48 protein-coding genes (1 of these 48 running past the window's edge) are annotated in these 57,671 nt (G+C 62.6%); 24 read left to right on the forward strand and 24 right to left on the reverse strand.

What is annotated here, in order from left to right:
* The 6 genes from JQC81_RS05365 to greA all read left to right on the forward strand — a co-directional run.
* A partial coding sequence (locus tag JQC81_RS05365) for an ABC transporter substrate-binding protein (RefSeq protein ID WP_203270790.1) occupies nt 1-560 on the forward strand: 560 nt, incomplete at its 5' end.
* A gap of 8 nt (nt 561-568) precedes the next feature.
* Entirely contained in the window at nt 569-1,348 is a 780-nt protein-coding gene (locus tag JQC81_RS05370) for an ABC transporter ATP-binding protein (RefSeq protein ID WP_203270791.1), read from the forward strand.
* The gene (locus JQC81_RS05375) at nt 1,341-2,066 is read left to right on the forward strand and encodes an ABC transporter ATP-binding protein (protein WP_203270792.1); all 726 of its coding nucleotides are present in this window, start codon (nt 1,341-1,343) and stop codon (nt 2,064-2,066) included. The genes JQC81_RS05370 and JQC81_RS05375 overlap by 8 nt, the downstream gene beginning before the upstream one ends.
* On the forward strand, nt 2,063-3,085 hold the full coding sequence (locus JQC81_RS05380; RefSeq protein ID WP_203270793.1) for a branched-chain amino acid ABC transporter permease: 1,023 nt from the start codon (nt 2,063-2,065) through the stop codon (nt 3,083-3,085). Before JQC81_RS05375 ends, JQC81_RS05380 begins: the two co-directional genes overlap by 4 nt.
* A complete protein-coding gene (locus JQC81_RS05385) occupies nt 3,082-4,200 on the forward strand; it encodes a branched-chain amino acid ABC transporter permease (RefSeq protein ID WP_246520258.1) in 1,119 nt (372 codons plus the stop codon). The genes JQC81_RS05380 and JQC81_RS05385 overlap by 4 nt, the downstream gene beginning before the upstream one ends.
* A gap of 60 nt (nt 4,201-4,260) precedes the next feature.
* Entirely contained in the window at nt 4,261-4,728 is a 468-nt protein-coding gene (greA, locus tag JQC81_RS05390) for a transcription elongation factor GreA (RefSeq protein WP_203270794.1), read from the forward strand.
* Between the two features lie 17 nt (nt 4,729-4,745).
* On the opposite strand, the gene JQC81_RS05395 is transcribed toward greA, so the two are convergent.
* The 8 genes from JQC81_RS05395 to JQC81_RS05430 all read right to left on the reverse strand — a co-directional run bounded on the left by JQC81_RS05395 (nt 4,746) and on the right by JQC81_RS05430 (nt 14,427).
* Nucleotides 4,746-6,482 (reverse strand): mechanosensitive ion channel family protein, encoded by a 1,737-nt coding sequence (locus tag JQC81_RS05395; RefSeq protein ID WP_203270795.1) that lies wholly within the window; start codon nt 6,480-6,482, stop codon nt 4,746-4,748.
* A gap of 89 nt (nt 6,483-6,571) precedes the next feature.
* Complete coding sequence (locus JQC81_RS05400; RefSeq protein WP_203270796.1) at nt 6,572-7,021, reverse strand: RidA family protein; 450 nt, start codon at nt 7,019-7,021, stop codon at nt 6,572-6,574.
* A 14-nt stretch (nt 7,022-7,035) separates the two neighbouring features.
* Complete coding sequence (locus tag JQC81_RS05405; protein ID WP_203270797.1) at nt 7,036-8,220, reverse strand: acyl-CoA dehydrogenase family protein; 1,185 nt, start codon at nt 8,218-8,220, stop codon at nt 7,036-7,038.
* Between the two features lies 1 nt (nt 8,221).
* The gene (locus tag JQC81_RS05410; RefSeq protein ID WP_210347077.1) at nt 8,222-9,055 is read right to left on the reverse strand and encodes an enoyl-CoA hydratase family protein; all 834 of its coding nucleotides are present in this window, start codon (nt 9,053-9,055) and stop codon (nt 8,222-8,224) included.
* Nucleotides 9,055-9,564, reverse strand: a complete 510-nt coding sequence (locus JQC81_RS05415) for a MarR family winged helix-turn-helix transcriptional regulator (RefSeq protein WP_203270799.1) — start codon at nt 9,562-9,564, stop codon at nt 9,055-9,057. The genes JQC81_RS05410 and JQC81_RS05415 overlap by 1 nt, the downstream gene beginning before the upstream one ends.
* A gap of 1 nt (nt 9,565) precedes the next feature.
* A complete protein-coding gene (locus JQC81_RS05420; RefSeq protein ID WP_203270800.1) occupies nt 9,566-10,333 on the reverse strand; it encodes an SDR family NAD(P)-dependent oxidoreductase in 768 nt (255 codons plus the stop codon).
* 1 nt (nt 10,334) lies between these two features.
* Nucleotides 10,335-12,689, reverse strand: coding sequence for a bifunctional salicylyl-CoA 5-hydroxylase/oxidoreductase (locus tag JQC81_RS05425; RefSeq protein WP_203270801.1), 2,355 nt, complete (start codon nt 12,687-12,689; stop codon nt 10,335-10,337).
* Nucleotides 12,690-12,777: 88 nt separating this feature from the next.
* Nucleotides 12,778-14,427 carry a benzoate-CoA ligase family protein gene (locus JQC81_RS05430; protein WP_203270802.1) on the reverse strand — a complete coding sequence of 550 codons (1,650 nt, stop codon included), beginning with the start codon at nt 14,425-14,427 and terminating at the stop codon, nt 12,778-12,780.
* Nucleotides 14,428-14,806: 379 nt separating this feature from the next.
* Here JQC81_RS05430 and JQC81_RS05435 point away from each other — a divergent pair, with 379 nt between their 5' ends.
* From JQC81_RS05435 to JQC81_RS05460, 6 genes are all read left to right on the forward strand, one after another.
* Nucleotides 14,807-15,982, forward strand: a complete 1,176-nt coding sequence (locus JQC81_RS05435) for an ABC transporter substrate-binding protein (protein WP_203270803.1) — start codon at nt 14,807-14,809, stop codon at nt 15,980-15,982.
* Nucleotides 15,983-16,123: 141 nt separating this feature from the next.
* The gene (locus JQC81_RS05440) at nt 16,124-17,044 is read left to right on the forward strand and encodes a branched-chain amino acid ABC transporter permease (RefSeq protein WP_203270804.1); all 921 of its coding nucleotides are present in this window, start codon (nt 16,124-16,126) and stop codon (nt 17,042-17,044) included.
* Between the two features lie 9 nt (nt 17,045-17,053).
* A complete protein-coding gene (locus tag JQC81_RS05445) occupies nt 17,054-18,085 on the forward strand; it encodes a branched-chain amino acid ABC transporter permease (RefSeq protein ID WP_203270805.1) in 1,032 nt (343 codons plus the stop codon).
* The gene (locus JQC81_RS05450) at nt 18,078-18,833 is read left to right on the forward strand and encodes an ABC transporter ATP-binding protein (protein WP_203270806.1); all 756 of its coding nucleotides are present in this window, start codon (nt 18,078-18,080) and stop codon (nt 18,831-18,833) included. The genes JQC81_RS05445 and JQC81_RS05450 overlap by 8 nt, the downstream gene beginning before the upstream one ends.
* The gene (locus JQC81_RS05455) at nt 18,833-19,531 is read left to right on the forward strand and encodes an ABC transporter ATP-binding protein (protein ID WP_203270807.1); all 699 of its coding nucleotides are present in this window, start codon (nt 18,833-18,835) and stop codon (nt 19,529-19,531) included. Before JQC81_RS05450 ends, JQC81_RS05455 begins: the two co-directional genes overlap by 1 nt.
* Nucleotides 19,532-19,542: 11 nt before the next feature.
* Nucleotides 19,543-20,364 carry an alpha/beta hydrolase gene (locus JQC81_RS05460; protein WP_203270808.1) on the forward strand — a complete coding sequence of 274 codons (822 nt, stop codon included), beginning with the start codon at nt 19,543-19,545 and terminating at the stop codon, nt 20,362-20,364.
* A 20-nt stretch (nt 20,365-20,384) separates the two neighbouring features.
* Here JQC81_RS05460 and JQC81_RS05465 read toward each other — a convergent pair whose 3' ends face one another.
* Nucleotides 20,385-20,921, reverse strand: a complete 537-nt coding sequence (locus JQC81_RS05465) for a transglutaminase-like cysteine peptidase (RefSeq protein ID WP_203270809.1) — start codon at nt 20,919-20,921, stop codon at nt 20,385-20,387.
* Nucleotides 20,922-21,059: 138 nt separating this feature from the next.
* Between JQC81_RS05465 and JQC81_RS05470 the strand changes: the two genes are divergently transcribed.
* Nucleotides 21,060-21,617: a histidine phosphatase family protein gene (locus JQC81_RS05470; RefSeq protein WP_203270810.1), complete on the forward strand. Its 558-nt coding sequence runs from the start codon at nt 21,060-21,062 to the stop codon at nt 21,615-21,617.
* Between the two features lie 3 nt (nt 21,618-21,620).
* Here the strand turns inward: JQC81_RS05470 and JQC81_RS05475 are convergent, their stop codons facing one another.
* On the reverse strand, nt 21,621-21,848 hold the full coding sequence (locus JQC81_RS05475) for a hypothetical protein (RefSeq protein ID WP_199049209.1): 228 nt from the start codon (nt 21,846-21,848) through the stop codon (nt 21,621-21,623).
* A gap of 82 nt (nt 21,849-21,930) precedes the next feature.
* A complete protein-coding gene (locus JQC81_RS05480) occupies nt 21,931-25,263 on the reverse strand; it encodes a DEAD/DEAH box helicase (protein ID WP_203270811.1) in 3,333 nt (1,110 codons plus the stop codon).
* A gap of 356 nt (nt 25,264-25,619) precedes the next feature.
* Here JQC81_RS05480 and JQC81_RS05485 point away from each other — a divergent pair, with 356 nt between their 5' ends.
* Nucleotides 25,620-26,777, forward strand: a complete 1,158-nt coding sequence (locus JQC81_RS05485) for a L,D-transpeptidase family protein (RefSeq protein WP_376772369.1) — start codon at nt 25,620-25,622, stop codon at nt 26,775-26,777.
* Nucleotides 26,778-26,804: 27 nt separating this feature from the next.
* Here the strand turns inward: JQC81_RS05485 and JQC81_RS05490 are convergent, their stop codons facing one another.
* Together JQC81_RS05490 and JQC81_RS05495 are read right to left on the reverse strand one after the other, a co-directional pair.
* Nucleotides 26,805-27,179 carry a hypothetical protein gene (locus JQC81_RS05490; protein WP_203270813.1) on the reverse strand — a complete coding sequence of 125 codons (375 nt, stop codon included), beginning with the start codon at nt 27,177-27,179 and terminating at the stop codon, nt 26,805-26,807.
* Between the two features lie 82 nt (nt 27,180-27,261).
* Complete coding sequence (locus JQC81_RS05495) at nt 27,262-27,462, reverse strand: hypothetical protein (RefSeq protein ID WP_203270814.1); 201 nt, start codon at nt 27,460-27,462, stop codon at nt 27,262-27,264.
* 366 nt (nt 27,463-27,828) lie between these two features.
* Here JQC81_RS05495 and JQC81_RS05500 point away from each other — a divergent pair, with 366 nt between their 5' ends.
* Entirely contained in the window at nt 27,829-29,250 is a 1,422-nt protein-coding gene (locus JQC81_RS05500; RefSeq protein WP_203270815.1) for a protein adenylyltransferase SelO, read from the forward strand.
* Between the two features lie 257 nt (nt 29,251-29,507).
* Nucleotides 29,508-30,440 carry a hypothetical protein gene (locus JQC81_RS05505; protein WP_203270816.1) on the forward strand — a complete coding sequence of 311 codons (933 nt, stop codon included), beginning with the start codon at nt 29,508-29,510 and terminating at the stop codon, nt 30,438-30,440.
* A 116-nt stretch (nt 30,441-30,556) separates the two neighbouring features.
* On the opposite strand, the gene glgA (JQC81_RS05510) is transcribed toward JQC81_RS05505, so the two are convergent.
* Nucleotides 30,557-32,083 carry a glycogen synthase GlgA gene (gene glgA / locus JQC81_RS05510; protein ID WP_203270817.1) on the reverse strand — a complete coding sequence of 509 codons (1,527 nt, stop codon included), beginning with the start codon at nt 32,081-32,083 and terminating at the stop codon, nt 30,557-30,559.
* Between the two features lie 252 nt (nt 32,084-32,335).
* Here glgA (JQC81_RS05510) and treZ point away from each other — a divergent pair, with 252 nt between their 5' ends.
* The 3 genes from treZ (at nt 32,336) to glgX (ending at nt 41,336) form a co-directional block, all read left to right on the forward strand.
* Nucleotides 32,336-34,156 carry a malto-oligosyltrehalose trehalohydrolase gene (treZ, locus tag JQC81_RS05515; protein WP_203270818.1) on the forward strand — a complete coding sequence of 607 codons (1,821 nt, stop codon included), beginning with the start codon at nt 32,336-32,338 and terminating at the stop codon, nt 34,154-34,156.
* A complete protein-coding gene (locus JQC81_RS05520) occupies nt 34,153-39,003 on the forward strand; it encodes a malto-oligosyltrehalose synthase (protein WP_203270819.1) in 4,851 nt (1,616 codons plus the stop codon). The genes treZ and JQC81_RS05520 overlap by 4 nt, the downstream gene beginning before the upstream one ends.
* Nucleotides 39,004-39,128: 125 nt before the next feature.
* On the forward strand, nt 39,129-41,336 hold the full coding sequence (gene glgX, locus JQC81_RS05525) for a glycogen debranching protein GlgX (RefSeq protein WP_210347074.1): 2,208 nt from the start codon (nt 39,129-39,131) through the stop codon (nt 41,334-41,336).
* Between the two features lie 22 nt (nt 41,337-41,358).
* On the opposite strand, the gene glgA (JQC81_RS05530) is transcribed toward glgX, so the two are convergent.
* From glgA (JQC81_RS05530) to JQC81_RS05545, 4 genes are all read right to left on the reverse strand, one after another.
* On the reverse strand, nt 41,359-42,807 hold the full coding sequence (glgA, locus tag JQC81_RS05530; RefSeq protein WP_203270820.1) for a glycogen synthase GlgA: 1,449 nt from the start codon (nt 42,805-42,807) through the stop codon (nt 41,359-41,361).
* Nucleotides 42,804-44,087, reverse strand: a complete 1,284-nt coding sequence (gene glgC / locus JQC81_RS05535; RefSeq protein WP_203270821.1) for a glucose-1-phosphate adenylyltransferase — start codon at nt 44,085-44,087, stop codon at nt 42,804-42,806. The genes glgA (JQC81_RS05530) and glgC overlap by 4 nt, the downstream gene beginning before the upstream one ends.
* Nucleotides 44,088-44,230: 143 nt before the next feature.
* Nucleotides 44,231-44,545, reverse strand: coding sequence for a DUF2934 domain-containing protein (locus JQC81_RS05540; protein WP_203270822.1), 315 nt, complete (start codon nt 44,543-44,545; stop codon nt 44,231-44,233).
* 206 nt (nt 44,546-44,751) lie between these two features.
* Complete coding sequence (locus tag JQC81_RS05545) at nt 44,752-45,357, reverse strand: DedA family protein (protein ID WP_203270823.1); 606 nt, start codon at nt 45,355-45,357, stop codon at nt 44,752-44,754.
* A 159-nt stretch (nt 45,358-45,516) separates the two neighbouring features.
* Between JQC81_RS05545 and JQC81_RS05550 the strand changes: the two genes are divergently transcribed.
* Nucleotides 45,517-47,016 carry a phospholipase D-like domain-containing protein gene (locus tag JQC81_RS05550; protein ID WP_312887479.1) on the forward strand — a complete coding sequence of 500 codons (1,500 nt, stop codon included), beginning with the start codon at nt 45,517-45,519 and terminating at the stop codon, nt 47,014-47,016.
* Nucleotides 47,017-47,019: 3 nt separating this feature from the next.
* Here JQC81_RS05550 and JQC81_RS05555 read toward each other — a convergent pair whose 3' ends face one another.
* Together JQC81_RS05555 and JQC81_RS05560 are read right to left on the reverse strand one after the other, a co-directional pair.
* Entirely contained in the window at nt 47,020-47,964 is a 945-nt protein-coding gene (locus JQC81_RS05555) for a putative bifunctional lysylphosphatidylglycerol flippase/synthetase (RefSeq protein WP_203270824.1), read from the reverse strand.
* 105 nt (nt 47,965-48,069) lie between these two features.
* Nucleotides 48,070-48,843 (reverse strand): endonuclease/exonuclease/phosphatase family protein, encoded by a 774-nt coding sequence (locus JQC81_RS05560; protein ID WP_203270825.1) that lies wholly within the window; start codon nt 48,841-48,843, stop codon nt 48,070-48,072.
* A gap of 415 nt (nt 48,844-49,258) precedes the next feature.
* Between JQC81_RS05560 and serA the strand changes: the two genes are divergently transcribed.
* The 3 genes from serA to JQC81_RS05575 all read left to right on the forward strand — a co-directional run bounded on the left by serA (nt 49,259) and on the right by JQC81_RS05575 (nt 52,004).
* A complete protein-coding gene (serA, locus tag JQC81_RS05565) occupies nt 49,259-50,506 on the forward strand; it encodes a phosphoglycerate dehydrogenase (RefSeq protein ID WP_203270826.1) in 1,248 nt (415 codons plus the stop codon).
* A gap of 403 nt (nt 50,507-50,909) precedes the next feature.
* Nucleotides 50,910-51,215, forward strand: a complete 306-nt coding sequence (locus JQC81_RS05570; RefSeq protein WP_203270827.1) for a hypothetical protein — start codon at nt 50,910-50,912, stop codon at nt 51,213-51,215.
* A gap of 195 nt (nt 51,216-51,410) precedes the next feature.
* Nucleotides 51,411-52,004, forward strand: a complete 594-nt coding sequence (locus tag JQC81_RS05575; protein WP_203270828.1) for a hypothetical protein — start codon at nt 51,411-51,413, stop codon at nt 52,002-52,004.
* Between the two features lie 12 nt (nt 52,005-52,016).
* Here JQC81_RS05575 and JQC81_RS05580 read toward each other — a convergent pair whose 3' ends face one another.
* The 4 genes from JQC81_RS05580 to JQC81_RS05595 are packed head-to-tail and all read right to left on the reverse strand — an operon-like array spanning nt 52,017 to nt 56,522.
* A complete protein-coding gene (locus JQC81_RS05580) occupies nt 52,017-52,976 on the reverse strand; it encodes a Rossmann-fold NAD(P)-binding domain-containing protein (protein WP_203270829.1) in 960 nt (319 codons plus the stop codon).
* On the reverse strand, nt 52,973-53,950 hold the full coding sequence (locus JQC81_RS05585; RefSeq protein WP_203270830.1) for a pyridoxal-phosphate dependent enzyme: 978 nt from the start codon (nt 53,948-53,950) through the stop codon (nt 52,973-52,975). The genes JQC81_RS05580 and JQC81_RS05585 overlap by 4 nt, the downstream gene beginning before the upstream one ends.
* Nucleotides 53,947-55,338: a M20/M25/M40 family metallo-hydrolase gene (locus tag JQC81_RS05590; RefSeq protein WP_203270831.1), complete on the reverse strand. Its 1,392-nt coding sequence runs from the start codon at nt 55,336-55,338 to the stop codon at nt 53,947-53,949. The genes JQC81_RS05585 and JQC81_RS05590 overlap by 4 nt, the downstream gene beginning before the upstream one ends.
* 14 nt (nt 55,339-55,352) lie before the next feature.
* Nucleotides 55,353-56,522, reverse strand: coding sequence for an aminotransferase class I/II-fold pyridoxal phosphate-dependent enzyme (locus JQC81_RS05595; RefSeq protein WP_203270832.1), 1,170 nt, complete (start codon nt 56,520-56,522; stop codon nt 55,353-55,355).
* 102 nt (nt 56,523-56,624) lie between these two features.
* Between JQC81_RS05595 and JQC81_RS05600 the strand changes: the two genes are divergently transcribed.
* Nucleotides 56,625-57,671, forward strand: the 5' portion of a protein-coding gene (locus JQC81_RS05600) for an aminotransferase class I/II-fold pyridoxal phosphate-dependent enzyme (RefSeq protein WP_203270833.1). Its footprint extends 69 nt past the window's final position; the window shows 1,047 of its 1,116 coding nt (coding positions 1-1,047); the start codon lies at nt 56,625-56,627; its stop codon lies off the right edge, out of view.

Raw genomic sequence — 57,671 nt, forward strand, 5'->3', positions numbered from 1 at the left:
CCGCCCAGCGCATCTTCGACGCGCTTAAGGACAAGCCGGGCAAGAAGATCATCAACATCATCTGGGCCGGCCAGCACCCGCTGCCGAAGATCGCCGACCTGAAGCCCGAGCGCTTCGGCATCGAGATCGCGCCCGGCGGCAACATCCTGCCGGCCATGCAGATCTACAAGAACTATCCCGGCATGGAAGGCGCGATCTACTACTACCATGCCTTCCCGAAGAACCCGATGAACGATTGGCTCGTGGCCGAGCACCAGAAGCGCTTCAACGCGCCGCCGGACTTCTTCACCGCAGGCGGTTTCGCGGCTGCTTCCGCTGCCGTCACGGCCATTCAGAAGGCCGGCGGCACCGACACCGAGAAGCTGATCACGGCCATGGAGGGCATGACCTTCGAGACGCCGAAGGGTCCCATGACCTTCCGCAAGGAAGATCACCAGGCCATGCAGGAGATGTATCACTTCAAGGTCAAGGCCAACGGCAAGGACGCGAACGACCTGCTCGACCTCGTTGCCACCATCCCGGCCGACAAGATGCCGATCCCGGTTCGCAACAAGCGCTAAAAAGACCCGTGACCGCATCAACGACAACGACGCCCGCGCTTGAAACGCGCGGGCTTACGATTCGCTTCGGCGGCCATGTGGCCGTCAACGACGTGTCGTGCCGCTTCACCCCCGGCACGCTCACATCCATCGTCGGTCCCAACGGTGCCGGAAAGACCACCTATTTCAACCTGATCTCCGGCCAGCTGCGCGCCACCTCGGGCACGGTCATCGTCGGCGGCGAGGACATCACAGGCCTTGCTCCATCGGCCCGCACCAAGCGCGGGCTCGGACGCGCCTTCCAGCTCACCAACCTCTTCCCGCAGCTCACCGCGCTCGAGAATGTGCGCTTGGCGGTGCAAAGCCGCGCCGATGCGGGCTGGTCGCTCCTTAAGGTGTGGAACACGCGCCGCGATCTGGTCGAGCAGGCGGAGGCCGTCCTGGAGCGGGTGCGCTTGGCCGACAAGCGCCACATCGCCCCGAAGGCTCTCTCTCATGGCGATCAGCGCAAGCTCGAGGTCGCGCTTCTCATCGCCATGGAGCCCAAGGTCTTCATGTTCGACGAGCCGACCGCCGGCATGAGTGTGGACGAGGTTCCGACGGTGCTCGAACTCATCAACGACATCAGGAAGCGCGGGGACGCCACAGTGCTCCTCGTGGAGCACAAGATGGACGTGGTGCGCTCGCTCTCCGACCGCATCATCGTGCTGCACAACGGTGCCCTCGTGGCCGACGGCGATCCCGCCGAGGTCATCGCCTCGCCGGTGGTGCAGGAAGCCTATCTCGGCGTGGAGGTCGCCCGTGACTGAGCCTCTGCTGCATCTCTCCGGCGTGCACACGCATATCGGCCCTTATCACATTCTTCACGGCGTGGACTTTGCCGTTCCTGCCGGCGAACTGACCATGCTGCTCGGCCGCAACGGCGCCGGCAAGACCACGACGCTTCGCACCATCATGGGCCTGTGGCAGGCTTCTTCCGGCCGCATCCGCTTCGACGGCAGCGACATCACTACCCGCTCGACGCCGGACATCGCCCGTTCCGGCATTGCCTATGTGCCGGAAGCCATGGGCATCTTCACCGATCTCACGGTTCGCGAGAACATCGTGCTCGCAGCCCGCAGCGGCCCCGTGGACAGGAACCGCCTCGACTGGATCCTCGGGCTGTTTCCCGCCCTCAAGCGCTTCTGGAACCTACCCGCCGGCAACCTCTCGGGCGGGCAGAAGCAGATGCTGGCTATCGCCCGCGCTATCGCAGAGCCCCGCCGCCTGCTGCTCATCGACGAGCCCACCAAGGGCCTTGCTCCCGTCATGGTGCGCAGCATGATCGAGGCCTTCAGAGCCCTGAAGGCCTCAGGCGAAACAATCCTGCTTGTTGAACAGAACTTTTATGCGGCTTCGGCGCTCGGCGACCATGTGGTGGTGATGGACGACGGACGCATCGTGCATTCCGGCGCCATGAGCGACCTCGTGGCGGACAAAACCATGCAGCAGCGCCTGCTCGGCCTCTCTCTGGATGCCCACCAATGAGCGACATGGCTGCCCCATCCACGGCTCCGGCCGAACTTCCCCGCGCCAAGACGGACTGGCTGCCGCTCCTGCTCGTGCCGGCTCTCGGCCTTCTGGCGCTGCCCTTCGTGGGCAGCCCATCGACCTGGGTGACGCTCACGGTCGCGGGCCTCGCCATGGGCATGATGATCTTCCTCATGGCTTCCGGGCTCACCCTCGTGTTCGGCCTCATGGACATCATCAATTTCGGCCACGGAGTCTTCATCTCGCTCGGCGCCTACGCCACCCTCCTCGTTCTTGGCCCCCTGGCCGGTTGGGCGCTGGAGGATTCCATCGGGTTGAACCTGGCGCTCTTAGGCTTGTGCATTCTGGTCGCCATGGGCGTCACGGCCCTGGCCGGAGCCGTCTTCGAGCGCGTGATCGTCCGCCCGGTCTATGGCAGCCATCTCAAGCAGATCCTCGTCACCATGGGCGGCCTCATCGTGACCGAGCAACTGATCCACGCCATCTGGGGCGCATCGCCGATCCCGATCCCGCTGCCGCAATCCCTGCGCGGCGCCTTCGTGTTCGGCGACATCGTCATGGAGCGCTACCGTGTGGTGGCGGTCGTCATCGGCCTTGCGGTGTTCATCGGCATGCAGTTGCTGCTCAACCGTACCCGGATCGGCCTGCTCATCCGCGCCGGCGTCGAGAACCCTGAGATGGTCGAGGCGCTGGGCTACCGCATCCGCCGGCTCTTCGTGAGCGTGTTCATCGCAGGCTCGGCGCTCGCCGGCCTCGGAGGCGTCATGTGGGCGTTCTACCGCCAGACGCTCACCGCCGGCATGGGCATGGAGGTGATGGTGCTGGTGTTCATCGTCATCATCATCGGCGGTCTCGGCTCCGTCGGCGGCTGCTTCGTGGGCTCCATTCTCGTGGCGCTCGTGGCCAACTACGTCGGCTTCATCGAGCCCAAGCTGGCGCTGATCTCCAACATCCTCGTCATGGCCCTCGTCCTGATCTGGCGTCCCCAGGGCCTGTTTCCGGTAGCACGCCGATGAGTTCATCTTCTGCTCTCCCCCTCGCCTTCGACGAGACCCGCAGGCGCGGCGGCATCCTGACCTCTCTGCTGTCGTCCGACCTGCCCCGCTCGCGGGCCCTGAGCGTGATTCTCTTCTCCATCTTCGCGCTGCTGGCCGCGACCCCATTCCTGTTCTCGGGCAGCCAGCCCGTGGGCACGGCGGCGAAGATCTGTGTGTTCATCGTGCTGGTCGCAAGCTACGACCTGCTGCTCGGCTATTCCGGCATCGTGTCCTTTGCCCACACCATGTTCTTCGGCATCGGCGGCTACGGCATCGCCATCGCGCTCGAGCGCGTGAGCCCCACCTGGGGTTCGGTCGCCATCGGGTCGGCGGCGGCTCTCGGCTTGTCGGCCGTCCTGGCGATCGCCATCGGCCTCCTGTCGCTCCGGGTACGCGCCATCTTCTTCTCGATGATCACCCTGGCGGTCGCGACCGCAGCGGCCGTTCTGGCCTCCCAATTGTCCGAAATCACCGGTGGCGAGGATGGACTGTCGTTCCAGCTGCCGCCAGCGCTTCGTCCGGCCTTTCGGGTCTTCTCGGAGCCGGTCTTCGGCACCATGATCAACGGACGCCTGCTCGCCTATTACCTTGTCTTCGCCGTGTCGCTCGTGGTCTTTCTTGCCCTGCTGCGCATCGTGAACTCCCCCTTCGGCCGCGTGCTGCAGGCGATCCGGGAGAACGAGTTTCGGGCCGAGGCCTTGGGCTACCGGGTTGTCGCATACCGCACAGCGGCCTCGGTCATCTCGGCTCTTGCCGCGACGATTGCGGGTGCCCTCATGGCCTTGTGGCTGCGCTACAACGGGCCGGACACCACTCTGTCCTTCTCGATCATGATCGACATCCTGCTTATGGTCGTGATCGGCGGCATGGGCACGATGTACGGCGCCGTCATCGGGGCGGCCCTGTTCGTGCTGGCCCAGAGCTACCTTCAGGTGCTGATGGGGGCCGGAAGCGCGGCACTCGCGGGCATCCCGCTCCTGCCCAACCTCATCCACCCGGACCGGTGGCTCCTGTGGCTCGGCGCCCTCTTCATCATCAGCGTCTACGCCTTCCCCGGCGGCATCGTCGGTCGCCTGAGGCAAGGCAAACCCTAAAGGTTAAAACGGGAAACTTAGCCGGGTTCGGACGTTTTCCTCCTAGGCGGAGGAAGCGCCATGAGCCGTGCCTTTGTTCGTGAATCTGAAGGTGGAGAAGCCTTCGAGGACCTACCTGACCGGTCGATCAGCCCCCACCATCTCGTCACGCCAGCGGGGCTAGCCCGCATGGACTCCGAGATCGAGTCGCTGGAGAAGCGCCTTTCAGAGGCGCAGCTCAGGGATGACAAGGCCGAAGTCGCCCGCCTGTCTCGTGACCTACGCTACTGGTCGGCCCGCAGGGTCTCGGCGGAGGTGGTGCCCCCACCGACGGACACGTCCCACGTCCGCTTCGGTGCCGAAGTGACCTTCGAGCGCGAGAACGGACGACGGCAAACCTACCGCATCGTCGGTGAGGATGAGGCCGATCCGGCGAAGGGCAGCCTCTCCTACGTCTCGCCCCTCGCGCAGGCCCTGATGGGCAAGGAGGTCGGGGATACCGTCACAGTCGGGCCGGGACAGGCTGAGATCGTGTCCATCACCCTCTGAGACCGCTCGATCTCAGTTCATGCAGGGTCCTTGAGCGGCACGACGTTGTCCGTTGAACCGGGGGCTGGCGCATCCGTGGATGCAGCAGCCAGCATCCTGTCGCGCAGCATGAGGTCGAGTTCCTGCTGGATCTGCAGGAACTCGCTCCATTTCGACGTGCTGATCAGGGCACAGATCTCGACCTTGGGCTTCTCCTCCTGCCCCTCCCGCAGCCGCGCCTGGACGGAGCCGCGCTCGATTCTCGGGTGTTCCGCCACAAGGGCAGCAACGGCCTCGATCTCCTGGCGGATCGCCGCCGTGTCCGTAGCGAGCAGCCCGATGACCCGGTCGTAAGGCATCCGGTCGCGGTTGGTCAGGTTGATGATGTTCATGTTCACGAAGGTGGCGTTCGGAATCGTGATCAGGGTTCGGTCGAGGCCCCTGATCCGCGTCGAGCGAATCCCGATCTCCTCGACCCGGCCTTCGAGAGTGCCGAACCGGCACAGGTCGCCCACCCGGACCGGGCGGTCTGCATAGAGAATCAAGCCGCCGATGAAGTTCTCCAGGGTCGGCTTGGCCGCAAGGGCAACCGCCAGGCCGCCGACCCCGAGACCGGCCAGGAGACCGGCGAGCGGAATACCGAGATAGGAGGCGCCGTAGATGAGGAGGGTAACGGCGGCGGCAAGACCGGCAACCCGAACGGCAGCCCGTGCCAGATGGGCGTCAATGCTTTTCGTCGCCGTCAGGTAGAGCTGTCCGGCAACAGCGTTGGAAAAGGCAATGACGGCCCAGATCATGGCGATATAGGCGGTGCCTTCGGCGACCTCCTCGACGACGTTGTTGACCTGGCCTGTCAGGTTGATCTGGTTGTCGCTCATGTAGCGCACGAACAAAGCCGCTGCTGCAACAGCGCCGGGCACGATCACACCTGCGAGGACCTGCGCCACTGCGCTTAGAGAGGCGTCGGCATGGCGCGCCAGCAAGCGCACTCCCAGGACAATTCCGGCAGCGAGGCCTGTCGCGAGGAAAAATGCGATCCATTGCCAGACCGCCTGCCCTTCGATCTCCACCTTCAGGGACACCGGCAGGGCTTCGATCACGCTGAACCATTTCGGCGGCAGCAGATGGCCCGGGGACTGGCTGAAGAAATCGTAGAAATCGATTGTTGCGCCGCTTAGATTGGGCTCGTTGCGAACCATGCGATAGAATCTCTCAAGCCCGAGCACCGTCCCACTCGAGAACAGGTACTCTCCAGCCCTTGGCCCGTCGGCGATGCGCACGATCCGGAGGTCCGTTCCGGGCACATTCCAGCTTGCCGGCGGCTTCGCCGCAATCTCGTCGTCACCGGGTATCAAACCCGTATCCGGCAACCGGACACGGTCGAGGATCTCTTTCAGGAGAATGACGGATTCAAGCCTCCGGTGCTCCAGCTCGACTGGGGGAATATCCCGCAGATCGAGGGTCTGGGAGGCTCTGGCCAGCAGGGCATCGGCCTCCGCGGCTTTCCGGGCAACGCTTTCACTCAAGAACAAGCCAGGTTCGGACCGGCTCTCCCGGTAAGCCTCCATGAGCCGAGCCGTTGCGCGCGATGTGTCGGCGCGGAAGCCCTCCAGGGTCGCCCGGGGGCTTGATGTCTGCGCCGGAGACAAGAAGCCGAGGCCGCCGAGCGCCTGGGGCGTTCCAAGGACCTGCAAGACGATGAACAGAACCAGCAGAAGCGCGCCAACCAGCGGGATGGCCATCTCGCGCAGTGCGCGTCGCAGGGAAATCATCATGACGCCTTCCCGGTCATGGGATCCAGGGCCCGCCATCCTAGTCTATCAGGCAGGACCTTCCAACCGACTGTCAGACAAGGCAAAGGCCGTCAGGTGGTGGCCCGACGGGGAATGACGGCCGTTGCCTCGATCTCGATCCGGGCGGCCTTTTCCACGAGGCGCACGACCTGGACGAGCGCCATGGCCGGGTAGTGGGTGCCGAACACCTCCCGGTAGGCGCGGCCGAGTTCACGCAGATGCGCAAGATACTCTTCGATGTCGACCACATACCAGGTCAGCCGCACCAGATGCCGGGGCTCAGCCCCTCCCTCCGCTAAGATCGCCCGGATATTCTCGAAGATCTGGCGCGCCTGCGTGACGAAGCCATCGGCAAAAACACCATTCTCGTCCCAGCCGACGATGCCGCCGGTGACGACGATCCTGCCTTCCGCCATCATGCCGTTGGCATAGCCTTTCGGGGAAGGCCAGTGCTTCGGGTTGAGAACTTCGGGACCATCATCGGCGACGGGCAAGGGAGCCTCTCCAACAGCGGCTGTCATCGGCATTCTCCCCTTCAATGCTTGGATTGCTGCGCGTGCAGCTTCAGGAGCTCCCGTGCAATCACGACTTTCTGCACCTCGGTCGCTCCCTCGTAGATCCGCAGAGCCCTGATCTCGCGATAGAGCTCCTCGACTTTCACGCCCTTGGTCACGCCAAGGCCGCCGAAGATCTGGACAGCCCGGTCGATCACGCGCTGCGCCTCTTCCGTAGCATGCATCTTCGCCATGGCGGCCTCGCGGGTCACGCGCTCCGCGCCTTGGTCCTTTGTCCACGCGGCGCGATACACGAGGAGCGCAGCCGTATCGACACCTGTCGCCATGTCGGCGAGTGAGGCTTGCGTCAACTGCAACTCGCCCAACGGAGCGCCGAAGAGCTTACGAGACGATGCGTGCTGCAGCGCCTCGTCAAGGGCACGGCGGGCTAGTCCGAGAGCCGCCGCTCCCACGGTCGAGCGGAAGACGTCGAGGGTCGCCATGGCCACCCTGAACCCATCCCCCGGACCGCCGACGCGCTGCGAGAGCGGCACGCGGCATCCTTCGAACCGAAGGGTTGCGAGAGGATGAGGCGCGATGACATCGATCCGGTTCTCGATCGTCAGTCCCGGTGTCTGCGCATCGACCACATAGGCCGACAGGCCCTTCGCTCCGGGCGCCTCGCCAGATCGTGCGAACACCACATAATGGTCCGCAATGCCGCCGTTCGAGATCCATGTCTTCACGCCGTCGAGGCGCACATGATCGGATCCATCCGGCACAGCCGTCGTGCTCATGGCGGCAACATCCGAACCGGCTTCGGGCTCCGACAGCGCGAAGGCTGCGATGGCTTCACCGCGTGCGACTGGCGGCAGATATCTGTCCTTCAGCGCCTCGGAACCGAACAGGGTGATCGGACCCGTCCCGAGCCCCTGCATGGCGAAGGCGAAATCCGCCAGACCGTCCTGATAAGCAAGAGTCTCGCGGGCAAGGCACAGAGTGCGGACATCGAAGGTCGGTAACAGGCCGCCATAGGCCTGCGGCACGACAGCCTTGAGCCATTCGCCTTCGCCGAGGCGGCGTACCAGATTGCGGCAGGAAGCGTCCATGTCATGGTGATCAATGAGAGGACGGACTTCATGTGAAGCCCAGTCGCGCAAGCCATCGGCGAATTGCCGATGGCGAGCCTCAAAAAAGGGCCAGGAGAGAAAGCTCGTATCGACCACGTCAATCTCCCTTGAAGACCGGCTTTTCCTTGGCCGCGAAGGCGCGGTAGGCGCGGGCGAAGTCCTCGGTCGTCATGCATAGAGCCTGGGCGACAGCCTCGGCCTCAATGGCCTCTTCCACCGACATAGCCCATTCCATTGCGAGCATGCGCTTCGTCATCGTGTTGGCATAGGTCGGTCCGGTGCCGATCATCCGAGCCAGGTTATGCGCCTCGCTCAGGAGTTCGCCGGAATCGACCATGCGGCTGAAGAAGCCCCAACGCTCGCCCTCGTCGGCGCTCATGAATCGGCCTGTGTAGAGCAGTTCCGAGGCACGCCCCTGACCGATGATGCGGGGGAGGATGGCGCAGGCGCCCATGTCGCAGCCTGCAAGACCCACCTTGTTGAACAGGAACGCCACCTTTGCGCTAGGAGCCGCAAGGCGGATGTCGGAGGCCATCGCCACGATGGCCCCCGCGCCGGCGCAGATACCCTCCACAGCCGCAATGATCGGTTGCGGCGCGGCCCGCATGGCCTTCACGAGCTCTCCGGTCATGCGGGTGAAGGCGGTGAGGTCTTTCGTGTCCATCTCGACCAGCGGGCCGATGATCTCGAAGACATCGCCGCCGGACGAGAAGTTACCGCCGGCGCCGGTCACGACGATGGCTTTCACCTCCTCGTCCTTTGCGCAGGCATGGAAGAAATCCGCCAACTCGCGATAGCTCTCGAAGGTAAGCGGGTTCTTCTTCTCCGGCCGATTGAGCGTGACCGTCGCGACAGGCCCGTCGACCGACAGGAGAAAATGGCGCGGCTCGTAAGTGGCGAGCGGCAACGTGATGGAATTGGCAAACTGCATCACTGGCCTTCTCCTTGGATGGCGCGCCGTGCCGACAGCTTGGTTTTTCCGAGAAGGTGCATCAGTTCGCTCCGATCCTTTTCCGTCAGATCGCCGAAGAGTTCTGCAATCCAGTGCTCATGCTCGGCCGCCATGGCGCGAAACTCGGCGCGGCCCGTCTCCGTCAGGCGGATCACCGACGCCCTGCGGTCCGTCGGAGAAGCTGTGCGCACGATATGGCCGGAGGCGACGAGCCGGTCGACGAGACCGGTGAGATTTCCGTTTGAGACCATCATGCGCTTCGAGAGGTCGGACAGGGTCATGCCCTCCGGCACCTTATCGAGCTGGGCCATCAGATCAAAGCGAGGCAGCGTGACGTCGAACCGCTCACGCAGGCGGCTGCGCACCTCGCCCTCGATAAGAGTGGTGCAGGTGAGGAGGCGCAACCAGAGGCGCAGTTCCTCCCGGTGATCCTCCGGCATCTCGACTGCCTTGGTTTCGGCGTCGAGCGGAATTGCCTGATCGTCCATCCTAGATTTCTCCCCCGGCCATCACGATGGCCTGCCCCGTCACGGAGCGTGCTTCCTCGCTGCAGAGCCAAAGCACTGCACCGGCCACCTCTGATGGGTCAATCAATCGGCCCTGCGGGTTATGTTTCACGAGTTCCCCCAGGGCTTCCTCTCGCGTCCTGCCCGTCTTCGCCATGATCGTCTCGAGGCTCTCTGCCACGAGATCGGTGTCGGTAAAACCCGGACAAACGGCATTCACGGTCACGCCGGTTTTGGCGGTCTCCAGCGCCAGGGCGCGTACGAAGCCGATCACCGCATGCTTGGCGGCACAATAGGCGCTCACGTAGGGATAGCCCTTCAGCCCTGCCGTTGAGGCGACGGCAACAATGCGTCCGAAGCCCCGCTCCGTCATGGAATGCAGCACGGCCTGAGCCACGTTCGTGACACCGAGCAGGTTCACGTCCAGCATCTGCCGAAAGACCTCAGGGCCGGATTTCATGAATGGCGCGGAAGCCGCACCGCCGGCATTGGCGATCATCAGATCGACTGGCCCATAGCGTGCAACCGATTCCTGCACGGCGACCTGCACTCTCTGCGTATCCGAAACGTCCGCCACGGCAGCCGCGTGAGCATCGCCCTGCATGATGGCCTGTTCAAGCGTCGCGGGGTTGCGCCCCACGATCGTTACGGTCGCCCCGGCTTTGGCGAGCGAGGCCGCGATAGCCCGGCCGATCCCACGGCCGCCACCCGTGACCAGTGCATGCCGGCCTTTGAGAGTTGTCATGCTCATTTCATTCCGCCGCGAGGGGCTTCTCGCCGGCCTCCATCTTCAACTCGGCGCGTGTTTTAGGCTTGGCCTTGATCTTCAGCTCTTCAAGGTCTTGCCGGTCACGCACGGAGTTACGGAAAATCTGGTCCCGGCCGGCATGATATTGCGGCGGGCAATGGATGCCGGCGGCGCCATACCAGGCCGCAGCCTTCATGGTGAAGAACGGATCCACGAGATGCGGTCGCCCGAGCGCCACGAGATCGGCCCGGCCCGCAGCTAGGATCGTGTTCACCTGATCAGCCGTCGTGATGTTGCCGACGCACATGGTGGCGACGCGCGCCTCGTTTCGCACCTGATCGGAGAACGGCGTCTGGAACATGCGCCCGTAGATCGGCCGCGCCTCCCGCACGGTCTGCCCGGTGGAAACATCGACGAGGTCGACCCCGTGCTCTGCGAAGGCGCGGGCGACCTCGACCGCTTCCTCACCCGTGACGCCCCCCTCGGCCCAATCGGTCGCGGAAATGCGAACCGACATGGGCTTGTGCGCAGGCCAGACCATGCGCATGGCGTCGAACACCTCCAACGGATAGCGCAGGCGGTTCTCGAGGGAGCCGCCATACTCGTCCGTGCGCCGGTTGGTGAGCGGCGAGATGAAGCTCGCCAGCAGGTATCCATGCGCACAGTGGAGTTCGAGCATGTCGAAGCCGGCGCGCTCGCCACGAATGGCCGCTTCGACGAACTGCGCCTTGATGGTGTCGAGTTCCGCCCGCGTCACCTCGCGCGGCACCTGGCTGTCCGGGAAATAGGGGATGGGAGATGCTGAGCAGATGTCCCAGCCCCCCTCTTCCAGCGGTCGGTCGATGCCCTCCCACATGAGCTTGGTGGCACCCTTGCGGCCGGCATGGCCGAGTTGCAGGCAGATCTTCGTCTCCGAGTTCGCATGAACGAAGTCGACGATCCGCTTCCAGGCGGCCTCCTGCTCGTCGTTCCACAGGCCGGTGCAGCCGAGCGTGATGCGAGACTCAGGCGAGACGCAGGTCATCTCCGTGAACACGAGTCCAGCCCCGCCCGTAGCACGGGAGCCGTAATGAACGAGGTGAAAGTCGTTCGGCACACCATCTTTGGCCGAATACATGTCCATCGGCGACACCACCACCCGGTTCGCGACAATCATCTCGCGCAGTCGGAACGGCTGGAACATGGGGACAGTGGGGTTCTCAACTGCAACGTCGAAGCCCTGCCGGCGCACCTGTTGGGCAAAGGTCTGATCGACGGCCGCGACGAAATCGGGAGCCCGCAGGCGCAGATTATCGTAGGTGATCGCCTTGGCGCGGGTCATCACGCCGAAAGCGAACTGCACCGGATCGAAGTCCCAGAAGCGGGCCACATGCTCGAACCAGACCAGCGACACGTCGGCCGCGTGCTGGGTCTTCTCGACCTCCTCGCGCCGGCCCGTCTCATAGAGCGCCAAGGCGCCTTCGACGCTCCGCTCACGACGAATGGCTTCATAGAGCGCAATCGCATCCTCCATGGCGAGCTTCGTGCCCGACCCGATGGAGAAATGCGCCGAAGCCTTGGCGTCGCCGAGCAGCACCTTGTTACCCATGACCCAGCGCTTGTTGCGGATCATCGGGAAATTGCGCCAGATCGAGCGATTGGTAAGAATCCGGTGCCCGCCCAGAAACCAGCCGAAGATCTGCTCCATGAGCGCGGCGGATTCAGCCTCGCTCTTGTCCCTCAACCCGGCCCGCTCGAAGGTCTCCGGGTCTGTTTCGAACACCCAAGTCGAGCGGTTCGCCTCATACTGATAGGCATGGGCGATGAAGGGACCCCACTCGGTCTCCTGGAAGATGAAGGTGAAGGCGTCGAGCGGCCGGGTCGAGCCCATCCAGGTGAATTTGTTCGGCCTCAAGTCGACTTCAGGCTGGAAGTGATCCGCGTAGCGCTCCCGGAAGCGGCTGTTGATGCCGTCCGCCACCACGACCAAATCCGCATCCGTGAACAGGCTCTCGTCATCGACATCCGCTTCGTAGCGCAGCGTGACGCCGAGTTCCTCCGCCCGATCCTGCAGGATCAGGAGCAGCGTGCGGCGCGAGCAGCCGCAAAAGCCGTTGCCGCCGATCCGGTGCTCGGTTCCCCTGAAATGGATCGCGATGTCGTCCCAATAGGCGAACTCCCGGACGATCCGCTGGTAGCTCGGCAGGTCGTACTTTTCGAAATTGTCGAGGGTCGCATCGGAGAAAACGACGCCGAAGCCGAAGGTCTCGTCTGCACGGTTGCGTTCATAGACGGTGATATCGGATTCCGGCCGAAGCTTCTTCAGCAGGATTGCGAAGTAAAGCCCCGCCGGGCCGCCACCGATGATTGCCGTCTTCATGGGTTCTATCCGAGTTACGGAATTTATTTTAAGCTTAAAATAACTGGCGATCAACCTGGAAGCCGATCGTCAGGCTTCAGCCTTATCCTTAGACACCCATCGCCTCCTGCGGCTTGGCCACGTCCTGCGCAATGCGGCGCAGCTCGAAACGCTGGAGCTTGCCAGTCTGTGTTCGGGGTAATGCGTCCACGAATTCGATCAGGCGCGGATACTTATAGGGAGCGATCTCCTGCTTCACGTGATCCTGCAACGCCTTGGTTAGCTCGGCGCTTGGCGCATGGTCCGGACGTAGAACCACATAAGCTTTGACCACGATACCGCGGCCATCGTCCGGCGCTCCGACGACGCCGCATTCTGCCACAGCCGGATGGGTGAGGAGCGCCGCCTCGACCTCAGGCCCCGCGATGTTGTAGCCCGCGGAGACGATCATGTCGTCGGAGCGGGCCTGATACCAGAAGTAGCCGTCCTCATCCATGAGGTAGGTGTCACCCGTGATGTTCCAGCCATCCTGCACGTATTTGCCCTGCCGCTCGTCGGCGAGATACCGGCATCCGGTCGGTCCACGGACTGCGAGACGGCCGACGCTCCCGGGCGGCAGGTCGCGCCCCTCTTCGTCGATGACCTTCGCCTCGTAGCCTGGAACGGGTTTGCCGGTTGCACCGGGGCGGATCTCCTCCTCCCTGGCAGCGATGAAGATGTGCAGCATTTCAGTGGCACCGATGCCATCCATAAGTCGAATGCCCGTCGCATCCCTCCACGCCTCGAAGGTGCTCTTCGGCAGGGGCTCGCCAGCCGAGACGCATTTGCGCAGGGACGAGATGTCGTAGCCTTCCAGCTTCGACAGCATGGCGCGATAAGCTGTGGGCGCGGTGAAGCAGATCGTGGCCTTGTACTGCATGATTGCCGGCAGAAGATCGTCAGGACCGGCTTTCTCCAGCAGCACGGTCGAGGCTCCGACGCTCATGGGGAACAGCACGATGCCGCCGAGCCCAAACGTGAAGGCAAGCGGCGGCGAACCAATGAAACGGTCGCTCGACTCAGACCTCAGCACGTTGCGCGAATAGGCGTCGCAGATCGCCAGCATGTCACGATGGAAATGCATGGTTCCCTTCGGCTCGCCTGTGGTGCCGGAGGTGAAGCCGATCAGGCACACATCGTCCGCTGCCGTGTCGACAGCCTCGAACTCGCATGATGTCCCGGCGATTAAGGCTTCCAGGCTATCTGGCTTGCCTGAACCCCAATACACCACGTGCTGGAGATCAGGCGCCATGACTTTGGCGCGCTCCATGTCCTCTGCAAGACGGTAATCACAGAGCGCGATGGTGATCCTGGCCTTGTTCAGGGGATAGGCGATTTCCTTGGCGCGAAGCAGCGGCATTGTCGCGACGACGACGCCGCCGGCCTTCAGCACGGCCAGATAAGCCGCCACCATCATCGGATTGTTGGCGGACCGCAGGAGCACCCGGCTACCGGGCACGAATCCGAGCCGCTGGACCAGCACGTTGCAGATCCGGTTCACCCGCTCCTGAAGCTCGCGATAAGTGAGCGTCTCGGCCGGACTGATGAGGCAAGGCTGGTCGCCTCTGCCCGCCTCGACCCATCGGTCAAGAAACGCTGCGGCGCAGTTGAGCCGCTCGGGATATTGCAGCTCGGGGCGGTTGAAAATGAATGTCGGCCACTGGTCCCTGGGCGGAAGGTTGTCTCTCGCGAAGGTATCCACATGCGCCGTGTCCGCCATCGTCCGCTCCTCCGTTCGATTGTGGAGCAGGAGAGCAATGCCGCGCGAGCCCGTGGAGCTTGGGCCCGATGTGCCGAGGACCGCGAACGCGCTCCTCAGGCTCTCTTGTCCCGCTCCTCACGCAGCTGTCATCCCACCAGCCTTCCCCTGCGAAACAATCCACTTGAAGAAGGCAGAAATTATTTTAAACTTAAAACAATACTTGGCAATCCCAATTTTGGGGATGCCGGTGCGAGGGCTCCTATAAAGGGAGTGTTCGCCAGAAACGTTTTGCGGCAGAGTAGCGCCGCCCCTTCCGTCGAGGCGCCTTCGTCCCGCCGGGAACAATCTCGTAAAGCACGGCAAACGTGCGCAGGGAACAGCCACTCGGGAGATCACGATGAACGCAACAATCAAAACCCTTGGCCTTGCAGCGGCCGTGACTCTGGCTGCAGCACCGGCCATGGCACAGGAGAAGCTGAAGGTCGGCCTTCTCCTCACCCTTTCCGGCCCATCGGCCGTGCTCGGCCAGCATGCGCGGGATGGCTTCCAACTCGCCATGAAGGATCTCGGCGGCAAACTCGGCGGACGCGACGTCGAGGTGATCGTCGTCGACGACGAGCTGAAGCCGGACGTCGCCGTGACGAAGGTCAAAGGCCTCATCGAGCGCGACAAGGTGGACTTCGTCGTCGGGCCGATCTTCTCGAACGTTGCCGTCGCCACCCACAAGCCGATCACCGACTCGAAGACCTTCTATATCAGCCCCAATGCCGGCCCGTCGAACCTCGCCGGCAAGAGCTGCGATCCCTACTTCTTCGCAACCTCCTACCAGAACGACCAGAACCATGAGGTTCTGGGCAAGGTCGCGGAGAACCGCGGCTACAAGAAGGTATATCTGCTGGCGCCGAACTACCAGGCCGGCAAGGATGCGCTCGCGGGTTTCAAGCGGCACTACAAGGGCGAGATCGTCGAGGAATCCTACGTTCCGCTCAACAATCTCGATTTCCAGTCGGAGCTCGCCAAGATCGCCTCGATGCAGCCGGATGCGATCTTCACCTTCATGCCAGGCGGCATGGGCGTGAATCTCGTCAAGCAGTACCGGGCGGCGGGTCTCGCCGACCGCATCCCGTTCCTCTCCGCTTTCACCGTCGATGAATCGACGCTGCCGGCGCAGCAGGACGCCGCGATCGGCATGTTCGGCGGCTCCAACTGGGCTCCGAACCTCGACACGCCGCAGAACAAGAAGTTCGTGCAGGACTATGTTGCAGCCTACAATTCCGTGCCGGCTTCCTACGCCATGCACGCCTACGATGCGGCGCTCCTCATTGACAGCGCATTGAAGGCAACGGGCGGCAAGGCCGACGACAAGGAAGCTCTGCGCACAGCCCTCAAGAAGGCGGAATTCAAGTCCCTGCGCGGCGACTTCAAGTTCGGCGCGAACAACTTCCCCGTTCAGGATTTCTACCTAGTGAAGGTCGGCAAGCGTCCGGACGGCAAGTTCCAGACCGAGATCGTCGAGAAGGTGTTCGACGATTATGCGGATGCCTATGCGAAGGAATGCGCGGCGACGAACTGAGCCGCAATCCGACTTGCCCCGCCCCGTTCAGGCCTCGCCTGATACGGGGCGGGCCATTATCCCGAGAACGCCGCCGGCATTCTCGCCGAGGACGACGCGCCGAGGCTCGCCCGGTGAACGTCCGCCGCCAGTGAAGCGCCGATGACCGCGACCCTCCTTCTGATCCAGACATTGAACGGCCTTCAGTTCGGCCTGATCCTGTTCCTGATCGCCGCCGGGCTGACGCTGGTTTTCGGCGTCATGGACTTCATCAATCTGGCGCATGGCGTCCAGTACATGATCGGCGCTTACCTGATCGCGGCCTTCAGCGCCTGGACAGGCGGCTTCGGCTGGGGGCTCGTCTTAGCCCTTCCGACCGCGCTGGCCTTCGGCCTTCTTCTGGAAGTGCTCGTCTTCCGGCACCTCTACGAGAGAGATCATCTCGATCAGGTGCTCGCCACCTTCGGCGTGATCCTGTTCCTAAACCAGGGCGTAAAGTTCGTCTGGGGCGCGGCTCCCCTCAGCGTGCCGGTGCCTGATATCCTGTCGGGCTCCGTCGAGATCGCGGACGGGCTGCTCTATCCGGTCTATCGCCTCGCCATTATCGCGGCGGGCCTCCTCGTCGCCGCTCTGCTGTACGTGCTCGTCAACTTCACGCGGGTCGGCATGCTGGTGCGCGCAGGCGCCACGAACCCCCAGATGGTGTCGGCGCTCGGTGTCAACATCAAGCGGCTGTTCATGATCGTCTTCGGGTTCGGGGCCATGCTCGCGGGCTTTGCGGGCGCGATGGTCGCTCCAATCCTGTCCGTGCAGCCCGGCATGGGCGACAATATCCTCATCCTGGCTTTCGTGGTGATCGTGATCGGCGGCATCGGGTCGATTCGCGGGGCCTTCCTGGCGGCGCTCCTGATCGGTCTGGTCGACACCATCGGCCGCTCCTTCGCACCGAACCTGCTGAGGCTCGTCCTCGATCCTTCGGCGGCGAGCCAGACCGGGCGGGCCATCGCACCGATGCTGATCTACATCTTCATGGCGGGGGTGCTGTTCTTCCGTCCCTCCGGCCTGTTTCCGGTGAAAAGGTAAGGCGCGGTCATGACGGAACTCACCGGAACGCAGACCGCTCCAGCGCCCTCCTCGAGCATGCGAATCGACAGCATCCCTCTCGTCCTCTTCGCAGCCTTCGCCGCGGCTCCCCTCCTGGCCTCCGCCTCGGGTGCGGAGGGGTATGTCCTGTCGCTCCTCACCCGTATCATGATCTTTGGCCTCGCGGCCATGTCGCTCGACCTCATCCTCGGCTACGGCGCGCTCGTGAGCTTCGGACACGCGGCCTTTCTCGGCATCGGAGCCTATGCCGTCGGCATCCTGGCAAGCCATGGGATAGAAGACGCGCTGATCCAGATCCCGGCCGCCCTCGGGGCCTCCGCGTTGTTCGCCTTGGTGACAGGCGCGATTTCGCTGCGGACGAAAGGGGTCTACTTCATCATGATCACCCTCGCCTTCGCGCAGATGCTGTTCTTCCTGGCCACATCCCTCGCTCCCTATGGGGGCGATGACGGCCTGACGCTCCCGAACCGCAGCCTCATTGCGGGCGCCGGCCTCCTGGAGAATGACTACGCCTTCTATGCTGCAACGCTCCTTTGCCTCATCGGTGCTTATCTGCTTTCACGGGCCATCGTCACATCGCGCTTCGGGCGCGTGCTGCGCGGCACGAAGGAGAACGCCGTGCGCATGGAAGCCGTCGGCTTCCAGCCCTTCCGCTTCCAGCTTGCTGCCTATGTCATCAGTGGGATGATGGCGGGCCTCGCAGGCTGGCTCATGGCCAACCAGGCGGAGTTCATAAGCCCCGCCTTCATGACATGGCAGCGCTCGGGTGAGCTGATCTTCATGGTGGTGCTTGGTGGGCTCGGCTCCCTGCATGGCGCGATCATCGGCGCCGCGGCCTTCCTGCTGCTGGAAGAGTTCCTTCCGGAAATCCTCCACGCGGCGAGCTTCCTTCTGAACGACGACATCCGCTCGCGGCTGACGGAAAACTGGCAGATGGTGTTCGGCCCCCTGCTCATCCTGATCGTGCTGTTCGCGCGAGGCGGTATCATGGGCCTGCTGCGGAGGCCGCATCATGGCTGAGCCCCTGCTCGAACTCCGCAGCCTGCGCAAGAATTACGGCGCGCTCGTCGTCACCGACCATGTAAGCCTATCGGTTCGGCCCGGCGAGTTGCATGCGATCATCGGACCCAACGGCGCGGGCAAGACGACGCTCATCCATCAGGTTTCCGGCATGCTACCGTCCAATGCGGGCCAGATCCTGTTCGCCGGCGAGGATATCACGCATCTGTCCATGCCGCAGCGGGTCAAACGGGGATTGGCGCGCTCGTTCCAGATCACGTCGATCCTGCCCGGCTTCTCCGCAATGGAGAATGTGGCCCTTGCGGTTCAGGCCCGCTCCGGCTCGAGCTTCCGCTTCTTCGGCAACGCCTCGCAGGAAAAAGGCCTGAACGGCACCGCCATGGATTGCCTCAGCGAGGTCGGGCTTGGCGCCCGCGCCCACATTCCGGCCGGCCTCCTGTCCCATGGTGAGAAGCGCCAGCTGGAGCTCGCCATCGGGCTTGCAACGAAGCCGAAGCTGCTCCTCCTCGACGAGCCGCTGGCCGGAACGGGGCATGATGAGTCACAGCGAGTGGTCGAGACCCTGCGACGCCTGAAGAGCCGTTTGACCATCGTCCTCATCGAGCACGACATGGATGCGGTTTTTTCCCTTGCGGACCGCGTTTCCGTTCTCGTCTACGGGCGCGTCATCGCCACCGATACGCCGGAGCGGGTCAGAGAGAATCCCGAGGTGCGCGCCGCCTATCTCGGCGACGAGGAGATGGTCTGATGCTCTCCGTCCGTCAACTCCAGGCCTCCTACGGGGCAGCCCAGGTTCTGTTCGACATCTCGCTCGATGTCGGCGCCGGCGAGGTCGTGACCCTGCTCGGGCGCAACGGCATGGGCAAGACCACCACGGTGCGCTCCATCATGGGCCTCCTGCGCCCGCGGGGCGGCGAAGTACGCTTCGACGGTGCCGTCGTGACGGGACTTGCACCCTATCGGATCGCCCAGACCGGCATCGGCCTCGTGCCGGAGGGACGCCAGGTCTTCCCGACCCTGACAGTCGAGGAAAATCTCATCGCCACAGCGTCCAACCGAACGGGCCTGGGCCGCTGGACCCTCAATGCCGTGTACGACCTCTTTCCGCGCCTCAAGGAGCGCCGCGGCAATCTCGGAACGCAGCTTTCCGGCGGCGAGCAGCAGATGCTCGCCATCGGCCGCGCCTTGATGACAAACCCGAAACTGCTCGTCTTGGACGAGGCAACGGAAGGACTGGCACCGCTGATCCGCGCCGAGATCTGGACCTGCCTCAAGCGCCTCAAGGGTGAGCGTCAATCGATCCTGGTGATCGACAAGAACGTGGGCGCGCTGGCGACCTTCGCCGACCGCCACGTGATCATCGAGAAGGGGCGGTCGGTCTGGACGGGGACCAGCGAAGAACTCATGACAGATAAAGGCGTGACGGACCGGTATCTGCACGTCTGAGGACAAGCGCCATGGCATCCGGATCCCTGGACTTCGAGACCGAATACAACAACCGGGCACGGGTGCCGGACCATCCCGTGCATATCGCCGGATGGCAGCGCGATGCCGCTGCGTATCGCGAGACAGCCCGCAGCGAGCTCGATCTGGCCTATGGGCCCGGCCAGCGGCATAGGCTCGATCTCTTCCACCCGCAAGGCGGCGATGCGGGTGGTCCCGTCGTGCTGTTCATCCATGGCGGCTATTGGCAGGCTTTTGACAAGTCGTCCTCAAGTCATCTCGCCCGCGGCGCCAACATGCGCGGACTGACGGTGGCGGTGCCGAGCTACACGCTTGCACCTGCAGCCACGCTCGCCGAGATCATTGCTGAAATCGAAGAGGCAGCGGACTTCATCATGCATCGGACAGGCCGTTCCATCGTCGCCACAGGTCATTCGGCCGGCGGGCATCTGGCAGCCTGCCTCATGGCACGATCAGCTCCGACGCAGCATCCAGTGCGGGCAGCGATGCCGATCTCCGGTCTCTTCGATCTTTCACCTCTCGTAGGAACTTCGATCAACAAGGCCCTCGGGCTCACGATCGAGGAGGCGCACCGCCTGAGTCCGCTTGAGTGGGCGCCGCCGAGCGGCGGGAGCCTTGTCGCGGTTGTCGGGGGCGCAGAGAGCAGCGAGTTCCTGCGCCAATCCCGCGTGATCGTCGGTGAATGGGGCAAGACCGGCGTGACGACCCGTTACCACGAGGTGCCGGGCGCCCACCACTTCGATGTCATCGCCGGCTTAACGTATCCTGCAGATCCGCTCGTGGAAATCCTGGTCGAGCTAACCGCGAAGGCCTGACGCTTCAAAATCCCGGGAAATCAGCCACGCTTTCCGCGAAAAGAAACCTTGGCCACCGGCAGATCCGCCACGGGTTCTCTCGTCCTCTCCCCTGAAGCCGAGACCCATCCGCGGCCCGACTGCCTTGAATGGAACACGTGACCTGTCCTCTCTGGGCTCAGGATCGACGAGGTGAGGTTGTCGAGGACATACTGCCCCTGAGCGGTCGAGACCAGAAGAACTGCATGGGCTTCGCCCTGCGCAGTGGCGCCGAGCGTGATCGAGAACGCCGACGAGGGCCAGCCGCGCTCGATCAGCATCTTGCGCTTCAACAGCACGAAGTCTTCGCAGTCGCCTTTGCCGCTGGTAGGGAGCGCCCACACGTCGTCACGGCCATACTGCTCCAGATCCGAAACCTCACGGATGGTTCTGTTCACATGGCTGTTGATCTGCTGGAGCTGGGCCATGCGCTCAGCCGTCAGAACAAAGGAGCGGCCGGGTTTGGCCTGTACGGGCGCAACCGACAGGATCATCAGCCCGGCAGCCAAGCCGAGCGCCGCTCTACGTGCGATAATCATTGAACATGCCCCTCTGCCACTTGTCGGCCGTTGCCAGAGCTGTACATCCGCTCCGGTTCTGCTTTGTCTTGCCAACCGGTAGGCTCTTATTATGAGACAACAATGAGGCAGCTTGGCCGTTTGATGACGAGGCGCACCATGCGCTTAGCTTTGGCGCTGTGCATTCTCGCGACGGCGGGGTGGATGCACCCTGCTCGTGCATCGGAGGAAGCCTGGCAGGCCTTGCGGCAGGGAGGCACGGTGGCGCTTTTTCGGCACGCCCGTGCACCGGGAACAGGCGACCCGGCCAAGTTTCGGCTGGACGACTGCTCGACGCAGCGCAACCTGTCTGAGGAGGGCCGACAGCAGGCGCAGCGCATCGGGGATGCGTTCAGGAGCCGGCAGGTGCCGGTCGAGCGTGTGCTCTCGAGCCGCTGGTGCCGCGCACTGGACACGGCGCGCCTGGCATTCGGCGCCATGGCGGAGCCGGAGCCGACGCTGGATTCGTTCTTCTCAGGGCGCGAGCAGGAGCCATCCCAGACACAGGCTGCGCGCGAGATCATCGAAGATTGGCGTTCCGCCCGCGTCCTGGTGCTCGTGACCCATCAGGTCAACATCACGGCCCTGACCGGGATCTTTCCGAGCGAGGGCGAGGCGCTCGTGCTCAGGCCACGAGCGTCTTCCGGGTTCGAAGTTATTGGGCGAATAAAGCTTTAGGATCTAATCCTCGGCCCTGAGCTGATCGACCACGCCCTGGCTCATATAGGGATGGCCTGCTTCGTTCAGAGCCCGATCCATGGCCTCGATTGCAACAAGGATCTTGGTAATTTCCTCCGCCATCTCGACGGACGGGAGCGGGGCCTCGGACAATTGTCGGGCCATTTCCCTGCGACGCTTCACGAGGCTTTCCCGTGCTGCATTCAATTCTTTGATCTCTTCCGAGGTCATCGGCTCCTCACGTTGAAAATCATCTTCATGGATAAGTCTTACAGACGCGATCCGTTCGTGGCTGAACTAATCGGCACCCGCCTCAATCGTCGAGCCGCGCCAGAAGCTCAAGGATATGCTGCTGCCTCTCCCCAGCTCGATCCTCGGCGACCGCGAGGATCAGCCGGTCGCCGCTCCAGCGAAGCGACCCTTTCGATTTCGCGATTAGGCTTTCCAGGGGAAGCCTCTCGACGGCTTCCGGCCTGAAACTCAAGGCTATTGCCTGGGGGCCTGCATCGATGCGGGCAATCCCCAGTCGCCGGCAGACTTTCCGAATGCCCGTGAGGCGCAGAAGATTTTCCAGAGCTTCCGGAATTGGCCCGAAGCGATCCTCGATTTCCTCTTCGATCTCGTCAATATTTTCCGAGCCGTCCATGCGCGCGAGGCGCGCGTAGAGATTGATCCGCACCTCGGGTTCATGCACGTACTCGGCCGGAATCGAGCCCGTCAGGCCGATGTTGAGCTCGGGGACCCACTCGTCCGCATAGGTCTCTCCGCGCAGAGCAAGCTTCAGCAGGTGCTGGTATAAATCCGCTCCAATGAGCTTGACATGTCCTGCCTGCTCCTCACCCAGAAGGGCGCCGGCTCCACGCTGGTCGAGATCCTGCGCGCTGATTGCAAACCCAGCTCCGAGCCGGTCGAGAGCTTCAAGGGTTCGCAGGCGCTTTTCGGTCGCCTTCGGCAGCTTCTGTCCCAGCTCCGTCAGCAGATAGGTGGTGCCGCGAATTCGACCACGTCCGACTCGGCCGCGAAGCTGGTGGAGTTGCGACAGGCCGAAGCGGTCGGCCCGCCATACCAGCATGGTGTTGGCACGAGGAACATCGAGACCGCTTTCGATGATGTTGGTGGCCAGCAGGATGTCGCCTTCACCATCTGCGAACCGCACCATCACATCGTCCGTTTCGGCTGGCGGCATCTGACCATGCGCCACGTGAACCTTCAGGTCGGGTACGATCTTCGCCAGTTGCTCGCGCATCGGCCCGATGTCCTCCACCCGGGAGCAGACCACGAAACTTTGCCCGCGCCGCCGGCTTTCGCGCATGAGGGCTTGGCGAAGGGTTACGGGGTCAAATTCTGACAGAAAGGTGCGGATCGGCTGCCGCCGGGCCGGCGGCGTGGCGATGATGCTCAGTTCCTGCAAACCAACCAAGGCCGATTGCAGCGTGCGGGGAATGGGCGTTGCGGTCAATGTCAGCACATGTCCGAGCGACGCCATCGCCCGGAGCTTCGATTTATGGGCGGCACCGAACCTCTGCTCCTCGTCGATGATGACAAGGCCGAGATCGTTGAAGGCTACGCCCTTGGCAGCGAGGGCATGCGTGCCGATGACGATGCGCACCGTTCCGTCCGCCAGTCCCTTCTTCACGGCACGCGCTTCGGATGCCGTCACAAGGCGAGACAGGTGCGCAACCTCAAGGCCGAAGCCGGAAAAACGCTTTTGAAAGCTGCGCACATGCTGACGCGCCAGCACCGTCGTGGGCGCAATCACGGCAACCTGTTTGCCCGACAGCGCCACGGCCGCCGCTGCACGCAGGGCAACCTCGGTCTTGCCGAATCCGACATCTCCGCAAACCAGCCGGTCCATGGGATGTCCCGAGGCGAGGTCTTCGAGGACATCTTCAATGGCACGCAGCTGATCCGGGGTCTCGGAGAATGGAAAGCGCGCGACAAAGCGTTCGTATTCACGTCCCGGCGGCACGAGCGGCTTCAGCTTTGCGCCATCGCGCGCTTCGACCAGCCTGCGCAGATGGTCGGCGGTTTTGCGTACCTCTGCTTCAATAGAACCCAGTTTCTCGACCCACGCATCGCTCTTCAGCTTGTCGAGCTGCAGCGCCTCGGACATGCGGCCGTAACGCCAAACGCGGTCCATATCCGTTGCGGGAATCATGAGTGTCGTATCGCCCGCATAGGTGAGCCGGATGGCGTCGCCCGCTCCCTCCTCGCCTATGCTGATGATCTCAGTTCCCTCCAGAAGCCCAAGTCCATGATCGACGTGGATGACAGCATCGCCGATCTGAAACCGCATATCGGTGAACTGGTGGACTGTCGATCCGACATCTTGTTCACGCCCGTTCGACGCGCGGCTTCCCAGAACATCGGCAGCCGTTACGACAGCGATGCCATGCCGCTCGTCGATGAACCCGCCCCTGAGATCGGCCTGAAGGGCGAAGGAGCCCTTTGGCGGCCCCTCAACGGCGTCACTCCAACGCTCGATCAGTTTTGGGCTGAGTTGCAGGGATTGAGCCCGGCGCCGAAGGCGGTTCAGATCGTTTCTCGTTGCCGCCGCCAGGACGATCTTCCGATCCTTGCCCTGCTGTGCCTCAATGAAGCTCGCGAGGGCGCGAGCCGGCTTCACCTCGGCGGCAAACCGGGGGACGGCGTTCTGCCGCGCCTCCCCTTCCGAGGCCGCATGAATGACGGTCAGGCAGCGCTGCCCCAGAATGTCCTGCCATTCCGCATCTGCGATGAACATCCGCTCGGGAGAAACCGCAGATCCTCTGCCGCCCCCCTCACCTCGCAACGAGGTGCGGCTCTCATGAGCATCGACAATCTGCTCCATCACCAGTTGGCGCCGTTCCTCCGCTCTGGAGTCGACGACAACAGGAGCATCCGACCAGTAGTCGAAGATCGTTTCGAGAGATGCATAATGCTCCGGCAGCTGATGCTCCATTCCGTCAAACCGTTCCGGCATCGAACCATCAGGAGTTTTTTCAAGCAGAACCTCGGAAGCAGGATCGAGGGAAAGGATTTCAACATCTCCTTCGGTTCGTTGCGAAACAGGATCATAGGAACGGATTGCGACGATGGTCTGGCCGTCATGCTCGATGCGATAAGGCAAGGAACTGCTCGCAGGAAAGATATCGATGACCTGTCCCCGGATGGCAGCCTCGCCTGGCTCGTCCACTCTCTCATCCAGGACATATCCTGCACGCAGGAGATAATCTTCAAGCTCTTCCGGCGAGAGGTATTCACCAATCTTGAGATGGAAGCAGGCGCTCTTAGAGATGCTTCGCGGCGGCACTCGTTGAATGATTGCGGCGCTGCTCGCGATCAGAATCCGCGCGCCTTTCCCCGGCTCACACATGCGCCGCAGGACGGACATGCGCCGCCCCATTGCCTCTCGTGAGGGCGATGTGTTGTCAAAGGGAAGACAATCCCAGGGCGGCAGCAGATACACATCCAGCTCTGGAGCCAGCCCTTTCAAGGCCTGTGCCATCTGCTCGGCCCGGTTCTCGCCTCCTGACAAATAGATGAGCTGCTTCCGGTCCCCATTCAGAGCCTGCTCGATCAGGTGAACCGCGTGAAGGCCTATGGATGGTGGCAAGGTCAGATCGATCCGCCGGATATCATGGGCAGGAGCGGGCTTCACGCGCATGAAGGAACTCGTACGGCGAGAGGGCTGAGGCGGAGACAACGCACGGGCACCAAGACCGGTTGCAGGCAGCCGCGTTCCCCTGAAGCAGCACTTTGTAAACCATCGTCGGTCATAGTTTCCCAATGACCTATCGGAATGCGACCAGCCTCACCGTCAGCTTGAGCCTGATCTTTCTCTCATGCTCGGCATCAAGCAGCCTTAACAAAGCGTGGGCGGCCTCTGAACAGGTGAGCACAGCCGCTCCAGCGCGTCAGCCTTCAAGCCCCGCCCCGGCTTCCACAGAACCTGAGCTGCGACAGAAAGCTGCAGTTCCGCCCACCAGCAAACCCAACCCCTCGGCACCTCAAAGGATTCCGGTGGCGACGATCTCCCAGGATCCCCGCCCGACCCTGGATGCCAGCACCTTCATCAATACCATGCGGGCTGCCTGGACCTATAAGCGCATTGCCGAAACAGGAGGCTGGCCCACGCTCCCCCAGGGAACAATGCTGAAGGCAGGCGACAAGGGACCATTGGTTCCGGTTCTCCGGCAGCGTCTCGTTGCTGAAGGAGATCTCTCGCGCGAACTTGCGAACGGCACGACCTTCGACGCTGCTCTCACGAGTGCGGTCAAGCAGTTCCAGGCACGACACGGACTGCCAGAGTCCGGTGCCGTGCGAGCAAGGACCCTGGAAGCGCTCAACGTTCCGGCCGAAACGCGCCATCGTCAGCTCACCGCATCCGCACAACGGCTGGCGAGTTCCACCTTTCCCTTCGGTGGCCGATATGTCGTGGTCAACATTCCCTCGGCGGCTGTGGAGGCTGTCGAGCAGGGCCAGGTCGTTCGGCGGTATGTCGCCATCGTCGGCAAGGCCGACAGACCCTCGCCCATTGTCGAAACCCGAGTCACGGCCGTCAATCTCAACCCAACCTGGACGGTACCGGTCTCGCTGATCAAGAAGGACATCATACCCCACGTCCGGAAGGATCCGGATTATCTGCAGAAGATGAAGATCCGCATCCTGGATGCGAAGGGACAGGAGGTTGATCCGAAGGCGATCGACTGGTCGACGCAGAACGCCGTCAACTACACGCTTCGCCAGGATCCCGGCGCGATCAATTCGCTCGGTCAGATCCGCATCGACATGCCGAACAAGCATGCAGTCTATATGCACGACACGCCCAAGAAGCAGCTTTTCGCACAGGATGCCCGCTTCCATTCCTCAGGCTGTGTTCGGGTCGCCGATGTGGGTGAATTCGCCGAATGGCTGCTGCGCGGCACCAACGGGCCTTCAGGCCCGTGGACCAGAGCAGGCATTGACACAGGCATCGTCGGTAACGCGCGTCAGGACATTCGGCTCGACAAGCCCGTTCCCGTCGCGTGGGTTTATCTGACGGGTTATGCAACGGCCGACGGCATGGTCCATTTCCGAGACGATGTTTATAGACTCGATATGCCGAAGAGCGAACCTGCTCCCGAACTAGAGACTGTCGATGTGCCGGCGACGGCCTCCATCAAACCCAAGCGCCTTTGAGGCAGTCGAGGTCTGGCAAGTCTTTTCCTACAAGCTCTTCCTGCGCAGCAGCCGTCCCGACGATGGCACGGGCATGCGGGCCTTGCGCCATTCGAACACCACATCCTGAAGTATGTCGATGGCGGCCATGGCTTGAGCCCGTGAAGCTGCAATTGCGACAGGGTCGCGCACGGCGAAGCGATCCGTGTCCTGGGCAAGCCGTCTGCATCGATCCTCCACGAGGCGTCTCGCCTCCTCCAGGCGTAGATGCGGCGCTCCGGTGCCGGCCATCTCGTCGCAGAAGCGCAGGACGTCGCGCACGAGATTCTCGCCCGAATAGAGGCCGGAATAATTGTTGATCATGCTGCGGATGTAGCCGAGCGAGTAACGAATTTCCTGTCTGAGTACTGTGTCGCTGCTCATCGCGCTTCCCCGGACATGGAGCCGCATTCCTGCCTGTATGGGCGATGAGGTGGGTTATGCCCCACCGATCTCTAAAAAGACGTTAGCCCGGCCGTCCGACCTGCCGTTCGGAGGACGTATCGATGGGGGGCAAAAGGGGCTGAGCGTTGCGCTCCGTCACTGTCAGCTGTGAAAAAAGAACCTTCTCAAGGATTGGACCCGCAACGATCCCGGCGACGAACGCGAACGCAGCGACTATCAAGCCTACCCGGCCGCAAAGGCTCAGCACATCTTTCAATGCCATGGATCCGCCTCCCGCTTGCTTCGTTGAATGAAAGCTTAAGAGACGAAGCCGCTGCCGCCAATAGACTAAAGCAGTAGACAGACCGGATGCCGGACGAAGGTGCTTGAGCATTCTTCCCGAACGTCCGGCAACCAAAGTGATTTCGGAAACAGCTTCCTTGCAATTATTTTTTCAGGTCAGCTCCAAACTGCGCTCCTGCTCAGGCCATTTGAAACATTGTTTGCAGCATTTCCCCTTCATGTTCAGCCTGTCGATTCTGCCTGACCTTCTCACCCGAATTGTGAGCCCACGCATCACCGTCTTGGGCGATGGGCTGAACAATTCAGCCTCGTTTGATTTGACCATGGGTGGAACCGGATCGCTTGCATGTCCTACTCGCCTGACTTTTCTCCTTCGACGCATCACGAGGAACTCGGCCCCTCCTTCTACGATGCTGTCGAGCCGGCACGCTTTCCGCAGCACATCCTGCGCTACCGCAACCAGCGCTGGGCAGAGCGGATTGGCCTCGATGCTCTGAACGATCAGGAATGGATTGACCATTTCGGCCGTTTCCAGCCGTTGCCCGGAAGCTTCGAGCAGCCGCTGGCCCTGCGCTATCACGGCCATCAGTTCAGAACCTACAATCCCCATCTCGGCGACGGGCGCGGCTTCCTCTTCGCCCAACTCAAGGATGTCGAGGATGGAAGGCTTCTTGACCTTGGCACGAAGGGAAGTGGCCAGACACCCTGGTCGCGCCACGCGGATGGCAGGCTCACGCTCAAGGGCGGTGTGCGGGAAATTCTTGCAACCGAGATGCTTGAGGCCCTCGGCGTCGAAACCTCCAAGTCCTTCAGCCTGATCGAGACGGGTGAGGAACTCGAGAGAGGCGACGAGCCGTCACCGACACGGTCATCGGTTCTGGTTCGCCTCAGTCACTCACATATCCGCATCGGAACGTTCCAGCGCTTTCTCTACTTCGACGAGGTCGACAACCTGCGAAGGCTGCTCGACCATACGGTACGAACCTATCTCCCCGAGACCTGGCGAGATGAGGAGCCCGCCCGTGCGGCCGCGTTTCTCGAGCAGGTCTGCCGGCGCGTTGCCCGCATGGACGCGCAGTGGATGGCTGCGGGCTTCGTCCACGGCGTGCTCAACACAGACAACATCAATATCACCGGGGAAAGCTTCGACTACGGACCCTGGCGCTTTCTGCCCCACTACGATCCAGGCTTCACGGCAGCTTATTTCGATGAGACCGGCCTCTATGCCTTCGGTCGGCAGCCCGACGCATTGCTATGGAACCTCTACCGTCTGGCGGAGTGCCTGCTCCCCCTGGCCCCGCAGGATCTGCTGGAGCAGGCGCTCGCCTCTTTCGAGCCTGCACTCCACCGGGAGTTCGCGCAGGCCATCCTGCGCCGGCTTGGTCTCCAATCCAGAGGCTACGAGCATGACGGGGCACTGGCCAAGGCCCTATGGACCTTCCTTTACGAGACGCGCGCACCCTTCGAGCAGACGTTCTTCGATTGGCATGGCGGCTTGATGAGCAGCCCACGCGCAGAAAAGAGCCCTTCGGCCGCCTTCTATGCGAATGAGTCCTTCCGTGCAGTCCAGGCGGCTCTCGATGGTTTCCTGCCGTCTCCGGGCATCAACCACACTCATCCCTATTTCGAGCAGCCGAAGCCCTGCACCATGCTGATCGATGAGGTGGAGGCGATCTGGGCCCCCATCGCTGCAGGGGACGACTGGTCCGCCTTCTCGTCTAAGCTTGAAAGCATCAGGGGCATGGCCGAAGCCTACCGGGCCTATTAGCCTTGCTGGAAAGTTTACCTACGTTCTTTTATTGATGCTAATGGCTAAGTTTCACTTATAGGGTAACTTAGCAATAACAGACACAATCAGAGCCATATTCTCCTCACATAGCGCATAGGCCAGGAAAGTTCCCCTCACAAAGAGATTAGAATTTCATCAGATCTCAGGAACGTTATCCCTATACATGCGTCTATTAGCCAAGCAAGCTGTCTGAAGGCAGCTACACATCACAATTGGCTAATTATGTAGGTGAACACATGAAGCGTTCGCACGCTCTTGCTCTGTCCGGCGCAGCCCTCTTCCTTGCTGTCAGCACTCCGGCCCTTGCCCAGAGCCTCAGGTCCGGACCGCAATGCATACCGGCGGTCGCCAATCCCTCCATGTACCACAACTGCCGGCTTCAGGTCGTGCAGGGTCAGGAGGTCTGCCGTTGCGCTATCCGCCCTCAGGCTCTGCGCAGAATGGATGATCGTACCAGTGAGCGGAATCAGACCGACGCTGTAACCGGCTCGATTGGCCGTGACCAGACGATTATTCCTGGCACCGGCAACCCTGTGGTCGGTGCGCCCGGCGGCGTCAATGACGGACGTGGTCCCAGCCGTGGCGGCTCTGTTGCGGATCGTGGCAACTCGGGAACCGGTGGTACCGGTACCACCGGTGGCACCGGCGGCACGGGCGGAACCGGTAGCGCCGGCGGCAATGGCAGCACCGGCGGAACCGGCGGCACGGGTGATGACGGCGCCGGCGGCACAGGCGGTACCGGGGGAACCGGAGGCAATGGTGGCACGGGTGGCAATGGTGGCACCGGCGGTAATGGTGGTACCGGCGGCACGGGTGGCACCGGTGGTAATGGGGGCATTGGCGGGTCCGGCAACGGCAATGGCAACAACGGCCATGGCAACGACCCCGACGGCAATGACTCGTCGAACCCGGGTAACTCCAACAATGGTGACGGCACCGATGCAGACGGCCCGGCCGGTAATGGCAATGGCAACGGTGGCGGCAATGGAAGTGGCAATGGCGGAGGCCGTGGCAACAACGGTCACGGCAACGACCCCGACGGCAACGACTCGTCGAATCCGGGCAATTCCAACAACGGTGACGGCACCGACGCGGATGGCCCGGCCGGAGGCGGCAATGGTAACGGAAACGGCGGTGGCAATGGAAATGGCCGCGGCGGTAAGGACTAAAGCTCTCTAACTAAAATAACAAAGCCCGTGGGTGCCTCCGCACCCACGGGCTTTGTGTGTTAGAACAGCATCATTGGCAAGTGTTGTGCAACCGACGTTTTAGCCGACCGGTAGCACTAGGCCAAAGCCGCCTGGCAGGCACGCTCATAAACTTCCTGATACCGTGAGGCGGAGCGGTCCCAACCGTGAGGCCTGTTCATCGCAGCGCGACGCATGGTCGTGAGCCGAGACCTCGAGCGGAAGGTTTCGAGGCCTCGCCTGATCGCATCCTTGAATCGGTTGAGCGAAGGTTCGCCGAACAGAAATCCAGTGACGCCGTCCTCGATCGTGTCGGCCAACCCGCCGGTCTTGTGCGCAATTGGCAGTGAGCCGAACCGCTGCGCATACATCTGACTGAGACCGCAGGGCTCGAACCGGGATGGCATGAGCAGGAAATCGCTGCCTGCATACATGCGACGGGCATCGCCTTCGTCATATCCGATCTTGACGCCGATGGAACCGGGATGACGGCCCGCAAGCGCCTCCAGCTCGGATTCGAAGCGAGGCTCTCCCTGGCCGATGACGGCAATCTGCCCACCTTGGGACACGATGGTTTCCGCCGCCGAAATGGCAAGGTCCACGCCCTTCTGATGAACAAGGCGCGACACCACGGCAAAGAGCGGGCCGGAGGACAGGTCGAGTCCGAAGCTTTTGCGCACAGTGTTGGCATTGGCACGCTTGCCACGGAAGTTCTCGGCCGAAAATCGGCTGACCAGATATGGATCCGTGCTTGGATCCCAGCTCGCATCGATGCCGTTGATGATGCCGTCGAGACGTCCCTCCTCAGCGCGGGTTCTGAGCAGTCCATCGAGCCCGCAACCGAATTCCGGCCGCGTAATCTCCTGGGCATAGGTGGAGCTCACCGTCGTGATGTGGGACGAGTAATAGATGCCGGCCTTCAGGAAAGACAGCTTGCCGTAGAACTCAACGCCATTGATTTGAAAGGCCGCATCGGGAATTCCAAGATGGGAAAGGCGCCCACGATCAAAATTTCCCTGATAGGCAAGATTGTGAATTGTCAGGATTGTCGGAATTCGCTGCCCGCGCCAAGCGAGATAGGCCGACGCAAGCCCGGACGGCCAATCGTTGAGGTGCAGGAGATCGGCGCGCCACAAGGGATCGCCGTTGCCGCAGGCGATATCGGCCGCCGCCAATCCCAGACGCGCGAAACGGATATCGTTGTCGCTCCAATCCGCACCGAAGCTGTCGACATAAGGCGATCCATCGCGGTCGTAGAGTTCCGAACACAGGAGAACGTAAACTGTCAGGCCATCCTGAGTCGTCCCGCGTCCGAGACCGCAGGCCGGTATGCCGAATGAGGCCGGCAGGCGGGCAATCTCCTCCAAATCGCTGATCTGCGAGAGAACCTGACGGTAACCGGGAATAAGGATTCGCACATCGTAGTGATGGCGCAACGCCCGCGGCAAGGCTGCCGCCACCTCACCAAGGCCACCAGCCTTGATGTAATCGGCGATCTCGGATGTAATGAAGAGAATTGACTGACGGCGCTTGATGGAAACCGAAGCCTGGGAGCCGCTCAGAAGTTCGGCATGCGCCAAGGCCGAGACACCTGAAACGGTGTCCAGTTGAGATGAGTCCAGCATGTTAGCTCAGAGGCGCGATCCCCACCGACTCCCCGCGCCATAGGCAGTCGGGCTTTCAACTCGCGACCCCTCGATATGGTTCCGCAAAATTTTTGGAAAATTCCTGATTAGCCCTTTCAGCCAGCTTGGCTGGTGTATCGTTGCTCAGTTGACGACCTGCAGACGTCAGCTTGGCTGTTTTTTTCTGCTGCTCCGGAACATTGCCCTGAACTGCTCGTTCGCAAGTGCTTCCCATGCTTCTCCGGAGTTCCGATGCGGCGCGTTCACTCCATGCCATTTGGGGCTGAGATAACTCCCGATGGTATTCGCTTTGCCCTATGGGCTCCCACGGCCAAGGACGTGCGGCTCGTTCTCGATACGGCCGAGCTTACGATGACGGCAGATGACGGAGGTTGGTATCGCCTCGTCTCGCAGGACGCCCGTGCGGGCAGCCGCTACGGCTACAAAATCGACGGCAGCCTCGTGGTGCCCGACCCGGCCTCCAGATTTCAGCCTGATGATGTCCACGGCCTGAGCCTCGTTGTCGATCCCGCAACATATCAGTGGTCCGACACAGCTTGGACCGGACGCGCTTGGGAAGAAACTGTCCTCTACGAGGTCCATGTGGGAACCGCGACCCCGGAGGGCACCTACGCTGGCCTGATGGCCAAGTTGGAAGAGTTGCGCGATCTCGGCATCACGGCCGTCGAGCTCATGCCCATCGGCGAGTTCCCGGGGCGGCGCAACTGGGGTTATGACGGCGTCTTGCCCTACGCGCCGGATGCAGCCTATGGCAGCCCCGACGACCTGAAGCGCCTCGTAGAGCACGCGCACGCGCTCGACATCATGGTCTTCCTCGATGTGGTCTACAATCACTTCGGCCCGTCCGGCAATTATCTCCACGCCTATGCGAAGACCTTCTTCACGGAGCGCCACCCGACACCCTGGGGAGCAGGCATCAACGTGGACGGGGAAGGCAGCCGCAACGTGCGTGACTTCTTCTTCCACAACGCGCTCTACTGGCTGGAGGAGTTTCATATCGACGGCCTTCGGTTCGATGCCGTGCATGCCATCGTGGATGACAGCAAGCCGCACTTCATCGAAGAGCTGGCCAACCAAATCCGCGAAGCCATTCCTGATCGCCACGTTCACCTTGTGCTCGAAAACGAAGCCAATCAGGCGCGCTGGCTCGGCCGCGAAGCGGATGGACGACCGAAGCTCCACACGGCGCAGTGGGCCGATGACATTCACAACTCCTGGCATGCCCTGCTGACCGGCGAGAATGAAGGCTATTACGAGGACTATGCCGACCGACCGCTCAAGCACCTCGGACGGGCGCTGGCGGAAGGTTTCGCCTATCAGGGTGATCCGTCTCCGCATAAGGACGGCGTCGTGCGCGGCGAGCCCTCGGGGCATCTGACTCCAACGGCCTTCGTGTCCTTCCTTCAGAACCACGATCAGGTGGGAAATCGCGCCTTTGGCGAACGCCTCTCGCAGCTGATCTCGCCCGGCCGCTTGGCCCTTGCGCAGGGCGTATTCCTTCTGTCGCCGCACATCCCACTGATCTTCATGGGCGAGGAGTGGGCTGCCTCGACGCCGTTCCAGTTCTTCGTCGATTTCGAGAGCGAGCCGGATCTGGCCAAGGCCGTGCGCGAAGGACGGCGTGGCGAGTTCAAACGCTTCAAGGCCTTTACGGATCCGGAGATGTCGCAGCGCATTCCCGACCCGACGGACCGCGCCACGTTCGAGCGATCCAGAATCGATTGGTCGGAGGTTGCGCAATCACCGCATCAAGAGGTTCTCGCGCAGACCCGTCACCTGCTCGACCTGCGCCAGACGGAAATCGTGCCTCTCCTGAAGAGCCAGTACCGCGGCTCGAATTATGCGATCTCACCCGAAAGGTCCCTCGACGTGACCTGGACTTTCACGGCCGGCACGCTTCGCCTGCTGGCCAATTTTGGCGAGAGGGTCGTGAACAAGACGATGCATGAAAGCACTCGTGTGCTCTGGTCAAGCAGCGGCGCCGGGCCTGCAACCGGGAGCCTTCAGCTCCCACCGTGGTCGGCATTCATCATGAAGGAGACGTCCGCATGAGCCGGCTGGACGCTCTGCTGGAGCGGATGGCCGCGCTCGTCGGCATTTCCTCGGATTACAGCGATGCCTTCGGAAAAAGAGTCGAGACGGGTTCCGGCACCCGCAAAGCCCTGCTCGCCGCCCTTGGGCTCGACGTCTCGTCCGAGAAAGGCGCACAGGAGAGCCTTGGGCGACTGGAGCACCTGAAGGCAGGCCCGGTGCCTGCGGTCATGACCGTGGAAGCCGGGGCACCCGCGAGGATCAAACTGCGCAGCGCTGCCGTTGCATCGACCTGGTCCCTTATCGAGGAAGGCGGAACCACTCACGAAGGCCGGCTCACCAAGACCAGCCGCACTCTCGATCTCCCCTCCCTTCCCATGGGCTACCACCGGCTCCGGCTGGGCGACCGGGACGCGACGATCATTGCCGCTCCTGACAAGTGCTGGGAGCCTGACGCTCTGAAGGGCAACACGCGATTATGGGGACTGACGGCGCAGGTCTATTCTCTGCGCTCGGAACGCGACCTCGGGATCGGCGATTACGCGGACGTGGCTCTCACCGCAGAAGGTGTCGGCCGGTTCGGAGGCGCGTTCCTTGGCCTCAGTCCGGTTCATGCCCTTTTTGCGGCGGATCGCTCCAAGATATCTCCCTATTCGCCATCCTCACGGCTCTTCCTCGAGTCACTCTATATCGACCCCACTCTTGTCGAGGGATATGCCGAGAGCGGCGCACCGCAGCTGATCGGGGGTTCGGACGTGCAGCAACGTCTTGCCAAGCTGCGCGGCGCGTCACTCATCGATTATGCCGAAGTCTGGGCCATCAAGCGCCCGGTCCTCGACACCCTCTGGTCCTGGTTCCAAACCTCCGGCAACAAGGCCGCTTTCGAGACCTTCCGCAAAGAGGGCGGCGAGGCCCTGGAGGCGCATGCGACCTTCGAAGCTCTTTCCGAGCATTTCCGAGCGCAAGGGCGCTTCTGGATCGGCGAGTGGCCCCAAGCCTTCCGGTCAGTCCGTTCGGACGAGGTCAAGCGCTTCCGCTCGCAGGAGGCGGGGAGCGTCGCCTTCCACGCTTGGCTGCAATGGCTCGCCGACCGGCAGTTGGGGCAGGCTGCCGAGCGGGCCCGCGCCGCCGGACTTCCCATCGGGCTTTATCGCGATCTTGCCGTCGGATCGGATGGCGGCGGATCGGAGATCTGGTCGACGCCGGAGCGTTATGCACCGGGGCTCTCCATCGGTGCGCCGCCGGATCCGCTCGGCCCGCAGGGGCAGGATTGGGGCCTTCCGCCGTTCAACCCGCTCACCCTGGAGGAGCAGAGTCTTGCCGCTTTCCGCGATCTCGTCTCGGCCAACATGCGCCATGCGGGTGCGATCCGCATCGACCACGCCTTTCAGCTTCAGCGCCTCTTCCTGATCCCATCCGGTGCCCCAGCCTCGCAGGGGGCCTATGTGGATTATCCGTTCGAGGCCATGCTGGCGGTGCTGCGTGTCGAGAGCCACCGCGCGCGCTGTCTGGTGATTGCGGAAGACCTCGGCACGGCCCCGGAAGGCTTTTCCGATGCGATCATGGAGTCGGGCGTTCTCAGTTACCGGGTGCTGCCCTTTGAGCGCGAAGGATCGGCTTTCAAAAAGCCGGACCAATATCCACGTTCCGCCCTTGCCGTCATCACCACCCATGATCTTCCGACCCTCACCGGTTGGTGGCGCGGCCTCGACGTCGATCTGCGCCAGACCCTCGGCGTCTTCGACCCTCAGACCTCCGATCGGGAACGCGCCGCGCGCAAGGCGGACAAAATCCACTTCGCCCAGGCGCTCGCAGAAGAAGGTCTCCTACCCTCATCGCAGGCACCGGAAGAACCGCCTCTGGAGGCGACCATCCGTTACCTCGCCCGCACTGCGTCCGTACTCACGGCGGTGCAGATCGAGGATGCGTCCGGCGAGTTGAACCAGCCCAACCTGCCAGGCATGGATGTGGGCCATCCCAACTGGCGCCGCAGGCTGTCGAACACTATCGAGGACATTGTCGCTCCGGGCAGCCTGCTGGCGAAGCTCGCTGTTGCCCTTATTGAGGAGGGCCGGGACGTGCGTGCCCGCAGGAGCAGCCTCACCGCGCCGCCGCCGCGCGCCACCTACCGCCTGCAGTTTCACAAGGACTTCACGTTCGACGATGCCGTGAAGATCGTGCCCTACCTGGCAAAACTCGGCATCAGCCATGTCTATTCCTCACCCATCCAGGCAGCCGCGCCCGGATCCACCCACGGTTATGACATCGTCGACCATTCGGTGATCAATCCGGAACTCGGCGGAGAGGACGGGTTTCGCCGTTTCTCGGAGGCTCTGAAGGAGCACGGCCTCAAGCTTGTGCTCGACATCGTGCCGAACCACATGGGTGTCGGTGGCCAGTCCAACGGCTGGTGGCTCTCCGTGCTGGAATGGGGGCGCCTCTCTCCCGTGGTCGATGCCTTCGACATCGACTGGGAGCGCCCTGGCGCTGACGGAAAGCTCATCATCCCATCCCTGGGCGGCCTCTATGGCGAGGTCCTCGAAAGAGGCGAGCTGCAGCTGAAGTTCGATCCAGAGGATGGCTCCTTCAGCGTATGGCACTGGGAGCATCGCTTCCCGGTTTGTCCGACAACTTATCCCGAAATCCTGGATCGCGCTCTGGTGTCCCTGAGCAACCCGGGGAAGGCCGGGAAACTGCGAAATCTCACTGAACGCCTGCGCGCCATGAGGGAGCAAGCCTCCAGCGGGGGTTCTTCTGCTCTTCCAGAGGAGGCGGAGGGGCTCAAGCACGATCTTGCACAGACGGTTGCCACCTCTGCAGACATGCGGAAAGCTATCGAAAGGGCCGTCGCGGCTATCAACGGCAACGTGGATGATCCGGGGAGCTTCGAGGCCCTTCATCGCCTCCTGGAGGCGCAGGCGTACCGCCTCGCCTTCTGGCGGGTGGCATCGAGCGATATCAACTACCGCCGGTTCTTCGACATCAACACCCTGGCGGGCATCCGCGTCGAGATCCCGCAGATCTTTGAGAAGACACATGAGCTGATCCTTCGCCTCGTGAACGAGGGTCTCGTTCACGGCCTCAGGATCGATCATATCGATGGCCTGGCCGATCCGGAGGGCTATGCCCGCGCCCTTCAGGAGAAGGTTGGCCCCGGCTTCTATGTGGTGGTCGAGAAGATCCTCGAACCCGGCGAGGAGCTGCGCCCCTGGGCCGTCGCTGGAACCTCGGGATACGACACGCTCAATGTGATCGACGGCGTGCTGGTGGACGGACGATCAGGCGATGCCTTCGAGCAGATCTACCGCGCAGCATCAGGTCTCCAGGGCTCCTATGAGGAGCTCCTTAAGGAGGCCAAGGTCGAGATCACGGAGAAGAATTTCGCCAGCGAACTCGGGGTCCTGGTCTCCGACATCAAGGCCAGCGCCGATGCCAGTCGCCGCACACGCGACTACACGGCGTTCGCCCTGCGCCAAGCCTTGGTGGAGATAGTCGCTGCGTTTCCCGTCTACCGCAGCTATCTGGAGGATGGCGAACCTGCAGACGAGGATGTGCGCCTGATTGAGGAGACGATCGAGGCCGCCAAGGCCTCCAGCGCGCTTCCCGATCGGACCGTGCATGACTTCATCGCCTCTGTCCTGCTCGGCCGAACCCAGTCCGGCAATCCTGACGACGTGCGCCGCTTCCGTCGCCGGTTTCAGCAGCTGACGGGGCCTGTCATGGCGAAGAGCCTGGAGGACACCCTCTTTTACCGATATGGCCGCCTAATAGCCCTGAACGAGGTCGGCGGCGATCCAGGTCACTTCGGCCTGCCGCCGGATGCCTTCCATCGGCTGAATGCGGATCGCGCCCGGATCTGGCCCCATGCCATGATCGCCACCGCCACGCACGACACCAAGCGCGGCGAGGATGCACGCGCCCGGCTTCTTGCCCTCTCCGAGATGCCTGACGAGTGGTCGAAGGCGCTCGATCTCTGGAGGGAATTGGCCTCCCCTCACCTGTCAGAGATCGACGGCGCTCCTGCACCGGATGCCAACGATCAGGTTATCCTGCTCCAGGCCCTCCTCGGCGCATGGCCCCTGGAACTGCTGGAGAAGACTGATCGGAACAACCTGGCTTCGTTCAAGGAGCGGATGGAGGGCTATCTCACGAAAGCGCTTCGTGAAGCCAAGCGGCACACAAGCTGGGTTGCTCCGAATGAAGCCTATGAGGAGGCTGCCCTAGGTCTCCTTCGAGCTGCGCTCGATCCGAAGGGCTCTTTCCTGGAACGCTTCGGCGGTCTGCTCCGGCGCCTGTCGACGTTGGGCATGCTGAACGGTTTGACCCGCACAGTTCTCAAGCTGACGCTGCCAGGCGTGCCTGACATCTACCAGGGTACAGAGTTCTGGGATTTTTCTCTGGTCGATCCGGACAATCGGCGTCCGGTGGATTATGCGGTCCGCGCGAAGGCCTTGGAGAAGCGTGAATCGCTCTCCTCTCTCATGAGGACGTGGACCGAAGGGAAGATCAAGCAGCGGATTATCTCCATCCTGTTGCGAGACCGGCTTCAATCACCCGCGCTCTATGCCGAAGGCGGCTATCAGATGCTGGAGGCTGAAGGCGACCATGCAGACCATCTTCTGACCTATGTCAGGCGGCTTGGCACCGATGCTCTTGTGGTCGTCGTTCCGCGTCTGTGGGCAGGGTTGGTGAAGAGCAATGATCTGCTGGTCGGTGCCGCACTCTGGGGCAATACAAGCATCAAGTTGGCACAGGGCCGTTGGCTGAATGTGATAACAGGGGATGAACTCCTCATCAATCGAGATCAAACGAAAGCGTCCGACCTGATGAAGGAAGTTCCCTTCGCGATTCTCAGGCTGAGGCCTTAAGCCGGATGCGAGTTGCTGGAGGAGATGATGGGCCGAACTTATAGTTCAGCTTGGCGGGGACTTCCTGCAGGCTTGCGCGTTGACGAACACAGACATTTCGCCTCGCTTGGCTTCCGAGATTTCCAATGAATGACAAAGTCGATACCCGTGAGCAGTCGCCGCCTCAGATCGTCGCCCCGAATGTTCGACGCACCTCCCGCGTCCGGGAGGGACTCCCCTACCCCCTTGGAGCCACGTGGGATGGGCTGGGCGTCAATTTCGCGATCTTCTCAGCGAATGCCACGAAGGTTGAGCTTTGCCTGTTCGACGAAGACGGCGAGCGGGAAATCGAACGGATCGAGCTCCCGGAATATACCGACGAGGTCTGGCATGGTTACCTGCCGGATGCGCGGCCCGGCACGACCTACGGATACCGTGTCCATGGCCCCTATGAGCCCACGGCCGGCCACCGCTTCAACCCCAACAAGCTCCTGCTCGATCCTTATGCCAAGCAGCTCATCGGCGACCTGAAGTGGAACCCGGCCCTGTTCGGATACACCCTCGGCTCACCCGATGCCGACCTCTCCTTCGACAAGCGCGACAGCGCACCGTATATGCAGAAATGCCGGGTCGTCGAGTCGGCTTTCACCTGGGCGCGGGCGCGCAGGCCGCAGATCCCTTGGGAACGGACGATCATCTACGAGACACACCTGCGCGGCTTCACCATGCAGCACCCTGCGGTGCCACGGGAGTTTCGCGGCACGTTCTCGGGGCTCATGCAGCACGAGGTCATCGAGTACATCAAGAATCTCGGCGTCACTGCCGTCGAACTGCTGCCGATCCATGCTTTCGTGGATGACAGCTATCTGGTCGAGAAGAAGCTCAAGAACTACTGGGGCTACAACTCGATCGGCTTCTTCGCGCCGCAGCCGCGCTACCTCGCAACGCCCTTCATCAACGAGGTGAAGGAGATGGTGAGCCATCTCCACGACGCCGGGATCGAGGTGATCCTGGATGTGGTCTACAACCACACGGCCGAAGGCAACGAGCTGGGGCCGACCCTGTCCTTCCGAGGTATCGACAATGCCTCCTATTACCGGCTCGCGCCCGATCCCCGCTACTATATCAACGACACAGGCACCGGAAACACCGTGAACCTCAGCCACTCGCGTGTGCTCCAGATGGTCACGGACTCCCTGCGCTACTGGGCGCAGGAGGTTCAGATCGACGGCTTCCGCTTCGACCTTGCGACCATCCTGGGTCGTGAACCGCATGGCTTCGAGGAGGACGGCCGCTTCCTCGATGCGTGTCGCCAAGATCCCGCCCTCAGCCAAGTGAAGTTGATCGCCGAGCCATGGGATTGCGGACCAGGCGGCTATCAGGTCGGGCGCTTCTCGCCCGGCTGGGCCGAATGGAACGACCGCTACCGTGATACTGTGCGTGCCTACTGGAAGGGAGAAGAGGGAAAGCTTCCGGAGCTTGCGGCTCGCCTCACGGCATCGGCGGATATCTTCAACAAGCGCGGGCGGCGCCCGTGGGCTTCAGTCAATTTCGTCACTGCCCATGACGGCTTCACGCTGAACGATCTCGTCTCCTACAACGAGAAGCACAACGAGGCCAACGGAGAGGACAACAAGGACGGCCACGACCATAACCTCTCGTTCAACTATGGCGTCGAAGGCCCGACGGACGAACCAGAGATACGCTCGCTGCGCCTGCGCCAGATCCGCAACATGCTGGCCACTCTGCTCTTCTCGCAGGGAACACCGATGCTGCTGGCCGGCGACGAGTTCGCGCGGACCCAGCAGGGCAACAACAACGCCTATTGTCAGGACAACGAGGTGTCCTGGATCGATTGGGAGGGAATTGACGATGACGGCGTCGAACTTCTTGAATTTACACGCAAGCTGATCCAGCTGCGTCAGAACCTGCCGATCCTGCGGCGCATGCGCTTTCTCTCCGGCATCTATAATGAGGAACTCGACGTTAAGGACGTGACGTGGCTCACTCCCGCAGGCGATGAGATGATGCCTGAGAACTGGGAGGATCCCAACGCCCGCTGCATCAGCATTCTGCTGGATGGCCGCGCTCAACCGACCGGCATCCGCAGGCGCGGCACGGACGTGACTCTCCTCATGATCATGAACGCTCATAATGACGTGGTGAAGTGCACCCTGCCGGAGGTGGTCGGCGGAGAGGCCTGGATGTGTCACATCGACACCAACCAGCCGGATCTGGACACGCCGGCGGAATTCGGTTTCGGCAAAGTCTACACGGTCACGGGCCATTCCCTGCTGCTGTTCCAGCTGAAGCCAGCCAAGCAGCCGAAGCCCGAAAAAAGGAAGAGCGCCTGATACGGCGCTCCTCCTATCGATCTCACATCGACAGGCAAGCCCGGTAGAGGTCGGCATACTGCTTTGCAGGGCGACGCCAACTCACATCCGTGCGCATGCCGTTGCCTTGCAGGCGCCGCCATGCCTGTCTGTCGCGCCAGAGGTTTTTCGCCCGATCGACGGCGTTCGTTAGCGGCGAGAGCGCAACAGGTCCGAATTGGAAACCTGTGGCGACGCCGGCAGCGATGGCCATCTCATTGGCGTCGATCACCGTATCGGCCAATCCGCCCACCCGCGACACGATCGGCACGCTCCCGTATCGCATGGCGCACAACTGCGTCAGGCCGCAGGGCTCGAACCGTGACGGCACGAGCAGAGCGTCGCTGCCGCCCTGGATCAGGTGAGCGAGCTCTTCGTCATAGCCAAAGAAGCATCCAACCTGGCCAGGATGGACGATGCTGGCGGTACGGAAGCTGTCCTCGAGGGTCTGATCTCCAGACCCTAGCAGCGCCAGTTGTGCACCACCGGCGAGAAGTCCCGACAAGCCGGCGAGCACGAGATCGAGGCCTTTCTGCTCGGACAGGCGACTGACGATGCCGAAGAGCATCGCGTCAGGATCCTGGCTCAAGCCCAATCGCTTCTGCAGTGCCCCCTTGTTGATCATCCGGGTATCGAGATCATTGTGATCGTATGTCTGCGCGAGATTCGTATCCGCACCGGGATCCCAGATCTTGTCATCGATGCCATTGAGAATACCGGACATGGCGGTCGAGCGTACCCGCAGCAACCCATCGAGACCCATTCCGCCCTCTGGTGTCTGAATTTCTCTGACATAGGTCGGCGAAACGGTTGTGATCCGATCCGCGTGTTGCAAGCCGGCTTTCAGGAATCCGATCTGCCCATAATATTCGACGCCATCGATGGTGAAGGTGCTGGCCGGCAATCCCAGTTCGAGCAACAGGTATGGAGGGAAAACGCCTTGAAAGGCGATGTTGTGGATCGTCATGACCGTTGCAGGACGCGCTCTTTCCGCGAGCCTCAGGTAAATCGGCACGAGGCCAGCCTGCCAGTCATGTGCATGAACGACATCAGGCACGAAGCCCGGGGCCAGTCCCTGTCCGATATCGGCCGCTGCCCGGGCAAGTGCCGCGAAGCGCCGCGCATTGTCAGCCCAGTCACGGCCATCAGGCGCGAGATAGGGGGAGCCTGGCCTGTCGAAGAGATGCGGGGCATCAATGACGAAAAGGTCCAGCTCGCCTGCCTTTCCCGACAGCAGGTTTGCCGATCCGCCGAAGCAGCTCGGATACTGATGAATGGCCTCCATGCCTTCGATAGCCCTCATCACGGCCGGATATCCCGGAACGAGCGTAATGACTCTCACGTCCTCTGCCGCAAGGGCGGACGGAAGGGCCCCGGCAACGTCGGCCAGCCCACCTGTTTTGATGATGGGAAAGATCTCCGACGTGACGGAGAGAACGTTCACTGGCCTCATCCGGCCAATCTCTCGATCATTGGCTTCGTGATGAGGCTGATGCCTTTCTCGGTGCGGCGGAACCGGCGGGCGTCGAGCTCGGGATCCTCGCCGACCACGAGTCCGTCAGGGATGTGCACGCCGCGATCGACCACGACATTCTTGAGCCGCGCACCCTTGCCGACATCCACATAAGGAAGAATGACGGCTCCCTCGACCGAGGCGTGAGAATGGAGGTGCACGCCGGTGAAGACGAGCGACTGGCGCAGGGCCGCTCCCGATACGATGCAGCCACTGGATACGAGCGAGTTGATGGCATGGCCGCGGCGCCCGTCCTCATCATGAACGAACTTCGCCGGCGGCCATGTTTCCGTGAAGGTGGAGATCGGCCAGTCGTGATCATAGAGGTCGAGGGAGGGAACAATCGCCGTCAGATCGATATTCGCTTCCCAGTAGGCATCCACGGTCCCGACATCCCGCCAGTAGGCCTCGGCATCTCGCCCACCAGCCTCCGCTCCGGAGCGGACGCATGATCGCGTGAATCGATGCGCCACGGCTTTGCCGTGCTGAACCAGATAGGGGATGATGTCCTTTCCGAAATCCCGGTTCGAGCCGGGTGTCTCCGCATCGCGTCTCAGCTGATCGAACAGGAAGCGGGTGTTGAAGACGTAGATGCCCATACTCGCCAGGGCCTTGTCCGGGTTGTCCGGCATGCCCGGAGGGTCGGCGGGCTTTTCAAGGAAGGAGATGATGCGATCCGTCTCATCGACGGCCATCACCCCGAAGCCGGTCGCCTCCATCCGCGGCACCTCAAGGCAGCCGACGGTCACGTCGGCTGCCATGTCGACGTGCTGCCGCAGCATGAGTTCGTAGTCCATCTTGTAGATGTGATCCCCGGCCAGGATGATGATGTACTCCGGGTCGATGCTTGCGATGATGTCGATGTTCTGAAACACCGCATCGGCCGTGCCTTCGTACCACATGGTTTCCGAGACACGCTGGCTGGCCGGCAGGATGTCGAAGCTTTCGTTCCGCTCGGCCCGAAAGTAGTTCCAGCCCCGCTGCAGATGGCGGATCAGGCTGTGGGCCTTGTACTGCGTCGCCACGCCGATGCGCCTGATGCCGGAGTTTAGGGCGTTCGAGAGTGCAAAATCGATGATCCGGGTATTGCCGCCGAAATAGACCGCAGGTTTGGCGCGAATGTCGGTTAGCTCCATCAAGCGGCTGCCGCGTCCTCCGGCAAGAACATACGCCATGGCGTGACGGGCGAGAGGCGCGTAGGGATCGCTGGAATTCGGCAAGACCGTGTCCTCACATCAAAGGCAGCCACCTCTCAAGATTCGAAGCACTGGAATGGCTGCAGGTTCTTGCGGCATTCCAGACTGCACCGGAGTTCCCGCCAGTAAGCTCTCGACCGAAGCCGACGGCTTGTGCGCCGGCGCGCTCAGGTCACCCGCGTCGACCGCTTGCGCTTCGGTGCAGCCGGAGCATCGCCGCTCTCTTTCGCGGGAGCCGCGGCAGGAGTGCGCTTCTTGCGAACCTTAGGAGGAGGAGCCTCGTCGGCCGTCATGCTGGTCATGCCCAAGGGAGCGGGATCCGTGAGGGAAGGCGGTTGCGTGCCCGAGCCCTCGCTGCTTTGCCCGACAATCTCCCGCTCGGCCTGGTACCAGTACTCGTCCGCCCGATCAGGGAGAGCCCCGTGCCGCATCCAGAGCTCGTAAGCCCGCTCGCGGATTCTGTTCTCAAGTTCCTTGTCCATGATCGCCTTTCAATCCTGATGCCATGCCCCAGCCTGATGAAGCGCGAAAGAAGGGCAGCCGGACCATCCCGCCGCGATTGGCGCGCTCACCATGCGAACTGTGTAAATTATTAGGCGCTTCTTCGGATTGGCAACGGCAAAGGCCTGAATCTGCTGCAAATGGCTGCTCAGAGATCAGGCCGGCTCCGCTGAGATTTCAGGCACGCTCACGAGGCCTCGGGCGCCTTGAAGCTGATGACCCTGTACACATACCAGACGGCCAGCGCCGCAATGACGACGTTGGAGATGGGATTGAGCCATTCCGAGACCTTTTCGTACTGGCTCTCGAGGAGATACCCTGCGCCTGCAAGGAGAACAGTCCAGAGAGCCGTTCCGAGGAAACTCCACAGCAGGAAGGTGGAAATCGGGATGCAGTTCACGCCGGCGGGAACAGAGATCAGGGAGCGGATCGCCGGGACCAGACGCCCGAGGAAAAGGGCCAGCGCCTGATGGCGGGAGAAAAAGGCTCGGGCCTGATCCACCTCGTCGGGATGCATGGTCAGCCAGCGGCCGTGCCTCGCAGCAAAGCGCTTCAGGCGCTTCGCTCCGATCCAGCGGCCGATCAGAAACCAGAAATAGGCACCGGCGAGCGACCCGATTGTCCCGGCGAGAACGACCCCGGTGAAGCTGAGCGTGCCCTTGGCGGCGGAAAAGCCCGCCAGGGGCATGATGACCTCCGAAGGAATCGGCGGGAAAACGTTCTCCAGCAGCATGAGCAGGGCAATGCCGAGATATCCGGCCTTGTCGATGAGGCTGACGATCCAGTCGAACACGCTGTTCCACCTGTTGTGAATTGATCCGGAAATTCCACGACGTGGCTCGATTTGCAAGCCCGATCGCCTGGGCAACGATTTCGGAGCGCTCTGTTTCCAACCGGAACCTTGGCCTCGGTTCCTGAGTTGGCAGAGGACTGCGTTTAGGATCTTAGTCGCGTGCAACTTCTGGAAGAAACGACGAGCCGGCATGAACTTCAGTTTGCCCAGGCGGCCGCGCGACTGCCTGGTGGCTCGATCCTGCGCCCTGAACAGAATTGCTGGCGCGTCGCACAGGCCGATCGTGCATCGGTTCTGATCGATGGAGCCGCCTATTTCGCCTGCCTCGAAGCGGCTCTGCGCCGTGCCCAACGCTCCATTCTCATCATCGGCTGGGATTTCGACGGCAGCATCCGTCTGCGTCCAGACGTGAGTGCCGAGGAGTCCCCGCCGCTTGGCCCCCTGCTGCGTTCCCTGGTGGAGGCCAAGCCGAACCTTGAGGTCAGGATCCTCGTGTGGAGCATTGCCGTCGTGCATGCCCCCGGCGCTCCCGGCCCTCTGATCTTCGGCGCTGACTGGCAGGACCACCCACGCCTCCAGCTCAAGCTCGATACCCATCACCCGCTTTATGCGGCCCACCACCAGAAGATCGTCTGCATAGACGATGCGTTGGCATTCGTCGGCGGCATGGACCTCACGGTTGAGCGCTGGGACACCCAGCGCCACGCCTGCGACGACCCTCTCCGGCTGAAGGATGATGGGAGCATTTACGAGCCGGTCCACGATCTGCAGATGGCTGTGGACGGCGAAGCCGCACGATCCATTGCCGAGGTGGGCTATGGCCGCTGGAAATTTGCGACAGGCGAGGAGCTGAGCCCAGTTTTGCCGGATGGGGCCGATCCGTGGCCGGAGGATCTTTCCGTCAGTTTCGTCAACGTGCCCGTCGCCATCGCCCGCACCTATCCGGCCTGGGGAGACCAGCCTGCCGCGCAGGAGGCGGCGGCCCTGACCCTGGACGCGCTCTCCGCCGCGAGGAAGAACATCTATATCGAAGCGCAATATATGACGGCTCCCTCGATCGGCGACGTCCTCGAGCGTCAGCTGGCCGATCCCAGCGGGCCCGAGATCGTCGTGGTTCAAACGCACGAATCCCACGGCTGGGCGGAAGAACTGGTCATGGGCACGAACCGGGATAGGCTAATACGGCGTCTGCGCAAATGCGATCACTACAACCGCCTGCGCGTTTATTACCCGGTCATCCCGAATGGAGCGGGCGGAGAATGCCAGGTGCTCATCCATTCCAAGCTCATCATCGTCGATGACGTGTTCCTGCGCATCGGCTCCTCGAACCTGAACAACCGCTCCATGGGCCTCGACAGCGAGTGCGACCTCGCCATTGAGGCAGCCACCGAGGAAGAGCGTCGGACCATCGTCCATCTGAGAGACCAACTCATCGCAGAGCATCTCGAGACGCAGCCGGAGACCTTCGCAGAGGCTCTCGCGGGAGCAGGCGGGTCCGTTATCCAGGCCATCGACCAGCTCAATACCGGAAAGCGCGGCCTGCGCGCCTTCGGGGCCATGGCCGATGAAGGGCCAGATGCACCGGCACCGGGGACCAGCCTTTTGGATCCGCCGGAGCCTTTCGAGCCGCTCGCCCTGTTTCGCCGCCGCAAGGCCTGACGGCTAGGCCTTCACGGCACCGGGCGTGTGCCGGTCAAACGCAGATCCTCGACCACGCAAAACCAACTCGGTCACAGCGAACAGAATGCCCCCGAGGCCGAGCGGCGCGAGGAAGTAGACGAACCGGAACACCAGAAGCGGCCCGATCAGGTTATCGTGGGGCAGAAGGTACATGACGACGCTCTCGATCACGCCAAGACCTCCAGGCACATGGCTCACCAGCGCCGTCGCATTGGCGATCACATAGACCGATGCCACGCCCAGATACGCAACGTCTGCCACGGCCGCGAGGGTCTGGTGAAGGCAGGCGGCTACGAAGGCGAAGTTGATGCACCCGATCAGGACCTGTCCGATGGCAAGCCGGAAGCTCGGGATCTCTAGCGACCAGTGCCGGATCCGCAGCGGCCGGTGCACGAAAACTGACAGGATCAGGTAGAGCGCCGGCCCTGCAAGGCAGCCCATCCCTAAGGAGATGATGATCGGCCGGGTCAGCCCGGTGATGTCCACGGCCAGTTCGGAGCGCAGGAGCAGGGCCGCTCCACCCAGGGTCAGCAGGCCAAGACCAACGGTGACCCCGCAGAAGACGATCACTTTCGCCACCTCGGCCGCGCTGAGCCCCCAGCGGCTGTAGAACCGATAGCGCACCGCGCCGCTGCTCAGGGCAGCCAACCCGATGTTGTGACCGAGGGAAAGGGCTGTAAAAGAGGCGAGCGCCGCCTTCGGATAGGGCAGCGGCCGGCCGACATAGTGGAGAGCCAGGTAGTCGAAGAAGGTCAGGCACAGGTAGCTTGCTGCGGCAAATCCTGCCGCCCCCAGGAGCCTTGCCGTGGGAACGGCCGTGACGGCGGCGATCAGCTCGTCTAGGCTGTAGCGGCTGAGCGTGCGGTACAGCAGAAAAGCCGCTAGGCCGACGGCAGCCGCAGCGATCAGGTACTTCCAGTTACGCATTCCCTCTCCTCATTGGCATTGTGCCGCAGCAGCTAATAGCCACGCTCTGTAAGGCTCAACGCAAATGCAGGGGCTACGATCCCTTAGACGCCTCTGTAGTTCCCATCACCCATGGGCGTGGCCCATGCTGGCTTGGTGCGCCTTGGCGCGAACGATATGGAACTCGACCAGAAGCGGGAGGTGATCCGAGGCGACACGGGCCAAGGGCGTCCTGACCGCTTCCACCCGCTGCACGGCAATCCCGCGGCTGACGAAAACATGGTCGATGCGCAGCATCGGCAGGCGTGACGGGAAGGTCGCCCTGGGCTTGGAAGGCCTCGCCAACGCCTGGGCATCCCAGAGATGCGACGCGAGGCGCTGATAGGCGCGCGAACGCGGCGTGGCATTGAGGTCCCCCAGCAGGATCGCAGGCTCCCGGCAGGACGGGTGGCCGAGCCAATGCGGTCCGAGCAGGGCATTCACCTGGGCGAGCCTCTCATGGCGGCGCAGGCCCAGATGGGTGTTGATGATCTGCACATCCACGCCTCCGATGTTGACTGAGGCCCAGAGCGCGCCTCTCGGCTCAAGCCCCGGCTTCCCGGCCAGGCCGGGAAGGGGCTCCGCCTTGATGAGCTTTGTAGGCCTGTGGGTGAGGATCGCGTTGCCGTACTGCTCCTCCAGCACCCGCATGCTGGCATGGAAATGCACATGCATTCCCAGCGCCTGGGCGATCGCATGAGCTTGATCCACGCCTCCCGTTCTGACCCGGCCCACATCGAGTTCCTGCAGGGCCACGACGTCAGGCTCGTAGGCTGCGACCACGTCGGCGATACGCGCAGGAGACAGACGCCCGTCCGTGCCAAGGCAGCGGTGTACGTTGTAGGTCAGGATTCGCGGCACTTCGCCCCCTGTTGACAGCCTCCGGAGGGAGCGCCCTGCTCACCGGCTGGTTTCTCTGCAGATGGAACCAGAACTCCTGATCCGGGGGCCTGGATCCATTCAAGCTCGGCTTTTGATCGATGAGCTGTGGGAACGGCAGGGATGAGACCAGAAAAGGAACGGGGACCGGGCGTACATCCGGCCCGGCCCCCGCCTCCTCGACCGGCTGCAGCCGCAACCGGATTCAGCCATCATAGACCAGACCCGCGAGGCCAGGTCGGAGCATAGGAGGTATGAGGCCTCACCCTGTCGGGGACCGGATGCTCGAAAGGGGCTACAGGCCCCAGCCGTGGAAGAGACGGAATGGAAGAAAAAAGGATTCCCGCCCCTGCTCCGGCGCGCTATGGCATGCCTGTGGAAGGCAGTTGGAGCTGATATGTCCGAGACGTTCTCTCTTCAGAAAGACAAGATCCGCGTTCTCTTGCTCGAGGGGGTGAACCAGAGTGCCGTCGATCTGATCGAAGGGGCGGGCTACACCAACCTGACCCACCTGAAGACCGCGCTCGACGAGGACGCGCTGATCGAAGCCCTGCAGGGGATCCACCTCCTGGGCATCCGCTCCCGCACCCAGCTGACGGGTCGCGTTCTGGAAGCCGCCAATCGCCTGATCGCCGTCGGCTGCTTCAGCGTCGGCACGAACCAAGTCGATCTGGAAGCCGCCCGGCATGCCGGCATTCCCGTTTTCAATGCCCCGTTCTCCAACACCCGGAGCGTGGCCGAGTTGGTGATCGGCGAGATCGTCATGCTCCTGCGCCGCACCTTCCCCAAATCGACCGCCGCCCATGCGGGCCAGTGGGATAAGTCCGCGACGGACAGCCACGAGGTACGCGGCAAGACGCTCGGCATCGTCGGCTACGGCAATATCGGCTCGCAGCTCTCCTATCTGGCCGAGGCCATGGGCATGCGGGTCATCTTCTTCGATCAGACCGACAAGCTCCGCCACGGCAACACGGAGCCTGCCGACAGCCTGCACGCCCTGCTGGGCCAGAGCGATATCGTCAGCCTGCATGTGCCGGAGACGCCGGCTACCCACGGCATGATCGGCAAGGCCGAGATCGCCGCCATGAAGAAGGGCGCCTATCTCATCAACAACAGCCGCGGCACGGTGGTCGATCTCGACGCCTTGGCTGAGGGGCTGAGGAGCGGGCATCTGCGGGGCGCGGCCGTCGATGTGTTCCCCATAGAGCCAGCATCGAACAAGGAGCGCTTCGTCACGCCGCTGCAGGGCCTCGACAACGTGATCCTGACACCGCACATCGGCGGATCGACCGAGGAAGCCCAGGAGCGCATCGGCGCCGAGGTTGCCAAGAAGCTGACCGATTACTCCGACGTGGGCACGACGGTTGGGGCCGTCAACTTTCCCCAGGTCCAACTGCCGTCCAGGCCCACGGGCACGCGCTACATCCACGTCCACAGGAACGTGCCCGGCATGCTCGGGCGCCTGAACAATGCCTTCTCCCAGCGCGGCCTCAACATCACGGCCCAGCACCTGCAGACCGATGGCGAGATCGGTTACGTGGTGATCGAGGTGGAGGGCCGGCCCGAGCAGAGCCGCGAGACTTTGCAGGAGATCCGTGCTCTGGAGGGAGCCATTCGCGCTCGCCTTCTCTACGCCCGTGGATGATCGGCGGATACGGGACGCCTGATGTGACGGGCGACCTTCATGGAGCATTCGCGCGCAAGGCATGATACTGTTGACGACGCCATCTTCTTCGCGAAGGCGATGGCGCGCTCGTTCGAGCGAAAGCAGGAATGGGATTGCCGGTGCTCATGTGAAGTTACGTCGTTTCATGCATCAGGCAGCGACCGGGCTCGCCCGCATATTCGGGTTTCCTCGTATCGCTGCGGATCAGGCGGAACCTGTGCTCGGAGGAGCTTTGCCCTCGAACGCAGAATTCAAAGAGACTGGAGATGATCGGCTCTCAGGCTCATCTCACGGAATGCACCAAGCCCTCAATTCTCCACCACCCGATGATCGAGAGGAAGCCTCCTCGTCCATTCATGCCCAACTGGAACGCTTCAGCCATATGAACACGTCCGTCGACACCCTGGCCGAGCAGATGCTGACTCTCGTAGAGATCGTGTCTGCTCAGGAAAGGGACATCAAAGCGCTCAAGGAGCAGTGTCGCGTGCTGGAGGAGCATGACCAGGCGATTGCGGTGGCGTTCTCGACCTTCTTTCACGTTCTCTCCGCCGGGCGCGTCGCGAAGCTGGGGGAGATCGCCACCATCCTGAACCACATCATCAAGGTCGCCGAGCAGGAAGGACGACCGGCTGCATCCATTAAGTTCCTGAGGGATCTCGCCGGCATGCTCCCCGAGGATCAGCGCTGATCCCGATCCCAAACTGTTTGCACGGGATTTCATGCCTGATCTGCAGGAAGAGATGCTGATCTTAAGTATCCGTTAACCCTGCTGTTTCACATTTCGTGAACTGCCGCAATGGAGCCGACGAGTATCGGTCTGAACACTGAGGCCACTGCCCTGCTGGTCCGTATTTCCGGCAGGCCAAGGCGAAGGAAACTGGCGATGGCAACGGACAGGGCAGGAGCAACCATCGAATCGGCCATCGCAAGCCATGTCGCCAGCGTGTTCGAGCGCGGCAGACAGGGGACCACCGTCGCCCAAATCCGCCGCCGCATCACGGACGAGTTCGAACCGGCGGAGTTGCAGACCGGGCAGGACAATCACCCTCCGGCCCTCGTCGCTCTTCACCGCCGGATCGTCGCAGCCTTCGCGCCGATGGCCCGAGCTTACGATACTCCTGATCGGTCTTCGGATATCGCAGAGCTCAGAGGACGCCTTGAGCGGCAGCGCAGTTCCCAGCAGGAAAGTGCGCAGAAGAATCTGCTCGCCTATGCCAGAAGTCAGCTCCTCATGGAACGGCAGCAGCTTGTCATGAAGAATGAGCTCACGGAAGGATTCGGGCGCATCGAGGCGTGGATCCTGTCGATTGCGTTCCTAGGCATTGTCCTCCTGAACGTGGTCAGCATCCTCTGGGCACTGCCTCTCCTGGCGCTCAGTATCGGCAGAGCCTGGTATCTCGAACAGCAATGCAAGCGCCGCCTCGGCAAGATTGCGGAGATCGACCGCCTCATCGAGCGGATCGAGCATGCTCCCTGAAGGACAACGGCATCACGGGCGGCCGAGAACGGCCGATGCGATGGCGATGTCCTGAACGGCCAGTCCTGAGAAGGTCGAGACCGTCACCTGTTCGGCTGTTGTGCGGCCCTTGACCTTACCGGAAGCGATCTCGCCGATCTCGACGATGCGGCTCATGCATGATTCATCGCCATGATACGCGTGCCAAAGCTCTCCCCTCGAACGGCCCTGAATCCTGCTGTCCGTGACAACGAGATCCGCCTGCCTGATGATTGCCGCATCGAGTTCCTGCTTGTCGGCGCTATCAGCACCAATCGCAGTGATATGGGTGCCGGGCCGGATGTCGGACCATCGCAGAAGCGGCTCCGAACTCGCCGTGGCGGTGACGATCAGTTGGCAACAAGACGCGACCTCGGCGGGAGAACGCGCCGCCTCGACGAGGAAGCCCTTGTCCCGCATCCTGCGGACATAAGCGTCCGCTCGTTCGGGGTTGCGCCCCCAGAACACGATGTTTCGGCAGGCGCGAACCGACTGAAGCAACTGCACCTGCAGCTCCGCCTGAATGCCGGTGCCGAGCACGCCGATGGTCTCGATCCGCTCAGGAGCAAGGTGCTTTGCCGCGACCGCTCCCGCGGCGGCGGTGCGCAGATCGGTCAGGCGCCCGCGATCGTTGAGCACGGCTGCCAGTTCGCCTGTGCTCTTCCTGAAGACGAGCAGCAGTCCGTCGCTGCTGCTCAGGCCGAGCGCGGGATTGTTCCAGAAACCGGACGCAATCTTGACCACATAGATGTCGCCCGCTTTCAGGTAGCCATACTTGATGTGCACCTCGCCCGGCGGATTCTCGAACAGGAGCTCGCCCGGCGGTGGGATTACGGCCTCGCCGCCGGAAAAGGCTGCGAAAGCCTGTTCCATCAGGGGCACGAGATCGAGCCCCTCCAGACGCCGCTCGATTTGCGAGAGATCGAGAAAGGTGATCGGACCTGCGGCCGTCATGGCTCGCGTCCTCGGTCGTTCAGAAGGGAGAATATCTTGTCGTGATCGAAGTTCGCACCGCAGAGCACGACGACGTTCCGCTGGCCTCTGCAACGCTCCGCCACTTTGAGGAATCCGGCCAGGGCAAGCGCCGCAGCGCCCTCCACGATCTGATTCTCCTTGAAAGCCAAATCCCGGAGCGCACCCACGATCTCAGCCTCCGTGCAGGTGACGACCTCATCGACCACCGAGACCGCGAGCGGCAGCGTGATGCTGTCCTCGTCCATGCCGCCTGCAACGCCGTCCGCGAGCGTATCGTGATGCTCGGTCTCGACCACGCGTCCGGCTTTCATGGAGACCGCAAGCGCCGCCGAGTTCTGAGCCGCCACGCCATAGATCCGTGTCCCGGGGCTGAAGCTTTTGAGCACAGCTCCAATACCGCCGATCAACCCGCCGCCACCCATGGCGATGAACACGTTGTCGATGGTCTCCAACTGTTCGAGTAGTTCCAGCCCAATGGTCCCCTGCCCGGCGACGATCTCGGGATCGTTGTAGGGAGACACATAGACGAGACCGCGCGATGCCGCCTGCTCCTGCGCGTGGAGCTCCGCCAGGCCGCTCTCCGCTCCATGCAGGATGACGTTCACGTTGAAGGAGCGAATCCGGTCGAGCTTTGCCTGCGCGACGGTCTCGGGCAGCACCACCGTCAAGGCCTGCCCGATCAATGCGGCAGCCTGCGCCGACGCGATGCCGTGGTTACCGGACGATGCGGTGATGACCTCGCGGTCGTTGCCCAGCGACGTCATCTTGCTGGCGGCTCCACGGATCTTGAAGGACCCGGTGAGCTGGAAATTCTCGGCCTTGAAGAAGACCGACGATCCGGTTTCCCGGCCGATCTGCCGCGACGGGAGAAGCGGCGTCTCGTAGATGTAGCCGCAGATGCGCCGGCGCGCCTGCACCGAGCGGGCCGCCGCCTCGAGAACGATGCCGATCATGGTGTGTCTCCCTTCCAGCTCTTCTCATGATCAGACAGGCCGTTCATGCGGGCCGCCCTCTGAGATAGTCGCGCCAGGATTGCGGCAGAGCATTCGATCGTCTTGGTGAATTGATCGACGATGATGTTCTCGTCGGGCGAGTGGAGCATGGCGCCGTGATGGGTGAGGCCGAGGCCGACGATCTCGGCGCCGAGTTGCTCGACAAAGGGATGGGCCGTGCCCGAGGCCGGGGAGCTCGGCTGCACGATGGCCGGTTGGCCGAAATGCTCTTCGAGGGCCGCCTTCGCATCCTGGACGAACCAGTGATCGGTGGCCGACCGCACCGGTTTCACGTTGGCATCGTGCACGATCAGCTCGATGTCATTGAACCCGTGACGGTCGAGATGCGCGCGCAGAAGCGCAACGATGCGCTGCGGATTCTGATCGGGCACGAGGCGGAGGTCGATCTTCACCGCGCCTTGCGCCGGCAGGACGGTCTTTGCGCCCTCGCCCGCATAGCCGCCGGAGAAGCCGTTGACGTTCATGCACGGCTCGAAGTTGACGGCGCGATAGAAGTTCGCGGCATCGATCCCGTCGAGAAGCCGCTGCGCTCCCGTGGCGTCCACCAGGCTGTCGAGGGAGTAAGGAGGCGCCGAGGCCAGTTCGCCGTCGCCGGCAGTGGGCTGCCGGACGGCATCGTAGAAGCCGTCCACTAGAATCCGTCCCGTGCTGTCGCGCAGCGATGCGGTTGCGGCCGCGAGCCTCCAGAGCGGGTTGTCGAAGACCGCGCCGAGGCTCGAATGCAGATCCGCCCGGGCCGTTCTGGCGCGCAGCTCGACGGCCATCACGCCCTTGAAACCGCAGAGGATGATCGGCCGCCCGCTTGCGTCGATCTCGCCGTATTCCCACCAGCAGACATCCACCGTCTCGCCCGCGAAGCGCCGTTTCATGAAGGCTTCGAGCGACGGACTGCCGATCTCTTCCTCACCATCGACAAGCCAGATGAGCCTGAACGGCAATGGACCGGGATGCCGCTCCCGGAACAGGCGCCAGCCTGCGAGCCGGCTGATGAACTCCCCCTTGTCGTCGGCTACGCCGCGCCCGTACCAGCGCCCGTCGCGCTCGGACAACTCGAAGGGAGGGCTGTGCCACAGGGACACCGGGTCTTCGGGCTGAACGTCGTAATGATTGTAGATCATCACCGTCAGCGGACCGCTGCCGATCTCCCCCACCACGAAGGGACCGACGTCCCCTGGTCGGACTTCGCTATCGAAGCCCGCCTCAGCCAGCAGGTCGCGAACGGCCTCTGCACATTCCGCGAGCTTTTCGCCCCGCGCGCTGACGGATGGAATGGCAACGAGGTGACGAAGCTCCTCCTTCGCCCTCGACAGGTGGTCGTGTGGCAGCATCGTTTGAGCGCGCCTCAAACCAAATTGCGGCGGGCGAGGAAGCTGTCGAGTCGGGCGAGCCCCTCCACGAGGTGCTCCGTCTTCACGCCGATGCCGATCCGGATGTGGTTCTCGATTCCGAACCAGCTTCCGGCCACGACGAATACGCTTTCCTCTTCGCGAAACGCATTGGACAAATCCTCGGAGGGCATGTCGAAGTCGTAATGCAGGAAGGCCATGCCACCAGCCGCGGGACGCTGCCAGGACCAGCGGTTGCGCTTCTCGATCCAGCTTTGGACGATATCCGCATTCTTGCGCAATAGGACCCGCCCCCGTGCCAGGATGCGCTCGCGGTTCTCCGGTGCCATCACGGCGGCGGCGACGATCTGGCTGAGGATTCCGCTGCCGATAGTGGTGTAGTCCTGCCGCTTGGCCGCCTCCTCGACGATCGTTTCGGGTCCGACGATCCATCCAAGGCGTAAGCCCGGGCAGGCGAAGGACTTCGACAGACTGCTGGTGACGATGACCCGTTCGTAGCTTCCGTAAAACGTTTCCGTCTCAGCCACGTCGATCTCGCCGCCGCGATAGATCTCATCGACCATGAGCCAGGCTCCCGCCTTGCGCGCGGGCTCCAGCAGAAGCTCGCGGCTGCGGACCGAGAGAACGGCGCCGGTCGGGTTGCCGGGATTGGTCGCTGCGATCAGCTTCACGCCCCCTTCGACCGCCTGCGCGAGCGCATCCGGGTCGATCTGCCAGGCCCGGTCCGCTAGGAGAGGCAGCCGCTGCACGTTCATGCCGAGAGCGCGCCCGAGGCCATCTACCTGCATGAAGTTGGGAACGGCGAAGAGAACCTTGTCGCCCGGATCCACTATGGCCATCAGGGCGATCATCGTGGCTTCCGAGGAGCCGTTGGTCACCAGCACGTTGGACGCCAATGCGCCCGGATACCAGCTTGCGATGGCCGAGCGCAGATCCGGCCGGCCATCCGTCCAGCCATAGCCGAGCGGCAGCCGCAGGAGCGCCTGCGCGGCATCCGCCGGCATAATCTCCTCGATGGTGCAGGGGTGCACCCCGCTTTCCGTCAGGTTGATCTCGACGCCGTTCTCGAAGAGCGTCTGGTTCCGTTCCATGAGAAAGGTATCGAACTGCACGATGGCTCCAATCCGGAAATGACGGCGCTCCAGCGCCGCGTGAGGTCGGACCATGGCAGCAGGAAATTTGTACAGTCAAGTCCAAATTGGACTATCGCGTCTAAAATCGTGATGCTACAGAGCCCTTGAAGCCTTACTCAGCCTCGCGGGGATCCCATGAAAATCGAAGAGTTCACGCTCGAGCGCATTCAGTCGCTTTATGAAAACACGGTCGAGTACAACCTGTCCGACAGCGGCGTGCATCCCTATTCCCTGCGTGAGCTTCTGACGCCGGAGCAACAGAACCGGCTGCTCGATGTGGAGCTGGGCTACGGCTGGACAAACGGGCGCGTTGAACTGCGCGAGGCTATCGCCAGGCTGCACAAAGGGCGCACCGCCGACGAGGTGATCGTCACCAACGGCTCGGCCGAGGCGAACTTCCTGCTCGTGATGTCTCTGCTCGAGCCGGGCGACGAGCTTGTCGTGTTCGTTCCGAACTACCTGCAGATCTGGGGCTGGGCCCGCGCTATCGGCGCGACCGTGAAGGAAGTTCTTCTCCGCGAGGAGCTGGGATGGACTCCCGATCTCGACGACGTGCGCAAGGCCGTCTCGTCCCGCACGAAGATGATGACCATCTGCAACCCGAACAACCCGACCGGCAGCGTCCTGTCGCGCGAGACCATGGATGGGCTCGTGGCGATTGCCCGCGAGCACGGGATCTACCTGCACGCGGACGAGGTCTACAAGGGCGCGGAGCTGGAGCAGGACGAGCCCCCGAGCTTCGCCGACCTCTACGACAAGGCCATCATCACCAGCGGCCTCTCGAAGGCGATGGCCCTCCCCGGCCTGCGCATCGGCTGGCTCGTCGGGCCCGCGCAGGAGATCTACGCCTCTTGGCAGCGCAAGGACTACACGTCCATCACGACAGGGGCTGTCAGCGAGTTCGTGGCCGAGATCGTCGTGGAGCCCGCTAAGCGGCAGGAGATCCTAGAGCGCAGCAAGCGCATCCTGCGCGAAAACCTCGCCCTCCTGCAGCGCTGGGTCGATGAGAACAGCGACCTGTTCTCGTTCGTGCCGCCCAAAGCCGGCGGCATGGCGTTCATCCGCTATGCCATGCCCATGAACTCCACGGAGCTGGTGCATCGCCTGCGCGAGGAGCGCGGCATCATGCTGCTGCCGGGCGATGTCTATGGCATGGATCGCTACATCAGGATTGGCATCGGC

The organism is Microvirga arabica, from assembly GCF_016811235.1.
Lineage (GTDB): Bacteria > Pseudomonadota > Alphaproteobacteria > Rhizobiales > Beijerinckiaceae > Microvirga > Microvirga arabica.

What these genes read in the sequence shown, in the direction of transcription:
- JQC81_RS05480 (WP_203270811.1), bottom strand. Translation starts at nt 25,263, where the DNA reads ATGCGCGTGAAGCCCGCTCCTGCCCATGATATCCGGCGGATCGATCTG.
- JQC81_RS05460 (WP_203270808.1), top strand. Translation starts at nt 19,543, where the DNA reads ATGGCATCCGGATCCCTGGACTTCGAGACCGAATACAACAACCGGGCA.
- JQC81_RS05430 (WP_203270802.1), bottom strand. Translation starts at nt 14,427, where the DNA reads ATGGCGGACACGGCGCATGTGGATACCTTCGCGAGAGACAACCTTCCG.
- JQC81_RS05400 (WP_203270796.1), bottom strand. Translation starts at nt 7,021, where the DNA reads ATGACAGCCGCTGTTGGAGAGGCTCCCTTGCCCGTCGCCGATGATGGT.
- JQC81_RS05380 (WP_203270793.1), top strand. Translation starts at nt 2,063, where the DNA reads ATGAGCGACATGGCTGCCCCATCCACGGCTCCGGCCGAACTTCCCCGC.
- JQC81_RS05450 (WP_203270806.1), top strand. Translation starts at nt 18,078, where the DNA reads ATGGCTGAGCCCCTGCTCGAACTCCGCAGCCTGCGCAAGAATTACGGC.
- glgA (WP_203270817.1), bottom strand. Translation starts at nt 32,083, where the DNA reads ATGCTGGACTCATCTCAACTGGACACCGTTTCAGGTGTCTCGGCCTTG.
- JQC81_RS05425 (WP_203270801.1), bottom strand. Translation starts at nt 12,689, where the DNA reads ATGAAGACGGCAATCATCGGTGGCGGCCCGGCGGGGCTTTACTTCGCA.
- JQC81_RS05440 (WP_203270804.1), top strand. Translation starts at nt 16,124, where the DNA reads ATGACCGCGACCCTCCTTCTGATCCAGACATTGAACGGCCTTCAGTTC.
- treZ (WP_203270818.1), top strand. Translation starts at nt 32,336, where the DNA reads ATGCGGCGCGTTCACTCCATGCCATTTGGGGCTGAGATAACTCCCGAT.
- JQC81_RS05590 (WP_203270831.1), bottom strand. Translation starts at nt 55,338, where the DNA reads ATGCTGCCACACGACCACCTGTCGAGGGCGAAGGAGGAGCTTCGTCAC.
- JQC81_RS05555 (WP_203270824.1), bottom strand. Translation starts at nt 47,964, where the DNA reads ATGCGTAACTGGAAGTACCTGATCGCTGCGGCTGCCGTCGGCCTAGCG.
- serA (WP_203270826.1), top strand. Translation starts at nt 49,259, where the DNA reads ATGTCCGAGACGTTCTCTCTTCAGAAAGACAAGATCCGCGTTCTCTTG.
- JQC81_RS05570 (WP_203270827.1), top strand. Translation starts at nt 50,910, where the DNA reads ATGAACACGTCCGTCGACACCCTGGCCGAGCAGATGCTGACTCTCGTA.
- glgX (WP_210347074.1), top strand. Translation starts at nt 39,129, where the DNA reads ATGAATGACAAAGTCGATACCCGTGAGCAGTCGCCGCCTCAGATCGTC.
- JQC81_RS05385 (WP_246520258.1), top strand. Translation starts at nt 3,082, where the DNA reads ATGAGTTCATCTTCTGCTCTCCCCCTCGCCTTCGACGAGACCCGCAGG.
- JQC81_RS05495 (WP_203270814.1), bottom strand. Translation starts at nt 27,462, where the DNA reads ATGGCATTGAAAGATGTGCTGAGCCTTTGCGGCCGGGTAGGCTTGATA.
- JQC81_RS05410 (WP_210347077.1), bottom strand. Translation starts at nt 9,055, where the DNA reads ATGCAGTTTGCCAATTCCATCACGTTGCCGCTCGCCACTTACGAGCCG.
- JQC81_RS05470 (WP_203270810.1), top strand. Translation starts at nt 21,060, where the DNA reads ATGCGCTTAGCTTTGGCGCTGTGCATTCTCGCGACGGCGGGGTGGATG.
- JQC81_RS05580 (WP_203270829.1), bottom strand. Translation starts at nt 52,976, where the DNA reads ATGACGGCCGCAGGTCCGATCACCTTTCTCGATCTCTCGCAAATCGAG.
- JQC81_RS05420 (WP_203270800.1), bottom strand. Translation starts at nt 10,333, where the DNA reads ATGAGCATGACAACTCTCAAAGGCCGGCATGCACTGGTCACGGGTGGC.
- JQC81_RS05465 (WP_203270809.1), bottom strand. Translation starts at nt 20,921, where the DNA reads ATGATTATCGCACGTAGAGCGGCGCTCGGCTTGGCTGCCGGGCTGATG.
- JQC81_RS05475 (WP_199049209.1), bottom strand. Translation starts at nt 21,848, where the DNA reads ATGACCTCGGAAGAGATCAAAGAATTGAATGCAGCACGGGAAAGCCTC.
- JQC81_RS05490 (WP_203270813.1), bottom strand. Translation starts at nt 27,179, where the DNA reads ATGAGCAGCGACACAGTACTCAGACAGGAAATTCGTTACTCGCTCGGC.
- JQC81_RS05520 (WP_203270819.1), top strand. Translation starts at nt 34,153, where the DNA reads ATGAGCCGGCTGGACGCTCTGCTGGAGCGGATGGCCGCGCTCGTCGGC.
- JQC81_RS05505 (WP_203270816.1), top strand. Translation starts at nt 29,508, where the DNA reads ATGAAGCGTTCGCACGCTCTTGCTCTGTCCGGCGCAGCCCTCTTCCTT.
- JQC81_RS05395 (WP_203270795.1), bottom strand. Translation starts at nt 6,482, where the DNA reads ATGATGATTTCCCTGCGACGCGCACTGCGCGAGATGGCCATCCCGCTG.
- JQC81_RS05585 (WP_203270830.1), bottom strand. Translation starts at nt 53,950, where the DNA reads ATGATCGGCATCGTTCTCGAGGCGGCGGCCCGCTCGGTGCAGGCGCGC.
- greA (WP_203270794.1), top strand. Translation starts at nt 4,261, where the DNA reads ATGAGCCGTGCCTTTGTTCGTGAATCTGAAGGTGGAGAAGCCTTCGAG.
- JQC81_RS05540 (WP_203270822.1), bottom strand. Translation starts at nt 44,545, where the DNA reads ATGGACAAGGAACTTGAGAACAGAATCCGCGAGCGGGCTTACGAGCTC.
- JQC81_RS05415 (WP_203270799.1), bottom strand. Translation starts at nt 9,564, where the DNA reads ATGGACGATCAGGCAATTCCGCTCGACGCCGAAACCAAGGCAGTCGAG.
- JQC81_RS05455 (WP_203270807.1), top strand. Translation starts at nt 18,833, where the DNA reads ATGCTCTCCGTCCGTCAACTCCAGGCCTCCTACGGGGCAGCCCAGGTT.
- JQC81_RS05435 (WP_203270803.1), top strand. Translation starts at nt 14,807, where the DNA reads ATGAACGCAACAATCAAAACCCTTGGCCTTGCAGCGGCCGTGACTCTG.
- JQC81_RS05575 (WP_203270828.1), top strand. Translation starts at nt 51,411, where the DNA reads ATGGCAACGGACAGGGCAGGAGCAACCATCGAATCGGCCATCGCAAGC.
- JQC81_RS05500 (WP_203270815.1), top strand. Translation starts at nt 27,829, where the DNA reads ATGTCCTACTCGCCTGACTTTTCTCCTTCGACGCATCACGAGGAACTC.
- JQC81_RS05595 (WP_203270832.1), bottom strand. Translation starts at nt 56,522, where the DNA reads ATGGTCCGACCTCACGCGGCGCTGGAGCGCCGTCATTTCCGGATTGGA.
- JQC81_RS05445 (WP_203270805.1), top strand. Translation starts at nt 17,054, where the DNA reads ATGACGGAACTCACCGGAACGCAGACCGCTCCAGCGCCCTCCTCGAGC.
- glgA (WP_203270820.1), bottom strand. Translation starts at nt 42,807, where the DNA reads ATGAGGCCAGTGAACGTTCTCTCCGTCACGTCGGAGATCTTTCCCATC.